The sequence below is a fragment of the Zwartia panacis genome (genome assembly GCF_030410395.1).
Lineage (GTDB): Bacteria > Pseudomonadota > Gammaproteobacteria > Burkholderiales > Burkholderiaceae_B > Zwartia > Zwartia panacis.
On the sequence record NZ_JAUHHF010000007.1, the window covers coordinates 1 to 57,671 of the forward strand.

A 57,671-nucleotide genomic window follows, 5' to 3' on the forward strand; every position below is an offset into this window, starting at 1 on the left:
GACCAACGACGCGGCCAACCAGCTCAATGCGGGTCAGGTCGTCACCGAGGTGTTTACGGTGGCCACGAGCGATGGTGGCAGCGCGACGGTGACGGTGAACCTCACCGGCACGAATGATGTGGCCACGATTTCCGGAACAACATCAGGAAATGTGACAGAAATCGGTGGCTTGAATAATGCTACGCCTGGTGTTCCTGCGACTTCTGGTCAACTGACGAGTGCAGACGTTGATAATCCGATAAATAGTTTCCAGGCAAGTTCTGGAAATGCGAATTATGGCACGTATACGATTAATAGTTCCGGAGCTTGGACGTACTCTTTAAATAACGGAAATGCAAGCGTTGACGCTCTAAATGCTGGTGAAACGTTGAGCGATTCGTTTGTTGTGAGTTCAGTCGATGGAACACAGCAGACGATTACTGTTTCGATCCAAGGTTCTACTGATTATATTTCTCTAACCGGAACATCAGGCGTCGATAATCTCATTGGAACATCAGCGAATGAAATTATCACTGGCGGTTTATCGGGAGATAATTTAACTGGCAACGACGGACTCGATATTTTTGTTGTAAGTAGCGGGATTAGTTTTGCTGGGAGTACTACTACAAATCCTGTCTTAACTGGCTTTGATAAGGTTAACGATTTTCAATCAGGTTCTGATCAAATTCAATTGCCTGTGAATATCATTGTTGCGACAGATACTGGTCGTGTGAATGGCTCAGATTCGTTGTACCAATATTCATCGTCAAATGCACTTATTCGTTCTCATTCGATTTCAAATGGGGTAGTGACTTTTTACAATGCCAATTCAAACGGTAGTACTGTTGTCATAGATACTGCTAAAGCAGTTGCTTCTGCAGTGAATTATTTAAGTCGTAACGATTTAGGTAACGCTGGTGTAACAGTAACTTTTTCCACCACAATGACAGAGGTTGTAGGCGGAACTACTCTATATAAAAACTATATTTATCAACAACCTACCAACTCAGCTGGATCTACTAGTGCAACTTTAGTGGAAGTGAAAGTTCCTACTCAAGTATTCGTTCTCGACGTGACACCTGGCACCAAAATAATCAACCCAATCGCGCTTGACCTAAATCAGGACGGCGTCACCTACATTGATCGTTCTCATGGCGTTACTTACGATTATGCTAATGACGGTTCCGCTGTTTCCACCGCTTGGGTTGAATCCTCTGATGGTTTATTAGCCGTTAAAACAGATGATGGCAAACTGAATATCGTGTTTTCAACTCAAGAGGGTGAAACTGACCTTGAGGGTCTTGCCAAGATTTATGACGTTAACAAAGATGCTGTACTTGATACTAAGGATGAAAGCTTTGACAAGTTTGGTGTTTGGCAAGATGTCAATAGTGACGGCTTTGTTCAGGCTGGCGAGTTCAAATCTCTTGAGGAGGCTGGTATCGCTAGTTTATCGCTTGAGTCTTCTGGTGAGAAGCTCTCGACGGCTAATGGAGATGTGATCGTATATGGTCAATCATCATTCACAACCAAAGATGGTAAGACGCACATGCTCGAGGATGCGGGTTTTGCGACAACAACGGGTTCTCAACTGATCGGGTTGATCTCTAATACCGAGCCTGCCCTTATCACTACGGTTGCTACAACAACACAAGGGAGGGAGTCACTACTTGGATATTCTGTGGTTACAACCCTGGAAAATACAGAAGCCAAGGTGGGTGATGAGATTTCGCTGGTCATCAATGATGGAGCGATCACTCTTTCTCATGTGTTGACTTCTGAAGATATTACTAACCGACGCTACGAATTTAGAATGTCCGATAATGCGATTGTGACGGATGTGACCAACGTTGTGGGTGTCAATCTAGGCGTTTCAGGCTCGGCCATCTCATCGTATGCGAATCCTGTGAATGTTCCTTATACATTGCTCGCGCCCGTAACGTATGTTGAGGCACCGACATCAGGCAAGGGCTCCTTGGCATCGAACGAATCAGCCAGCCAACCATTGAAGTTTTCCGTGCTGATGAGCGAGACGCTGACCGAAACAATAGCTCCTCAAAAAGCTCTTGTGGTTGATGACTTTGTCGCCTCCAGTGGAACTGTCTCATCTGTTTCGGTGATCGACAGTACTCATTACACGCTTGAAGTTATTTCTGATGGTCGCACGCCTTTGAGTGAGGTTGCTTTGAAGGTTCCTCAGTTGGAGGCACCCGCGCCGGACTCTCTACCTTCGTTGGCTGAAATCGATGCAGTCTCAAAGGTTACTCCGCAAACAGCTGATACCGCTGACTTTATGTTGCTTGAGTTAGGTGGAGTGACTTATGTGATCGACACGGCCAATACTAGCTCGGGCGGGGTGAGCGCCATTGACGATTATGCCTTGACAAGTCCTTTATCTGCACCTTTGGTAGCAGGTCCCTGGACAGAGGTTGTCGCTGGCATTGAACCAGTAGTTGAGCCAATAGAGACCGTAGAACCAGCTAATCCTTTGACGGACACAAGTGCGCCACCGATGATCAATACTGAAGTTTTGGCTGATCCTAAGCTGACAGACAATAGCTCTTGGACTCCTTGATTTTTTGATATTTATATTTTTAGGAGTAGCGTTTCAGAATAACCCCGCAATGGAGGGAACGCTTTTCTGGCTAGGGATATAATGTCGGGTATTCATTCTTCATGCCCCCCTAGCTCATGCTTGGTTAGAGCAGCGGACTCATAATCCGTTGGTGCCGTGTTCGACTCACGGGGGGGGCACCAAAACTCTTCCTCTTTCGCCAGAATCCGAGCTTTATCATCCCTTGATTTAGCTCAAATGTACCTGCGCGCACGGTTGACTTAGATCAATGTCTGAACAAGATTGAAGTCTTACGCTTAGCTTACACATCAACCAAGAGGAATCATCATGTGTAAGAAAGTGTTCGCTGCGGCGCTTGTGTCTGTCGGTATGTTGTCTGTTGCCAGTGTTCAGGCTCAAACGGCCGATCCTGGTTCATTTATGGTTCGGGCGCGGGCTGTTTATCTCGGGTTTGAAAATGGCCAGAGTGGTGGCTTGCCAATTGGCGGCAACACCAAAGTGACTGCGCAGAGCCTGTGGATCCCCGAAGTGGATTTCACCTATTTCTTTACTAAAAACATTGCTGCTGAGTTGGTGTTGACCTACCCACAAGATATCAATATCAACGTTGGCGGCACCAAGGCCGGCACAATCTCTGCCTTGCCGCCCTCATTATTGCTGCAGTATCACTTTACGGATATGGGTGCCTTCAAGCCTTATGTCGGTGTTGGTTTGAACTACACGATTTTTACAAAACGAGACAACATTCTTGACGGTGCGGCCAAGGTCAGCAGCTCGAGTGTTGGGGCGGTGGGTCAGGTCGGTTTTGATTACATGCTGGACAAAAACTGGGGTTTGAACGTCGATTTGAAGTACATCCAGATGTCTACTAAGGTCTATGTCCAGGGTGACAAAGTGGGCACAGTCAATTTGAATCCGCTTTCGGTCGGTATGGGTGTGTCTTATCGGTTCTAAAGAAAGCTGGCTGACGAATGCTGGCTGACCCGGTCAAGGCGAGGCATTCATTTCGATTTTTGTTATAACCTTCTGTTATACAAAATCTTTTTTGAATGGCTCACCCATGAAACGGTTCTCTTCACGGATGGCGGCAGTCGATGCTCCCATCATTCCTGCTATCGCTGAACTCGTTCGCAGCAATCCCGGTACGATTTCGCTGGGGCAGGGCGTTGTCAATTACGGTCCTCCAGAGGAGGCCATCCAAGCACTTCCCGGTTTAATGGGCGATACGCAGCTCCACAAATACCAAGCCGTCTTGGGTCATGCGGGGCTGCTCGAAGCGCTGGCTCAAAAACTCGACGTTGAAAACAATATCAAGCCGGGCCCGGACTCGCTGGTGATGGTGACCGCGGGTAGCAATATGGCATTTTTGAATTGCGTCATGGCTGTTGGCGATCCAGGTGATGAATTTATTTTGCCCATGCCGTTTTACTTTAATCAGGAAATGGCCATCAGAATGTGTGGCTGTGTGCCGGTAACAGTGCCCGTCAACGAAGACTGGAGCCTCAATGTCGAGGCGCTTGCTGCGGCCATCACACCTCGCACGCGTGCCATTGTGACGGTCTCGCCCAACAATCCTACTGGTGCCGTGTATTCCGAGGCTTCCTTGACCGCAGTCAATAAACTTTGCGCTGAAAAAGGGCTTTACCATTTCAGCGATGAGGCCTACGAATACTTTACGTATGAGGGTGTCAAACATTTTTCTCCAGCTTCGTTACCCGGCGCGGGGCGGCACACTTTTTCGTTTTATTCCATGTCTAAAAACTACGGCATGGCGAGTTGGCGTCTGGGATATGTCGTTTTTCCGGCAGATTTGTTTGATGCCATGAACAAGGTGCAGGATACCAACCTGATATGCGCTCCGGTACCTTCGCAGTTACTGGCGCTACAGGTTTTAAAGTACGGTCGAGAATGGGTCGCGCCTAAAGTCGAGGCATTGGCGGCTGTCAGGGAAAATGTCTACCAGGCGCTTGGTCAGCTGGGAGATCTCGTGCAGTTCCCAAAGACTCAGGGTGCTTTCTATGTGTTGATGAAAATGCCCGGTCTTGAAAGCGGTCAAGATCCCCTGGCATTCAATCGAGCCATGGCGCAGCGGCATAAAGTGGTGTCTATTCCCGGATTTGCTTTTGGTTTGACGAATACGCAAGAGGCCAACTATCAGCGTTTGTCTTATGGCGCGCTCCAGTCTGCAAGTGTCTCGGAGGGCGTTGAGCGCTACGTCGGCGCGGTTCGTGAATGGTATGGACGATAAACCATGAAAATGACACACTTTATTGTTGCATCTCTAATCACTCTGGGTCTATCCACAGGCTTGAGTTTGGCGCAAAGCTCGCAACCCGTGACGGCTTCCCTGCAAGCATCTGCAAGCAAACCCGTTTTGCAAGACGAAGTCAAAATCGTTTTTGCCCACGAAGCGAAAGGTAAAACCGCCGCAGAGGTTAATCGTGCGCTTGCACAAGCGATTGAGCAGGCGAGGGCGTTGATCACCCCTACAAAGGGCTTCACGCTATCGAACGGGAGTTTCCGTACATCACCGGCCTATAACAAAGAGGGGCGCACCGATGGTTGGCAGGGCCGCGCTGAGCTGGTATTGACCTCAAGTGATTTGCCTGCGGCTGAACATGCGGCAGGAATGCTCGGTACACAACTTGCCATTGCGAACATTCAGTTTTCGCTCTCGGCCACCAAACGCAGAGATGAGGAAAAAGCCTTACTGACAGAGGTTGCAAAATCTTTTCGAGATCGTGCTCAGGCAGCGGCTTCGGCGTTTGGATTTGAGCGTTACAAAATTATGAGTCTGGATTTCAACGGACCTGGTGCCGCAGGAGCTGCACCGGTCATGATGCGAAGTGCTGCACCGATGTCAGCTCCGGCACCCGAGCCGATCAAGCTTTCGCTAGAGCCTGGCTTGGTACAGGTCGCAATTGACGTTTCGGGCAAGGTCAGTTTTGAGTGACACCACGCAACGGCTCAACACGCACGCATGTCCTTGTGGCCGATTGGATGCTGCGGGCAAGCCCCTCGTGTTTGCTCATTGTTGTGGACAGTATCTAGATCATTTTGACAGCATGCCTGCCCCAGATCCGCAAAGTCTGATGCGATCCCGCTACAGTGCTTTTGTGCTCGGGAGAGAGCGGTATCTTCTGGATACCTGGAGTGCAGAGCAACGACCCAGTGCAATTGAGTTTGATGCGCAGACGAAATGGTTAGGGCTAGAAGTCAAGAATCAAAAAATCCATGATGAACATCACGGAGAGGTCGAGTTTGTCGCGCGCTATCGCATCGGGGGACGTGCCACCCGCATACATGAAAATAGTGAGTTCTCTAAAATCAATGGTCGTTGGTATTACGTGAAGGCTAAAGAGTGAATCCAAGCAAATTTTCTGGCATGAAATCACTCGGGCAAGGCTATCGCGCCTTGATTGTGGGTGCGAGTGGCGCGATTGGTGGTGCTTTTGTGACAGCTCTGCGAGCTGACCCCGCCTGCGCAGAGGTCGTTGAGGTATCCAGGGCTCTTTATCCTGAGTTTTCCCTGGAAAATGAGACAAGTATCGAGAACATCGCCGCGGTGCTTAAAAACCATGCACCTTTTGCGTTGATTGTGGATGCAACGGGTGCCTTGACGATAGACGGACAGGGTCCAGAGAAAAGTCTGAGCGCACTCAATGCAGAGCGCTTGCTGCGAAGCTTTCAAGTCAATGCGATTGGTCCGGCGCTTCTGCTCAAGCATCTTTTGCCTTTGCTGGGATCGGGCCGTTCTGTCTACGCCAAACTTTCAGCCCGCGTTGGGAGTATTTCTGACAACAAGAAAGGGGGATGGTACGGATATCGCGCCTCCAAGGCTGCCCTCAATATGCTGTTGCAAACGGCGGCGATCGAGCTGCATCGCAAGAAACCCGCTGCAATCGTGGCAGCTTTGCAGCCTGGTACGGTCCAATCCGCCTTATCAACACCTTTTGTGTCTCAACAGGACTCTCTGGCACCTGAGGTCGCGGTGGCAGGTCTGCTCGAGGCGCTTGACTCCTTGGGTGCTCAACCCACTGGCGAGGACTTTGAGTATAAAGGCGCGTATTTTCTTGATTACCAAGGCAAACCTATCCCTTGGTAGCAAAGGTGGTTGAGTTCATATTTATCCCACTTCTTTATTTCTTTTGGTAATAAAGAGATAGAAAATATGTTCTTCGGAATTCTGCGATCAAAGAGCAGAATCTAAGTTCTGTTTTCTGAATATCCTGGGTTGTTCACGTCATGAAAAAAATTGCTGCCTATTTCCTTGGTTTGTTGTTTGTCTTCAGCGCGCATGCGGCAGAGCCTTTGCTGACTGCGCAGGCTGTGCAGGCCTCTTTGGCTTCGCCTCAAACAGTCGTGCTCGATATCCGCGATCCTAAGTCCTATGCCGCGGGTCATATCGCGGGTGCATTGAACGCTCCGTATGGCAGTTGGCGCGGCCCAGCGAGTAATCCTGGAGAGTTGCCCTCCATTGAAAACTTGACCAAGCTGGTCCAGCGTCTGGGGCTCACGCCAGACACCCACATCATCGTGACCTCCTCTGGTAAAGACGATACAGATTTCGGTGCAGCGGCTCGCGTGTACTGGACGCTGAAAGTTCTGGGTTTGCAAAAACTGTCTATTTTGAATGGCGGTCTCAAGGCGTGGCAAGCCGCTGGCTACGCGTTGGATAATCAAACTGTCAATGTCCAGACGAGTTCCTTTGTACCCACCATTAATCAACGCATGATCGCAACCCGTGACGAGGTCGCCGCCAAAGTTCAAGCAGGCCAGGCCCAGCTCGTCGATGCTCGTCCTGCCGCATTTTTTGAAGGCTCGACGCGTCATACCGCCGCCAAGGTACCAGGCACATTGAAAGGTGCCGTCAATGTCGAGCATTCAACATGGTTTGAGCCCAACAGCAGTGCAGTGGTTTCTGCGTCTGAAGCCAAAAAATTAGTGGCTTCGACTTCGGTCAACACGGATCAAGATACGGTGTCGTTTTGCAATACTGGCCACTGGGCCGCGACAAACTGGTTCGTTCTGTCAGAGCTTGTGGGTCAGCAAAACGTCAAGCTCTATTCAGGCTCGATGGTGGACTGGACGCAAGCTGATGGTGCGTTACCCATGGATAACGTGCCCAATCGTTTCAAGCAGCTGTACATCGATGCACAACTCTGGCTGGCTAAATAAGCATCGAGCGGTCTGACTGATGAAACGTCTTCCCCTGAGCGTGTTGCTGCTGTTGTTTTTCCTTTTCCTCGCATGGACGGTTTCTATCCGTCAGGCTGTTTTATTCGCAGTCGGTATCGGTATGGGTGCCGCGCTGGCGGGCGCGCGGTTTGGTTTCACGACCGGCTGGAGACAGTTAATTGAAAAGCGAGACCCCAGAGGAGTCATGGGTCAGTTAGTGTTGCTGGCACTCGCCTCGGTGTTTTCTTTGACATTGCTTGGACAATATCCAGAGCTGACCGCTGCACTCGGTCCACCCAGTATCAGCTTGCTGATCGGTGCGTTCGTGTTCGGTCTGACCATGCAGATTGCGGATGGTTGTGGTTCAGGGACTCTTTACAAAGCTGGATTGGGTATCCCTCTGAATATGGGGATTTTGCCCCTGTTCGCGCTGGGGAGCTTTCTGGGCTCGGTGCAGGTGGGCGATTGGCTCAAGCTGGGTCAGATTGCACCCATCGGTCTTGTATCGGAGTTTGGAAGCGTCAATGCATTGTGGATCACCCTGGCCGGGCTATTCATCTTTGGCCTGGCTGCCAGACTCTGGGTCGGCAAGGGACGAACCTGGTGGGATCGGAAATGGCTAGTGGGTGCCTTGGCCTTGGCGATCTTGGCGGCGCTGAATTTGATTATTGCAGGTCAGCCTTGGGGTGTGGTCTACGGTTTTGGTCTCTGGGCAGCCAAGATCGTCCATGCGGCAGGCCTGTTTGATCCTGCCGCAAACGCCTTTTGGAGCCAGGCCGGCAACGCGCAGCGCCTCAATGAAATGGTCTTGATGGATATCACCTCCATCACCAATATCGGTATTCTGGGTGGAGCGTTGTGGATCTCCGCACGTGCTTCAGGAGACAGTAAGCCTTTGACAGGCAAGCAATGGATGGTGGGCCTGATTGCCGGCTTTCTGATGGGGTATAGCTCGCGCTTGGCGTTTGGTTGCAACATCGGCGCGATGCTCAGTGGTATTTCAACCGGCAGCATACATGGCTGGATCTGGGTGCCTTTGGCTTTTGCAGGCACGATGATCGGTGTGCGTATTCGTCGTCATTATCAATTTTAAGGATCGGGTGCATATGATCCAGTCGACCAAAAAACTCCAGGCAATTTTTTGGGCCTGTCTGATGACGTTTTTAGTCTGGGATACGGCAGTTTCTCCGCCCGTTGATTTGCGCAACGAACCGCCCTTATTTGCTGCAGGCTCAGGCAAACCCTCCAGCGGTGGGCATTGCGCGGTTTCTAAATAAAAAAAGTCCTCAGTTCATTTCGACACTGAGGACTGACACTGAGAACTTTTTCACATCTGATCTTATCGTCTGACTCGATCGGGATGTTCACCATAGGGCGGTCCATACATGACCAGGACTCTGGCGGGCTCCGGGCTGGTGACTGAAAACACATGCATTTTGTCCGCAGGGAAAAAGCAGGTGTCGCCGGCCTCCATTTCGAAGGATTCGCCGTCTACCTCGACGTGGGCCGTGCCCGCGAGGAGGTAGCAGACTTGTTCAAGACCTGGGTGCGCATGAGGCAGTGCACCACCGCCACGCGCGATCGTGCCGAGGACGACCTCGATATGCTTGGCACCCACATTATCCGCACCAATCAAGCGACGATTACTCGTGCCGTGGTGGTTGGCAGGCGAGTAGGGCGCCACGCTTGATTCTTTGATCAGATACTTTGAAGCCATGATGCTTTTGAACCCTTATTCTGGCTTGACGCCCGCGCCACGGAGCATTTCACCCCAGTGCTTGAGCTGAAAGTCTACGTATTTGGCAAACTCCTCGGGTGTTTTGGTGGGGTCGAGTTCAAAGCCAGTCGCTGCGATTTTTTGTTGGAAGTCTTTATCAGCAAAGACAGCTTGGAGCTCTGTGTTGAGTTTATCGACAATCGGACGGGGCAAGTTCGCGGGTCCGAAAATTCCGTTCCAGGAGGTGAGGTCAAAGCCCTTTACTGTGCTGGCGATGGAGGGCACATTCGGGAAACTTTGCGATCCCTTCGCCGTTGTGACGGCGAGCGTGCGCACACGATCTGATTTCAGCGCGCCCATACCAGAGCCCAAGTCCACCACATACACCTGAACCTGACCAGCGATCAAATCGGTCATTGCTTGAGGGCTGGCTTTGTAGGGGATACCGACCACGTCAATACCGGAAATACGCTTGATGGTTTCCATCGCGACGAGTGAGGTGCTGTTTGGCGTGGCATAAGACAGCTTGCCAGGGTTCTTTTTGGCATATTCAATAAACTCTGGCAGCGTATTGACTGGCAGCTTTGGATTGACAGCCAAGGCAAAAGGCAACTCGCCCACGCGCGTGATTGGCGTGAAATCCTTAATTGGATCGTAGCTGAGTGTTTTGAACATCCAGGGATTGGCTGAATGCGACGTGTTGGTCGTCATAAACAGCGTGTAACCATCGGGCGCGGCCTTGGCGACATATTGGGCAGCGATCTGGGCACTTGCGCCTGCTTTGTTTTCCACAATCACAGGTTGCTTGAGGCGCTCGGATAACTTTTGGGCGACGTTACGTGCGACACCATCCGTACCGCTTCCTGCAGCAAAAGGAATCACCAGCGTGATGGGCTTGTTCGGGTAGGCTTGCGCAAAAACACTCGCTGAAAGGGTCAGAGTGGCGATGCCAAGCAGAGTTTTGAACTTCTTCATTGATCTTGATCCAAGCTCTAAGACGGGCTTACTTTTTAGCATAATGACTCCCTCGCGAGTCGACAAAAAAGTGAGTATCTTCCCTAGGATGCGTCGGTTTGGTTGAGCTCAGTGGTTGGACTTGGACTTTACTGGCATTCGTCAAAAATGGCACAATTGCTGTATGTCAACACCTCCCTATCTCACTGCAGCGTTCTACTTATTCGTAGATTTACCCGATTACACCGCCCGCAGGCAGCCTTTGCTCGATTTTTGTGAACAGCATCATGTCAAAGGCATGATTCTTTTGGCGCGAGAAGGCATCAACAGCACGATCGCAGGCGCGCCCGAGGATGTGCGCGCGGTCTTGGCATATCTCCGTTCGGACCCAAAATTTGCCGCCTTGCAGCACAAGGAATCCTGGTCTGATTTGCCGCCTTTTCACCGGATGAAAGTCCGTCTCAAAAAAGAGATCGTGACAATGGGAGTACCCGGAATCAGTCCCACTATTATGGCGGGTACCTATGTCAAGCCTAAAGACTGGAATGCCCTGATCAGCGATCCATCCGTTGTGTTGATAGATACCCGCAATGATTATGAAGTCGAGCTCGGTACCTTCGAAGGCGCGATCGACCCCAAGATCAAGACTTTTTCCGAACTTGTACAGTGGGTGGATCAGGCCAAGGTGCTCGAGGAAAAAACAGGGAAAAAGCCCAAGGTTGCGATGTTTTGTACCGGTGGTATACGTTGCGAGAAGTCAACGGCGCTCATGCGAACCAAAGGGTTTGATGAGGTGTATCACCTGGAGGGCGGCATTCTCAAATATCTGGAGGAAATTCCTCCCGAGCAAAGTCAATGGAATGGTGAGTGTTTCGTCTTTGACGATCGTGTCTCGGTCGACCACCATTTGCAGCGCTCTGGCCGCCAGCTTTGCCATAACTGCAGGGATCCCTTGCCTGACGGAGCGATGCAGTCCCCGGAGTTTGAAAAAGGGGTGAGTTGTCCGCGTTGCTTTAGCAAGTGCGATGAAGATCACAAGCGTCGCGCCCGTGAACGGCAAAAACAGTACGAATTGGCTAAAGCTCGCCGACAGCTTCATATCGGCGCTAAGATAGCGCCGCACAAGTAAAGTCTTTTCTTTCAGAGAAATCCATGATGATCAAAAAAACACTCGCAGCGCTCACCGGCGCTCTCTTACTCAGCTGTTTGGGCGGCACGGCTCTGGCCCAGGAGTTTCCTCCCTCCAAGACGGTCACCCTTTACGTCGGTTTTCCCCCTGGTGGAGCCAATGATATCGCTGCACGCATCATCGGCAAGAAACTTTCTGAAAACATTGGTCAGAAAATTGTGGTCGATAACAAACCAGGTGCGGGCGGTAATATTGTTACAGGCATGGTGGCAAACGGTCCTGCGGATGGTTCGGTGATTTTGCTGGGATCGATTGGTCCTCTTTCGATCGCATCCTATCTGATGAAACTGCCTTATGACCCCGTTAAGGACTTGGCGCCGCTTGCGATGGGAGGGAGTTTCCCCAACGTATTGCTTGTGTCTCCTGATTCCGGGATTAAAAGTCTGAAAGACCTCGTGGATCGTGCCAAGAAAGAACCGGGTAAACTGACTTACGCCTCGACCGGCGCAGGCTCGGCTTCGCATTTGCAAGGTGAGTTGTTCAACCAGCGCGCAGGTGTGGATATCGTGCACGTCCCCTATAAAGGCGGTGGCGCGGCCATGGTTGATGTGATCGGCAATCGTGTGACGGTCTATTATTCGGCTCTGCCTTCGGCAGCACCTCAAATCCGCTCAGGCAAGTTAATTCCTTTGGCGGTCACGAGCGATACACGGGCTGATATTTTCCCCGACATACCGACCATCGCCGAGTCAGGTTACCCAGGTTTCGATGCGCGCAACTGGTACGCGTTTGTCGCCTCGTCCAAGACTCCAACCGCGATTCTGGATCGCTGGAATCAGGAAATCGTGAAGGTGATTACTGACAAGGAAGTCACCGAGGCGCTTCTCTCGCACGGATTGACGCTCGAACCCGGTACGCGTGAGGATTTGGCCAAGTACATCGCCAAAGAGTCAGCGACTTGGGGCCAAATCGTCAAAGACCGCAATATCAAAATCGATAACTAGTTTGAAAGCTAGTCTTCAAACTGACCAAAGCGGACGGTGGTTGAACCGACTTTGACGTTCGATGTGGAGGGCATCACCAATACGGTGTTGTCGTAAGGCACTCGAATGGTGTGATCACCGTCTGTCGCAACAATGTCTCCCTTCTTGGGAACGACTTCGAGGCCTTTGTAATCTTTGTTAAAGCGAAAGCCTGTCGACTTTGCGACGACTGCTTCTGTAACACGCACAATACGCTGCTTGGGACAGATGGGTAATCTTAACGATGGATTGACAAAGGCATCGTCAACCATGTTGAACAGACGTAAAAATCTCAACAAGGTGTCGTTGGCGACATCCGCGGCGGACTTTTCCCAATGCTGACCGCATTCGATCAGAATGCCTGTGCGCGGATCATTCGGTTTGCCAAAACCGCCACGCTCAATCATGCGCAGACCAGCGGGATGTCCTGTGTCAATCAACAGGTATTCAGGAATCCCGAGACGTTTTGAAAGGGCGGCGCTTTTCTCGCCGCCTTGCCCGGTCGCGCCACACACCATGATCGGTGCGCAAGGCTCGGACATCGAGTGGATATCGAGTAGGTAATCCGCGGCATCCACGAAGGGCTGAAGCACGCGGGCCCGGCGCAGCTCCGCCGAATCACGCGAGCCAAACAAAACGTCATCCCCCCAGACGCGATTGAAGTCTTCGTCGATATAACGACTCGCACTTGGTTTTTCAGGATCCCACCGGGAATAGGCAAGCACGTTCGCAAAGGCAATGGTGAGGCGACCGACCAGAGGTTTGACCTGCTGGCGTAAAAACCAGTCAACAGCAATCGCACCGCAAAATTCGTTCCCGTGGGTCAGGGCCTGCACCATGACGTGCGGACCTGGACGACCGGAATCAAAACTCCAAACATAAGGAACGCCTGTATTACCTTGCTCCCAGGCGCTGATGTCGGGGGCTTGAATTTCGATCGGGTAAGGTTGTTTCATTTTTTGCTTTTGCGGATGAGTGGAATTAATTAGGATCGTTCAGGTGACAGGCCGAGAGTCTGCCGGGGCCGATTTCTCTTAAAGTCGGAACTTCGACCGAACAACGAGGCATCGCCTTCGGGCAGCGTGGGTGGAAATGGCAGCCGGGTGGTGGGGCGAGTGGAGAGGGGATTTCACCCCTGATGGGCACAAAGGTTCGGTGCTTCCTGTCGATTCTGGGTATTTCTTCGAGCAAGGCTTGCGTGTAGGGATGGTTCGGTTCCGCAAACAACTCTTCGGTCGGCGCAATCTCCGCCACACGTCCAAGATACATCACGACCACACGATTGGATAAGTGACGCACAACGCCCAAGTCGTGGCTGATAAAAAGATAAGTCAGTCCGAGTTCATCGCGCAGATCCATGAACAAGTTCAGGACTTGTGCCTGAATTGAGACGTCGAGCGCCGCGACGGCCTCATCGCACACCAGGAATTCGGGTTTGACAGCCAATGCTCTGGCGATGCCAATCCGGGCACGCTGCCCACCTGAGAACTGATGTGGATAGCGTTGCATATAAGAAGGATCAAGACCGACACGCGTCAGTAACGCGGCGGTGTAATCGCGTTGTTGCGCCCCATCGACCAAACCGTGCACGCGAGGGGCCTCACCAACAATATCGAGCACGCGCATGCGCGGATTGAGCGAAGCGAAAGGATCTTGAAAAATGAGTTGTACAGGGCGACGCACGCCACTTTCGCTTTCAAGGGGCTGACCACGGTAGCGCACGGTACCTTCCGTGGGCGTATGCAGCCCGCAACCTAAGCGACCGAGCGTGGATTTGCCACAACCCGACTCGCCCACCAGCCCAACCACTTCACCTTGTTGAATGGTAAAGGAGACATTATCCACGGCATGAACCGTTTGCTCCTTGATGTTCGAACCGAAGACGTTGGCGATTTTTTCAAAAATATCGAGTTTTTTCCCGAAGCGTTTGGAGACTCGATCAAAGGCTAATAATTCGGTCACGCTACGCTCTCCGTTGAGGCCGTGGAAGGCTGCTGAACGATGGGATTCCAGCACCGGGTACTGCGAGAGCCGATCGTCACCATGTCAGGCATGAGTGAACAAGCAGACGTCGCGCGCGTGCAGCGCGCTTCAAAAGCACAGCCTGCGCCAAGTTGCATGATCGAGGGCGTTGAGCCGGGAATCTGCCGCAAGCGTTGCCCAGGTGTGGTCGTGGCCGGCACAGAGTCCAGCAAGCCACGGGTATAAGGGTGGGTGGGATTGCTCAGGACATCGTCGGCGGGGCCCTGTTCGACAATCCGACCTGCATACATCACGGCAATTTTATCTGCTAGTCCTGCCACCACTGCCAAGTCGTGGGTGATCCAGATCAATGCGGTGCCAGACTGGCTCACCAGTTGTTGCATCTCGTACAGGATCTGACCTTGCACAGTGACATCAAGTGCTGTTGTGGGTTCATCCGCGATGATCAGATCAGGTTTATGGAGCATCGCGATCGCGATGGCGACGCGCTGTCGCATGCCACCGGAAAATTGATGTGGATACTGACCGAGCCGTTCGCTTGGCGACGCGATACCCACCTTGCCCAAGACTTCGACACAACGCGCACGCGCAACGGCTCGGCTGACAGACTCGTGCGCGAGCACTGTTTCAATCATCTGGGTCTCAACGGTCAACACAGGATTGAGCGTCATCATCGGATCTTGAAAGATCATGGCGATGCGACGGCCACGCAGTCTGCGCAGCGTTTCCTCGTCCGCACCGACAAGCTCTTGACCATCAAAAACAATACTGCCACCCGCGATCTTGCCGGGAGCATCCACGAGCCCCATGATCGAAAAACCAGTCACCGATTTACCGGAGCCAGATTCACCGACCAATCCGAGCACTTCGCCCCGCTTGAGATCAAAGGAAACATCCGCGACTGCAGGCAAGACACCGTCACGGGTAAGGAATTCGGTGCGTAGGTCTTTGACTGTTAATAGCGCGCTCATCGTGACAACCTCGGATTCAAGATGTCACGCATTTGATCGCCCACCAGATTGATCGCCAAAATCGTCAGGAGCAGCGCGATACCGGGGTACACGCTGATCCAGTACTTGCCTGACAAGAGATATTCGTAACCATTCGAAATCAACAGTCCAAGCGAAGGCTCGGTCGCGGGCAAACCTAAACCTAAAAAGGAGAGGGTGGCCTCCAACGCAATCGCATGGGCGACTTGAACGGTGCCCACCACAATCAAAGGGGCCATCGCGTTCGGTAGGAGGTGTCGCAACACGATGCGTGAACCCTTGAGTCCGAGCGAGCGCGCGGCTTCGACATATTCTTTGCCGCGTTCGACTAAGGCGGCTGAACGCGCAGTGCGTGCGTAGTAAGCCCATTGGACACTGACAAGTGCGATGATGATTTTATCCACGCCCTTGCCAAGGACTGCGAGCAGGACCAAGGCCACGAGAATCGCTGGAAAACCAAGCTGGATGTCGACCAGACGCATGATGACTTGTTCAAATCGACCACCCAGGTGAGCGGCCAGTACGCCCAACACACTTCCGATCACCAAGGCGATCACGCCACTCGTGATACCAACATAAAGAGACACGCGCAGGCCGTAAAAAATGGCGGAAACCATATCGCGACCCTGGCCATCCGTGCCTAGCAAGTAGGTCTGGCCGTTCAGTCCTTTTTCACCTGGCGCCAGACGGGCGTCCATCAAGTCAAGACCGGCAAGATCATAGGGGTTTTGCGGGGAAATCCAGGGTGCAAACAATGCAGTGAACATCACCACGACCAACATGACGAGGCCGATCATGGCGACCGGGCTTTCGGCGAATTGTGTGCAAAGTCGCTTGAAAGGAGTTTGCACCTTGGCGACCTGTGTAATGGTTTCGCTCATCAGTGTTGCTCCGCGATACGGACTCTTGGGTCGAGAAGAGAGTAAAGAATATCAACCACCAAATTAATTATGATGTACATGGCAACCACCACAAGCAAATAGGCCACCACCACGGGACGGTCCAGCTGGAAAATAGAATCGATCACGAGCTTGCCCATACCTGGCCAGGCGAAAATTGTCTCGGTTACGATGGCGTAAGCAATCACAGAACCAAGCTCCAGTCCGATGACCGTGACAAGCGGAATCAAGATGTTTTTAAGCAGATGCACACCCACGACGCGGCTGGATTTCAATCCTTTGGCACGCGCGAACTTGATGTAATCCAGCAAACCTTGTTCCCGTGTTTGAGCACGGGTCAGACGAATAATCAGTGCCAGTTTGAGCAAGGCGAGATTCAGAGCAGGGAGCAGGGCGTATTTCAGGCCCTCCCAGCTGAATATCGACAATTGCAAGCCAAACACATCCGTGGTCGGTCCTCTGCCGGTAGAGGGTAACCAGCCCATGGTGACCGCGAAAAACAAAATCAGCAGCAGTCCCACCCAGAAGGTCGGCAGGGAAAAGCCCACGATCGAGCTTGTCATGATCAGTCGGGAAAACGGGGAGTTGGGCCTGAGCCCCGCATACAGTCCTAGCGGGATACCCAGAAACACGGAGATCAGCATCGCGAGGACAGCGAGCTCCATGGTGGCGGGCATTCTTTCAAAAATGATGTCAAGTGCGGGCCTGGCATACACAAAAGAGTTACCGAGATTGCCCGTGACTGCACCCTTTAAAAAAATGAAGTACTGCTCGACAACGGGTTTGTCCAGACCCAGCGCAACACGTGCGCGCTCTTTTTCAATTTGATCGGCTTCGGGGTGAACCAATATCTCAACGGGATCGCCAACGAGATACAACCCACCAAAAACCAAAATTGACGTGACAAACAACACCAACAAGGACTGTGCCAAACGACGAAGGATAAAAGCGGTCACTGGTTACATGTCCTTTGCTGGTGTGTAGAAGAGACTAAGAGAATTACTTGGCGCGCTTGACATCTTGGGCGAGTGTGTACTGATCCGCGCGACCGCCATATTGAATGCCTTTGCGAGAGGCCCAAGTGCTGACCTCGTAGTGAAGAGGAATCAGCCCCATGAGCTCGATTGCTTTTTCACTGGCGAGTGCCAAGGCGGCATCACGTTTTTCGTCGTCAATAATCACAATGGCTTTGGCGATCAGAGCATCAAGTTCGGGACTCGAAAAACGACCGCGGTTGGCACCACCCATCCCGGCTTTGGGATCGTTGGTGGCAAGCAAGGCACGCAGTGGCGAGGACGTGTCTCCCGAAGCGGCGCCCCATCCTGCCAGAATCAGGGAAAACTCCATTTTGCTGGCACGCGAAAAGAAGATGTTGGAAGGCATGGTGTCGACTTTAGTCGGAATGCCGTTGCGTGACAGAAACTGGGCGACCGCCTGAGCTGTGGCGCCATCATTGATGTAACGATTGTTGGGGGAGTGCAAGGTCACGCCAAAGCCATTTGGATAACCAGCCTCGGCCAACAGCTTTTTAGCGCCAGCGGGATCATAAGCGTCTGGCTTGAGTTTTTTGCTGGTGCCAAAAAACGCTTCGTCCAGGAGCTGACCCGCTGGAATCGCCTGACCTTCCATGACACGCGAAACAATCGCATTGCGATCGATCATTTTGCTCATGGCACGGCGAACACGGGCATCCGTCAGAGGATTGGCTTCCATCGGTTTGCCATCGGCAGTCGTGATGAAAGGCGAGTTGGTTTTACGATCACTATCCATGTGCAGATAGATCATGCGGTTGGAGACCGCATTGGAGACTTCGACGCGTTTGTCTTTCTTGAGTTTGGCGGCATCGGCAGTCGGTACGCCCTCGATCATATGCACATCGCCAGACAACAGGGCAGCGACGCGCGCGGGGGCGCTCGTGATCATCCGGAAAGTGACTTTGTCCCAATCCGGCTGCTTGCCGTAGTAGTCTTTATTACGGGTCAAGACGACACGATCGCCAGAGACATACTGCTCAAAGCGGAAGGGGCCGGTGCCGATCATGGCTTTACCTGAATTGAAGTCTTCAGTTTTTGCCGTTTCGGCGACGGACTTAGGGACAATCGCGACTGAAACCATGTCGGCGGGCAGCAGTGGGTAGGGCTCTTTCGTTTTGAAGCGAATGGTGTGCGGGTCAACAATGTTGACATCCGTAATGGCCCGTACAAAAACCGCAAACGAAGCAGGGCTATTCGGGACATTCGGAATGCGTTTGATGGTGGCAGCGACGTCCTCGGCAGTGAAGGGCTCACCGTTATGCCATTTCACATCCTTGCGAAGCTTGAATTCCCATTCGGTGTCTGACAGGGCTTTCCATGATTCGGCCAGTCCGGGATAGGTTTTCAGAGCGGGGTCGGTTTTGACCAGCGTCTCGAAAACATGCGCGGCCATCCCGTTGTTGGGTGTCAGGTTGTGGAAGTGGGGATCCACCGTTGTCACGGGTGTTGACAAGGCGATCACGAGATCTTTGACCTCTTGTGAGAAGGACATGGTGGGCCATGCCGTCGTCAGCGCAACAGAGGCGGCCAGCGACGCGCCCACTAACAATCGGCGAACAGGATTCAGACCTAATTTTGGCGATTTTGATGCAGTCATGGCAAAGATCCCAGATCAAAGTGTTAACGTCCTTCAATATAGCGGGTGGGCAGACGGGTGACAACACTATTGTCTAGTGGTTTCCACTATCTAACTTTAGTGGGTCTGATGTGGGTATAGAATCCATGCGTTGCTTTTAACTTTGTACAGGCTTACCCACATATGAAACTTCTCACACCGATCCAGCTTGGTGCACTCACCCTGAATAACCGTGTCGTCATGGCTCCCTTGACGCGCATGCGCGCGACAGATGGTGATGTGCCGGGTGAACTCGCGGCCGAGTACTACAGTCAGAGAGCCAGCGCCGGATTGATTATTTCCGAGGCGGCTCAAATATCCAATTTGGGTAAAGGCTACCCTGCCACACCAGGTATTTACAGCGATGCGCAGGTCGCAGGCTGGAAAAAAGTGACTGATGCGGTGCATGCCAAGGGTGGGAAAATGGTTTGCCAGCTCTGGCATGTCGGTCGTATTTCACACTCCTCTCTACACCCGCAAGAGGGTTTGCCTGTGGCGCCTTCGGCGATTGCTCCTAGCGGCAAGGTTTACACCGCCTCATGGCAACTCGCTGAGTATGAGACGCCTCGCGCTTTGAGTCTGACAGAGATTCCGGCGCTGATCGCAGATTATGTTCATGCGGCCAAACAAGCACATGCAGCAGGTTTTGACGGTGTTGAAGTGCATGGCGCTAACGGCTATCTGCTGGATCAGTTTTTGCATGATGGATCCAACACGCGAAACGACCAATATGGCGGCAGCTTTGAAAATCGCTCACGTCTCCTGCTCGAAGTCCTGCGCGCTGTGATCGGTATCTGGGGAGCGGATCGCGTGGGTGTACGACTTTCGCCGTATGGCACGTTCAACGATATGTCTGACAAAGACACCATGGGCTTGTTCATGGACCTTATTGGACGACTCAATCCGCTTGGATTGGCTTATCTGCACCTGATCGAACCGCGCTCAACCATGGCGGGTGGTTCGGACAAGGTCAAAGAAGATCAGCCCAGTACCTCTGAATTGTTCCGTCCCTTGTTTAACGGGAAAATCATCGCCGCCGGAGGTTTTGATCGTCAGGGCGCGGAGGAGTTCGTGAGCAAAGGTCTAGCAGATGCCATCGCTTTTGGCCGTTTCTTTATCTCCAATCCGGATCTTCCGGCGAGATTGTTAGCCAATGCGCCATTGAACCCGTATGACCGTAGCACTTTTTATGGCGGTGGCGCCAAAGGCTACGTGGATTATCCCGCGCTCACCTGATTCACTACGATAACAAGGAGACTCAAACATCATGTCTGAAATTTTGTTGCAATCCCGAGTAGACGATATCGTGACCTTGACGATCAATCGTCCAGAAAAGCTCAATGCGATGACTAAACCCCTTTGGGGCGAACTCGGCGACACCATCGTGGCGTTGTCGGCTCAAGAAGACGTGCGCTGTATTATTTTGCGCGGAGCAGGGGAAAAGGCATTTTCGCCCGGCAACGATATCAGTGAGTTTGAGACTCAGCGTTCCAATCAGGCGCAAGCGACCGAATACGGTCACTTCATGCATCAGACCGTCAAGAAAATTAAGAGTTGTCGTCATCCGATCGTCGCACAAATACACGGTATTTGTGTGGGTGGGGGGATGGAAATTGCCTCTCTGGCCGATATTCGTATCTGTGGCACGTCCAGCCGTTTTGGCGCCCCGATTAAAAATCTTGGGCTCGTGATGGCCTATGACGAAATGGAACCGATCGCTTCCTTGATCGGTGCTTCAAAAGCATTGGAGATTTTGCTTGAGGGGCGAATTTTTGATGCCCAGGAAGCCTTGAGCATCGGGTTGGTGTCACGTGTCGTCCCAGATGATCAAGTCGCCACAGAGGCGATGGCCACGGCGCAGCGCATCGCATCTGGCGCCCCGTTGGTTGCACGTTGGCACAAAAAATTCGCGCGTCGTCTGGCAGATCCAACACCACTGACAGATAAGGAGCGTCAAGAGTGTTTTGAATGTTTTGACACTGAAGATTTCCGCATTGGTTACAAATCATTTTTGGCCAAGACGTCTCCAAAGTTCGTGGGTCGATAAACAGGTGGTATGACATGAGTCACACAGAGCAGCCGCGTCAGGCGCCCACGGGTCCTCTGGCCGGGATTTGCGTACTAGAGCTTTCACAAATCATGGCGGGACCGACCTGCGGAATGATGTTGGCCGACATGGGCGCCGATGTCATCAAGATCGAAAAAATTCCCAAAGGGGACGACTCACGCGGCTATCAGGATCCCAGGATCAATGGGGTATCCGCACCTTTTTTGGTATTGAATCGTAATAAACGCGGACTTGCTCTGGATCTGAAAAATCCTAAAGGCGCTGACGTACTCAAGCGCATGGTCGCTCGGGCAGATGTGCTCACTGAAAACTATCGTCGCGGGACGCTTGAAAAGCTGGGAGTGGGTTATGACACGCTCAAACTTCTCAATCCGGGTTTGATTTACAGCGTGGTGTCTGGCTATGGCCGCACGGGTCCGCTTGCCGATAAGGGTGGTTTTGATCTTATCGCGCAGGGTTTCAGTGGCTTGATGAGTATTACGGGGCATCCCGGAAGTCCACCGGCAAAAACGGGTAATCCTGTATCGGATATCAATGCGGGGATTTTGGCGTGCGTGGGCATTTTGGCGGCGCTCGTCCATCGCGGAAAGACCGGACAGGGTCAAATTGTGGATACCTCTTTGATGGAGGCGGCCATGCAGCAAACGTATTGGCAGGCCGCCATGTTTTTCGCCACGGGGATTTCTGCCGGACCAGGCGGGTCAGCGCATCCTTTGACAGCACCTTATCAGGCTTTCAAGACTGCCAATGGATATCTGAATATTGGCGGAGCGAATCAGGCTAATTGGGAGCGTGTGGCTGAGACTCTCGGACATCCCGAATGGAAAACTGATCCGCGTTTCGAAACTAACACCATTCGTTTAGCGAATCGCGAGCAACTTGAGGCGTTGATCGAGTCTGAGTTGTCCAAAAAAACGACCGAGGAGTGGATAGAGATTTTCGACACGACGGGTGTGCCTGCGGGGCCTGTGCATTCAATCGAACAAGCCTTTAGCCATCCTCAGGCGATTGCCCGCGAGATGGTGGTCGAATCTGTTCACCCCAAGGCGGGTCCTGTAAAAGGTGTGGGTTTCCCCATCAAGTTTTCCGAACAACCCCGCACCGCAGTTCTGCCCGCACCCGAGCTTGGTGAGCACACTGTTCAGGTGCTGAGGGAGTTTGGATTCATGGACGGTGAGATCGATGACCTCATTCGCGAGCGTGTTGTTGCGCAAACTGTCGACAATTAGAGAGCAAGGTATCGCTGGCTTTGGCCAGCAGTCCTTGGTCTGAGCCTAGACCGACCATCTTGTAGCCCCATTCGATGTAGCGTTGCACATCCGCTTCGGAGGCAGCCAAAATGCCGATCGACTTGCCATGTTTAGCGGCGACCGCAGGAAGCGATTGAATTGTTTTTTGAACATCCGAATGATGTTGCTGACCTAAAAATCCCATGCTGGCAGCCAAGTCGTTCGGTCCAACAAACGCCCCATCGATGCCTTCGGTGCCGATGATGGCATCGAACTGGTTCACGCCCGGCGCGGATTCGATCTGCACGAGTACACAGATTTGCTCGTCTGCGGTTTGAGCATAATTGGCGATGCGTCCCCAGCGATTGGCGCGTTGCTGGCCAGCGACTCCACGAACGCCACGATGGGGATAGCGTGTCGACAAGACAATTTCCCCGGCTTGGGCAGCTGATTCCACATTCGGCAAAATCAACGTCCGCACGCCCATATCCAGATACTGTTTGACCAGATCTTTGTCGAACTTCACCAAACGAACTGCGGGCTCGAGATTGTAGGCGCCCAGCATTTGCAGCTGCGTCAATACGGTATGCATATCGTTGGGCGAGTGCTCCATATCGAGCGTGAGCCAGTCGTAGCCAGAGCCTGCGACAATCTCGGTGGAGTAGCTGCTGGAGAGCGCACACCACAGTCCGAGTTGAATTTTTCTGTTGTACAAGGCCGCTTTGAGTGCGTTGGGTTTGAGCGTTGTCATATGCGTTTGTCTTTTCTTTTATGATTGATTTTTGCGATGGTAAAGCACTTCGTTCATTTTAAATAGATGTTAAGTTCAATCTTGGCGGAATGGCTCAGTAAGATTTTGTTGCTAAAAGGATCGTGGCATGGACAAGCTAGAAAAATGGCGTGGATACATTCCTGATGAGGAACTGCAGACTTATAAAAAGGGAGGGTTTGGCGAACGGATCGGCATGGGCGCGCGCGTGGCTTTGCTCAACGTTGACACCACTTTCATGTTTGTCGATCCTGCGTATTCAATGTGCGGCAGGGATATGACGTCTGTGACAGATGCGGTGACAGCATTGACCGAACAGTTTCGACTATTGGATTTACCTATCTATTACAGCCGACGCGACGATAGAAGCCATCCCACTTATCGGGGCGTCTGGAATTACAAGCTTGCCGCACCAGACGCTTTCCAGTACCACAGTGATCCGCGCGCTGACCAGTGGCCAGAGGCGTATGCGCCCCGACCGATTGATCGTATTGTTCTAAAAAACAAACCATCCTGTTTTTTTGGCACTCCGCTCGAATCATTTTTGCGTTATGACGGTATCGACACGATCGTGGTGTGTGGTATTTCCACTTCGGGATGCGTGCGCGGCGCGGTGTCAGACGCTTTTGCGCATAACTTCCGTGTCATCGTCGTCGAAGAGGCCTGTGGAGACCGCAGCCCTCAGGCTCACAAGGCGAATCTCTTCGATATGGACATGAAATCCGCGGATGTCGAGTCTCTTGCTTATGTGCAAGAACAGCTCGAAGCGAAGTTCGCGTGAAGTCTGCAGGCGATTGTTGTTGTCTTCAACGATGCCAAGTCGTGAATTCGTCAATCGCCATGCGCGTGCTGTGGTAACTGTTGATCGGAGCGCTCAAGTCGGGGTAGCCCAGTGACATCGAGACGATAAGTTTTTTGGTGGAGGGCAGCCCCAGACATTCCCGGATGGCATCGGGGTAGCCTGAAACGGAGGCTTGCATGCAGGTACCCAAGCCCGCGCCATGTGCGGCAAGTGTGAAGGACTGCAGAAATAATCCCATGTCCAGCGCTGACCAGTGACCGAGCGCCTCGTCCATAAAGAAAAACACCGCGCACGGAGCGCCAAAAAACTTGAAGTTTTGCAACCGTAATTCATTACGCAGCTTGCTGTCGTCCCGGCCAATCCCTAAAGCGTTGAATCGGCGTGTTCCGTGGTCTCTCGAACGAAAATCCAGGGCAGGAGGCCAGGACTCAGGCGCTGCAAAGTCGTAATTCGGCGGCGTGTTATTGCTTGCAAGTTTGAAGAGGATATCGGAAAGTGTCTCACGCGTTTTTCCCGTCACGATGGAGACTTCCCAGGGTTGCGTGTTTTTGTAAGAGGGGCTGCGGCCAGCTGCTTGTAACACCTCTCGTAAAACAGTCTCTGGTACGGGGGTCTGTGTAAAGCCACGAATACTTTGACGCGAATTGATTCCCTGCAGCAAGTCCATCTTAGAGTCTCCAAAGTTTTTTTCTGCGGCGATTGTAGCGATGGTTTAAAGTAACGCGTGATATTTTGATTTTTGGAGACTTAAAATGCGTTTTCCATTTTCCCGCGCTGTGCTGGCAGCCGTTGCTTTGCTGGGCACCACCTTGACGCATGCGGCCTATCCAGACCGCAACATTACATTGGTCGTGACGTATCCGCCTGGCGGGACAGCGGACCGTGTCGCGCGTTTGATTGCCCCCGAGTTGGCAAAAGAACTTGGTCAAAACGTGATTGTGGATAATCGCGGTGGTGCCGGCGGCATGATCGGCGCAGCATATGTCGCCAAAGCGGCGCCAGATGGTTACACCATCATGCTGGATGCGGCCAACCACACGCAAAATCCTGCCTTGCGCAAGATGCAGTTCGATACGCTCAAAGACTTTTCTTCTGTCATGTTGTTGCAGCGTGTCCCGAATATCCTGGTTTCAAACCCCGCCTATCCCGTCAAAACGGTACAAGAGCTGATCAAGGTTGCGACCCCCAAGACGCCGGTTGTGCATTACGCCACATCCGGAGCGGGTAGCGCCCAGCATTTGGCGGGGGCGTTATTCAATGCGCTGGCGGGTACCCATCTTGAGTCCGTGCATTACAAAGGTGGTGGTTTGGCGATCACCGATGTGATGTCTGGTCAGGTTCCGCTTGCATTTGCCACGGTGGGGACCGCGCTTCCACAGATCAAGTCCGGCAAGCTCAATGTGATTGCCTCGGGTGGCGAAAAACGATCCGCAGTGTTGCCGGATGTTCCAACGATCGCCGAGAGTGGAGTCAAGGGCTATTCGAGCTACGAGTGGAACGCTATTTTTGCTCCTGCAGGGACTCCACCCGCTGTCATCGATCGTTTGAACAAAGCGTTGGTCAAGGTGATGCAGCAGCCGTCGGTCAAAGCCGGCATTGATGCATTCAGTGGAGAGATTATCGCCTCATCCCCACAACAGCTTGAGGATTTCCGGCGCGCCGAAATTGAAAAATGGCAACGCGTCGCTAAAGAATTCGACATTAAGCTTGATCAATGACAATGTTTAAATGAATTGGAATCCCACCATGTCAGGTCCACTTTCGCACATCAAAGTTCTCGATTTGTCCCGCGTGTTGGCGGCCCCCTGGGCTGCTCAAAACCTCGCCGATTTAGGTGCGGATGTCATCAAGGTTGAACGCCCTGTCAAAGGCGACGATTCCCGGGCTTTTGCACCCCCTTTTTTGAAAGACGAGCAGGGTAATACCACGCGTGAATCCGCATATTTTTGTGCGGCTAATCGCGGTAAGCGTTCGATCACAATCGATATCTCCAAGCCCGAAGGTCAAGAGCTCGTTCGTGAACTGTCCAAAAACGTGGACGTCATCCTTGAAAACTATAAAGTGGGTGACCTTGCGCGCTACGGACTTGGTTACGAGGACATCAAGAAAATCAATCCCTCAGTGATTTATTGTTCCGTGACAGGATTTGGCCAGACCGGTCCTGAAAAGGATCGCCCAGGTTACGACTTTATGGCCCAGGGCATGGGCGGACTGATGAGTATCACAGGCGAGCGTGATGACCTGCCAGGTGGCGGCCCCCAGCGTGTCGGTGTGCCAATTATCGACTTGACGACAGGAATGTATGCAAGCATTGCGATTTGTGCGGCGATCGCGCATCGCGCGGTCACCGGCAAGGGCCAGTGGATTGATGTTTCGTTGCTCGACTCTTGCGTTGCATTTCTCGCGAATCAGGCGATGAATTATTTTGCAACTGGCGAGTCACCCAAGGCAATTGGTAATGCTCACCCGAACATCGTTCCATACCAGACATTCAAAACTGCCGATGGCGCGTTGATTCTTGCCTGCGGGAATGACAACCTGTTCAACAAGTTTTGCGAGATCGCGGATTGTGTCCATTTATCAAAGGATCCGCTCTATTCAACAAATGGTGCACGCGTTAAAAATCGCGAAGCCATTACCAACATTTTGAATGATATTTTCCTCAAGAAAACAACCCGCGAATGGGTCAAGTTACTGGATGAGGCGGGTGTGGCAAATGGTCCGATCAACAATGTTGCTCAGGTCTTCGAAGAACCCCAGGTGTTGGCGCGCGGGATGAAGATCGAACTGCCTCATGCAGTCGCTGGAAAGGTTCCTCTGGTGGGAAGTCCAATGAAGTTTTCCGACACACCCATCAAGCATGAAATTCCACCCCCTGCGCTGGGGCAGCACACAGACGAAATTTTGATGTCCGTGTTAAAAAAATCGCAAGACGAAGTCACTTCGCTCAAGACGAAGGGCATCGTCTAATGAAGAGCTGAATGTAAGAGCTACATTTAAAAATATAAGGGGAGACATATGTACGACTTGATTATCAGACAGGCCCGTGTGTTTGACGGACTGGGCAATCCCGGAAAAATTGCAGACGTTGCCGTGCAAAATGGCATTGTGGCTGAAATCGGGTCCGTCACGGGGCCGACAAAAAATGAGGTCGATGCAAAGGGTTTAGCCTTGATGCCGGGTATTGTGGATTTGCACACGCATTTCGACGCCCAGGTCACCTGGGATTCGACGCTTTCGCCTTCGCCAGCTTTGGGTGTCACGACAGTGGTGATGGGAAACTGCGGTTTTGGCATTACCCCTTGCCCTGCCGAGCATCGCGAGACGATGATGAAAAATCTCTCCGTCGTCGAGGGTATGGATCTCAATGCTTTGCTCAATGGCATCAACTGGAATTTTGAAACCTTCAAAGAGTACATGGATCAATTGCGTGCAACTAAGCCGTATTTGAATACTGCGCTCTTTGTCGGTCACTCTGTGGTGCGCACCGCGGTGATGGGCGAGGCCGGATCACAAAAGGTGGAGCCTTCACGCCAAGAGCTTGAGGCCATGTGTCAGCTGGTACGCGAGGCCATGCAGGCTGGCGCGATTGGTTTTGCTTCCTCATTCTCACCCAACCACAGTGGCTATGGCGGTATACCCATGCCATCGACAATCGCGACCGAAGAAGAGCTTCTCGCCCTGTCGGGCGTGATGAAAGAGTTCGATAAGGGTGTGTTCATGATGGCCACGGGTGCACGCGCCACGCCTGAGGTGATTGAGAAGGTTGCCGCCAACAGCGGTCGTCCTGCTTTTATCTCGACAGTTTTGTCGATGTACAACCCTGCAACACCTGATCTGGCGATCACCTACTATGAAAAAGCCGAGCAGGCGCGCGCGCGTGGTCATGAGGTCTATATCTTGACGAGCTGTCAGCCGCTGTCCTTTGACTTCACGCTCGAAGAGCCTTATCCGCTGTTTAGTCACTCCGCATTTGACCGGGTTAAAAACAGACCTGCAGAAGAGATTTTGAGTGCCTACAAAGATCCTGCTTTCCGTCAGCAGTTTAGAGAGGATCTTAAAAACCTCAAACCAGGCATTTTGTTCCTCGGCGATTGGAATTATCTTGAAGTTGGGGAGGTTTCCCGGCCGGAACATGCCGAACTTGAAGGGATGACTTATGTCGAACTCGGCAAGAAGTGGGGGATGGATCCTCTTGATGCCTTTTTCGAGCTCGCGATCAAAGAAAATTTGAAAAACCATGTGATCGGTAAATTCTTTAATCATATTGATGCCGGAGTCGCACCTTTGCTCAAGCACTCCTCCTCGGTCGTGACGCTGTCAGACGCCGGGGCGCATCTGATCTACATGTGTGATGCTGCCTTTGGTTTGCATTTCCTGGGACACTGGGTGCGCAAGACGGGGGAGTTTTCACTCGAGGAGGGGATTCGCCGCATCACGAGTCATGCCGCCGACCGTTTCAAAATTCCGAATCGGGGTCGTTTGATCAAGGGCGCGCCCGCTGACATGCTGTTGTTCGATCCTCAAGAAGTCGGTATGACCAAACTTGAAACCTTACATGATTTGCCAGGTGGTGGTGCCCGCAAGGTTCGTTCCGGTACAGGCATTCATGGCGTGTGGGTGAACGGCTGCATGGTTCACGACGGTAAGGACTACGTCAAACTCGCCGAAGGTCCTGGTCATGTGATTGATTCCTTCATGCACTAAGGCCTGGGCATTTCAATATGATTATTTCAAATCTCGACCAAGGCGTGCTCTGGCTGACGCTTAATCGCGCGGGGGCCGCTAACGCTCTCAATCAGGCGCTCTACGATGCTTTGCATTTGGCGCTGCGGCAGGCCGTCGCGGATCCGGAGGTCAAATGTATCGTCCTGACTGGAGAGGGACAAAAGGCCTTTTGTGCGGGGGCTGATTTAAAAGCGTTTGCCGAGCTCGGGCGCGAGCAAGCAGAGCTTCGCCATCTTGATTTGCTGGACAGATGTTTCGAGGATGTCCTGGATTGCGGCAAGCCAGTTGTGGCATGCGTGCAGGCTGCTGCCGTGGGCGCGGGTTTGATGCTGGCTGCGCTCTGCGATGAAATCGTGATGGCAGAGCATACTTGGGTCTCATTGCCTGAAGTGCTCTTTGATATGCCCACGCCGATCGGCGCGGCGATTATGGCACCAAGAGTGAGCCGACGTCTCATGCATCGGCTGGTTCAGCTCGGTGAGCGTGTTAATGCCTCAGAGTGTTTGACCGAAGGTTTGGCGACACTCGTCGCGCCCTCTGAGCAATTAAGGCAAGTTACCCAGACACGCGCATTGGCACTGGCCGCGATTCCAAATCATGCTTTCGCGCTAAACAAGCAGTGGATCAATCACCACACAAAAGCCGAGCTTGCCCAGGCGTCTCGCTTGGCACGCTCGGTCCTTGAGCATTAGTCGAATACAAGGCGAGCACAGACTTGCCTTGATGGATCAAACGATGGTAAGTACTTCCTGGACAGGAAGTCGCGGTTTTTGCGGCCAATTGCCCGCTGCGGCAACACCGACTGCGACCAGCATGGCAGGAACTTCTTTTTCAGAGAGCTTGAATTCTTTGGCTACGCCGGCGGGATCAAAGCCAATCATCGGACCACTGACCAAACCCATGCTCTGAGCGGCAAGCATCAGCGTCATCGCGCCCATGGATGCGGAACGGATCGCCTCGTCACGCTGCCTGACAGGATTGCCTTCGTGACCGTCATGGGCCATTTGCACCCACGCATCTGCCATGGATTGTTCCAGCAAACCTGAAGCAACCGAGGGCTTTAACGCATGCGCCAAACCTTTATGCGCTTCAAGCTTTCCGCAGACAATGAAGGTGACAGCGGCATCAACAATTTTCTGCTGACCATAGGCAACTGCTTTGAGGCGCTCTTTCGCTTCCTTGGATTGGACTGCGATGAATTTCCAGTTTTGAAAATTGAAAGCGGTTGGCGCGCATGTGGCTAAACGAACCAGTTCTTCGATCTGTGCAGTCGTCAGACTCTTGGTCGGATCGAACATATTGGCGGAGATACGTTGTTCGATCGCTTCTTTGATTGAGAGTGTCATATTGATACGTGAGCTTTTAAAAAGTGGGGTTGTTTTATTTCAAGGCTTGCGCAAGCAGCACTGCGGTATGAGTGGCTTCAGTATCGGCTCCATCCTGAATTTGGTGTCGACAGCTTGTGCCATCCGCGACAACCACCGTGCCAGCCGCTCGTTGACGAATGGCTGGAAGCAACGACATTTCAGCCATCGCCATGGAGGCTGCGTGATGCTCTGCCTCGTATCCAAAACTGCCCGCCATCCCGCAACAAGAAGACTCAATCGTTGAAACCTTTAGATCAGGAATCCAGCTCAACACAGTTTGAACAGGCGTCAACGCATCAAACGCTTTTTGATGGCAGTGACCATGAAGCATGGCGGTATTTGTCTCAATGGGCTTGAGATTCAGGGTGCACCGTCCGGCTTTATGTTCTTTGACTAAAAACTCTTCGAACAGATACGCGTGCTGGGCGAGGAGTTTGGCTTCTTCGCCATAGCCGTAGTCAAGAAACTCGTCGCGCAGGGTGAGCAGACAGGATGGTTCAAGTCCCACAATGGCTACGCCGCGTTTGACGAAGGGTACGAGGGCGTCAAGTGTGCGTCGTGCTTCAGCTTTGGCCTGGTCGACTAAACCGGCCGAGAGAAAGGTACGACCGCAACACAATGGGCGCTCGCCAGGACGTTGATTCAGATGAACGGTGTAACCCGCTGCTTGCAACACCTGCTGGGCTGCCAGGGCGTTTTGCGTATCGATGTAGTTGTTGAACGTATCGACAAATAGCAACACCTCACGTCCAGAAACCGAGGGTGTTGGCGTCTGTTCACTATGTTGCCCTAGAAAGCTGGTTTTGAAACGTGGCAGAGAACGTTCTGTGGCCAGACCAAGTGCGCGCTTGGTCATGGCGCCCAGTACGGGTGTGTGCTCAAGTGCGCTCAACAGTCCGCCGACACGACTCGCCAAGCCGGCGTATCGGGGCATGTAAGCGACCAGCTTTTCCCGCAGGCTTGTCCCGTGGCGCCCGGCCCAGGCTGCACGGGCTTCTATCTTCATCTTGGCCATGTCGACACCTGTCGGGCAATCACGCTTGCAGCCTTTGCAAGAGACACATAGATCGAGTGTTTCTTTGACCTCGGGGCTGGCCAGACCTTCGGTTCCCAGTTGTCCGGAGAGTGCAAGACGCAAGGTGTTGGCTCGTCCCCGGGTAAGATGTTGTTCATCTTTAGTGATGCGGTAACTGGGGCACATCGTACCCGCATCGAACTTGCGGCAATGCCCGTTGTTGTTGCACATCTCGATGGCCGAGGCCAGTCCACCGCTGGCATCTACTCCGGTGCCAGGTGCTGTCTCCACGCCGGTCATTGGATCACGCAGGACGTTCCAGGCGGACCAGTCCAGTGCGGTCGGTGTAGAGGCGACTGTGTAGCCGGGTGCAAAACGGAAATTACTGCGATCATCCATCTTGGGTGGATGAATCATCTTGTTTGGGCTGAATCTGTTTTCTGGGTCGAACAGATTCTTGATCTCGGCAAAAGCCTGATGGATGCGCGGCCCGTATTGCCAGGACACCCATTCGCCTCGACAAAGACCATCACCGTGCTCACCCGACAGCGCGCCTTTGTATTCTCGGACCAGCGCCGCAGTTTCTTCGGCGATCGCGCGCATTTGAGCGGCACCCTCGCGGCGCATGTCCAGAATCGGTCTGACGTGCAGCGTACCCACGCTCGCATGGGCGTACCACGTACCCTCGGTGCCGTAGCGATTAAAGACTTCGGTCAACCGACTTGTGTAGTCTGCAAGATGTTCGAGCGGGACTGCGCAGTCTTCGACGAAAGAAACGGGTTTGCCGTCTCCTTTCATGCTCATCATGATGTTCAGACCGGCTTTGCGCACATCCCAAAGTGCCTTTTGCGCTTTGGCTTCAGGCATTTTGACGACACAGTTTGGCAGTCCCAGATCGCTCATCAGGACGTCAAGCTCATCCAGTTTTTGAATGAGCGCCGCTTGGTCTTGGCCGGCGAACTCCACCAATAAAATCGCAGCGGGTGATCCGACGAGGGCTTTTTCGATCACGGGCCTGAAAGATGGATTTTCCATCGCGAGATCGATCATCGTCCGGTCCACGAGTTCGACAGCCGTGGGTTTGAGCTTGACGATATGTTGAGTCGTTTCCATGGCTTTGTAAAAGCTCTGGAAGTTCACGACGCCAAGAGTTTTGTGCTCGGGTAATGGAGAAAGTTTGAGCGTGATTTGGCGACTATAGGCGAGGGTACCTTCTGAGCCCACCAGCAAGTGAGAAAGGTTGGCGAAACCATCATCCGTGTACGCACGCGGATTTTGGCAGTCGAACAAGTCGATGTTGTAACCTGCAACGCGCCGTAATACTTTTGGAATGCGTTCGGCGAGCTCACCGCGCTCACGCGTCGCAATCGTTTTGAGCGTTTCCAAGATCTCAGTTAGGCGAGTACCTTGTACAGGCTCTTTCAATGAGCCAAAATGCGCCTGGGTTCCATCGGCAAGTACCGCATCAATACCCAGCACGTTATGAACCATGTTGCCATATTCGATCGAGCGTGAACCACAGGAGTTGTTGCCTGTCATGCCACCGATCGTGCACTGAGCACTCGTCGACACATCAACAGGAAACCAGAGGCCATAAGGCTTGAGCCAGGCATTGAGGTGATCCAGAACAATTCCTGGTTCGACCGTGACAGTGCGTGCGTGCTGATCGAAATCCACGACATTGCACAACCAACGGCTGTTGTCGATGATGAGTGCTTCGCCAACCGTCTGACCGCATTGACTGGTGCCTGCTCCTCGCGACAAGACCGCCACCTTTTGATCGCGTGCGATATCGAGTGCGCGCAGAACGTCAGCTTGATCATGTGGCACGACGACGCCAATTGGCGTGATCTGGTAGATCGAGGCATCCGTCGAATAACGTCCACGACTTGCGCTGTCAAACAACACATCCCCTCGCAACTCATTTGACAGGAGTCGCGCAAGCGGAGAACGGGTTCCGGACTTGGTCGGTGAAAAGATGACTGGCTTGGGGATGACGGGTGATGCGACTGAGCTCATGATGCGTTTGCGAAATAATCCATGCCTGCTGCCACGCCGCTGCCTGCGAGCTTGACGCCGGAGAGTTTCAATCCCATCTCGATACCCGTCAAGGTCGCGAGCAAGGTCAGGTCATTGCTGTCTCCCAAGTGACCAATGCGGAACATGCGGCCCTTGAGTTTGCCAAGCCCGGTGCCGAGCGACAGGTCAAAACGCTGTTGCACTAATTTGCGAATGGCATCGGCATCGACGCTTTCAGGGGTAATCACACCAGTCAATACGGGGGAGTACACGCTTGGATCGGCACATTGAATCGGCAAGCCCCAAGCGGTGACGGCCGCGCGAACGCCAGCCGCCCAGCGCTGATGGCGCGCGAACACATTTTCCATACCTTCTTCGGTCAGCATGTCGATCGCTTCCGAAAGACCATAAAGCAAGTTTGTGCTTGAGGTGTAGGGCCAGTAGCCGTCTTTGTTCATCTCGACGATCTCGTCCCATGCCCAGAAGGAACGGGGTAGGTTTGCTTTTTTGGAGGCCTCGATCGCGCGTGGCGAGAGCGCGTTAAAACTAATGCCAGGTGGCAGCATCAAACCTTTTTGGGAACCACTGATCGACACATCAATGCCCCATTGATCGTGCCTGAAGTCCGCGCTGGCCAAGCCGGAAATCGTGTCAACCATCAGGAGTGCAGGGTGCTTGGCATCGTCGATGGCTTTGCGTACCGCAGCGATGTCCGAGGTCACACCTGTCGATGTCTCGTTATGGACGACACAGACCGCCTTGATGCTGTGTGATTTGTCCTCGAGCAAGCGGGCATGGATCATATCGGCCTGTACGCCGCGACGCCAGCCAGGTGCATTGGGTAAGTGCTCGTCTTTGCCCTGCCATGACAGCAATTCTGTCTTCAGGCCAATACGGGTTGCGAGCTTGTTCCAGAGAGAGGCAAACTGACCCGTTTCAAACATCAGGATGTGGTCGCCCGCACTTAGAGTATTGACCAAGGCGGCTTCCCAGGCACCCGTGCCCGAAGCGGGATAGATCACAACGGGATGCTCAGTCTTGAAAATCGTTTTCATCCCTTCCAGAACCTTGCGACCCAAGGCGCCAAACTCTGGTCCGCGATGGTCGATGGTTGGCAGGCTGATCGCACGCAAAATACGATCCGGCACGGGACTTGGGCCGGGGATCTGAAGGAAATGGCGACCAGTGGGGTGAAAATTGAGTTTAAGCATGAAAGCTCCAAGTTGGACGTTTGGAGAAAAATACCATAAGGCGCGCCTGGATTGGCTCAAACACGCACGTGTCTAGCCGAAAGCTTCAAAATGGTGCGCGGTCTAGGGAAAAGCCTGATTGCTAATTTTTATGGTGTGGAGGGTCGAATGCAGGTGGTTCAAGCGCAATGCCCGTACGTAGCGCAAATTTCTCAAGATCTTGCGGATGATCGATGTCAAAAATGAAATGATCGGATGCGGCTGAAAATCGATGGACCTCATCGGAGTGTACGTTGATGAAGTCACGACAAGTCAAGCCGCTGTCCAACACCCGATCCGCAGTGGATGCATCCAGTATCACGGGGTTGCCACGCTGTCCGTTAAAGACCGGGTAGACAATGGTGCATGCCGGTGGGCGCTGATGAAATGCGTTTAAACATTCCTGGAAGTCTGTCGCCTGCATCAAGGGCTGATCAGCCAGAGCGATCATCACAGGGGTAGGGAAGTTGCCATGCGCCGTGAGCGCTCTCAGCCCAAGTCGCACGGTTGTTTGCTGACCCTCCTCAGGGTGAGGATGTCGAACGATTTCTATCAGGACTTTGCACGTTGTTCGAATGCGCTCAAGTTCAGCCTCGATGTCGGAATAATAAAAACCGGTCACCACGACAATATGAGTGGCGCCCGCGGTATTCAACCCTTGAATCTGCCGCTCGAGTAGGGACTGACCATCAAGCTTGAAAAGACTTTTTGGCATGCCTCCTAGCCTGGAGCCTTTTCCTGCCGCGAGCAGGACGACGCGAAAAGCGTGTGCAGAATGTGTAGGCATGGTGTGGGCGATATTCGTGGTCAGAGGATGACCTTTCAGGTGATCGGAGCCGGATTGAACAGCACCAGAGAGTTTTGGATTTTCCAGTGTTCCGCCCAAGTTTTGCGTCCACTGGCAACGTCGAGCATTAGATGGAATATTTCCCAGCCAAGTTCATCCAGGGTGAGTTCTCCGTCGGCGACTCGTCCCGCATTGACGTCCATCAGATCGTGCCATCTTCTGGCAAGGTCGGTGCGTGTCGCGACTTTGATCACAGGGCAATGTGCCAGTCCATAAGGGGTGCCGCGTCCAGTGGTGAAGATATGCAAATTCATGCCGGCTGCGAGTTGCAAGGTCCCACAGATAAAATCACTGGCAGGCGTGGCAGCATAGACGAGGCCGCGCTGATCGCGGGCGAGCTTTTCACCGGGGGGAAGTACGCTTGAGATCGGGGCGGTTCCACTTTTGATAATCGACCCCATCGCTTTTTCAACAATATTCGCCAAGCCACCGGCCTTGTTGCCGGGGGTGGTGTTCGCGCTCCGGTCGACCTTGCCGCGTGCCAAGTATCGGTCATACCAGTCGAGCTCGGCGACGATATCGTGGGCCACCTCCGGTGTCGCCGCGCGCGAAGTCAGTTGGTCGACGCCATCGCGCACTTCAGTATTTTCACTAAACATCACTGTCGCACCCGCGCGAACCAGCAAATCAGCGGCTTTCCCAAGCGCGGGATTAGCCGTGACGCCGCTCAGCGCATCGCTCCCTCCGCACTGCATGCCTACCACCAGTTCACTTGCAGGTACGGTTTCGCGTCTGCGTTGATTGAGTCTGTTCAGATGCACAGCCGCCTCTTGCATAATGGCGTCAATCATCGACATGAAACCAACATGTTTAGGGTCCTGCAAGCAAACAGTATCCACTCCTGTTGAGCGATCGTCTTTGATCGGAAAGCTACCCGGTGGCATGAGTCGATCAGGTTGCAATTTTTCACACCCCAGGCTGACTACCATGACCTCGCCACCAAAATTTGGATTCAGGCTGATATTGCGTACAGTGCGAATAGGAATAACGGCTTCGGGTGCGTCGATCGCCACACCGCAGCCGTAGGAATGTTCCAGACCGACAACGTCGTCTACGTTTGGATATTTGGGCAAAAGTTCATTTTTAATACGCTGTACCGCGAAATCGACCACGCCCGCGACGCATTGCACCGTAGTGGTGATACCAAGCAGATTACGTGTGCCAACAGAACCATCCGCATTACGGTATCCCTCAAAAGTAAAGCCCTCGAGAGGGCCACCAAGATCCGGTTTGATGGTCGCGGTGGGCAAATTTTCAAAATTCCTTGCCTCAGGCATTCTGAGTAAGCGCTCATGAACCCAGCTTCCCGCAGGAATGTCTCTGAGGGCAAAGCCGATAGTGACCCCATAGCGTTTTACAGGCTCATTCGTCTTGAAGTCGACTAAAGCTACCTTGTGTGCCTGGGGTACCCGATCTTTGAGGGTCAGCCCGTCCAAAACGATAGTGCCCGCAGCCAGACCTCCATCATTGCCTACAATCGCGACATTGTCGTCGGGGTGCATTTTGATGAGATGAGGGTTGCTATCATTCAAAGAAGTGGTCATGGCTCTGTTTTTAAACGATGATGAATGCACATCTTATACTGTCTACCCTCTGACTGAGGGCCGATGTCCGAGTCACTATCAATCCCTAAACTCTCAATTTACAGTCACTGAAGGAGTATCAAAGCATGTGCAACTCGGCCCTGAAGACCGTCATCTCGCGCACTGGATGCTTTCTTGGTGTTGGTCTTGCGATAGCTTTGACAACTTTGTCTCATGCTCACGTGGTAGATTCGAAAGAGGCTTCGGTCACAATCAATGAGAAGATTGTCGTTCCAAACAGTGGTGGGGTCACAACGATCCGATCCAACTCACCGGTCATTACTCGCCAGCAGGTTCAGATTTTTCCAGGTATTTCCACGTCATCTGCCGGCTCCAAACAACTGTCTATGAACCGCATCATTCTTCCTGCAGGCATGAAAGGTTTGCGTCATATGCATAAAGATTCGGAGACTGCCATTTATATTATTGAAGGGAATTCAAGAACGCTGATTGGCGAGAATGGTGAAATCGCAGTCGATAATAAAGCTGGGGATTTCATCTTTATTCCTGCCAATGTTTGGCACCAACCCGTCAATGTTTCTAATGAACGTGTGATTGCTGTGGAAGTCCGTGCCGATGCCGACGATAAGCAGAACGTTATCTTGGCACCCAATCAGTAATTCCTCATTAAGACCTGTCCATCCATGCTGAACTAAGAAGAAATCGATATTGTGGTGGATGAATTATTTACCTGATACATTAAACGTCGATGAGAATTTGATTCGGCCTGATGCTTTTAAACCTGAAATTGACTGATACAAAAAATGAAAATCGTTGAAATCCGCGAATCGACACGCCCCATCAAGTCGAATATTCGAAATGCCTATATCGACTTTTCAAAAATGACCTTGAGCTTGGTCGCCGTGGTCACGGATGTCATACGTGATGGCAAACCAGTGATTGGTTATGGTTTTAATTCGAATGGCCGTTATGGACAGGGCGCGTTGATGCGCGAACGTTTTATTCCGCGTGTGCTTGAGGCGGCTCCTGATTCTTTGCTGGATGATCGCGGGATTTTGTGTCCGCACAAAATCTGGGCCACGATGATGAACAACGAAAAGCCTGGTGGTCACGGAGAACGTTCGGTTGCCATCGGCACGATCGACATGGCTATTTGGGATGCGGTCGCCAAAATCGAAGGGGTGCCTCTATACCAGATGCTGGCAGATCGTTATGGCAACGGGCAACCCAATCGTCAGGTTTTCGTCTATGCGGCCGGCGGTTATTACTGGCCCGGTCAGGGACTTGAGGGACTCACAAAAGAAATGCAGAGCTATCTTGATCGCGGCTATTCCGTCGTCAAGAAAAAAATTGGGGGCGCCTCACTTGCCGAAGATTGCAAGCGCATTGAAGCGGTACTCAAACTGTTGGGACCAGGTCAGCGCCTGGCCGTCGATGCCAATGGTCGTTTCGATCTAAAGACTGCCGTGGCCTATGCCAAAGAGCTTTCTCAATACAACCTGTTTTGGTATGAAGAAGCGGGTGATCCGCTCGATTATGAATTGCAGGCCGAACTTGCCAATCATTATGAAAACCCGATGGCCACGGGTGAGAATTTATTCTCCATGCAGGATGCGCGTAACTTGATTCGTTATGGTGGGATGCGCCGCGACCGTGACTGGTTACAGTTTGACTGCGCATTGAGTTACGGTTTAGTGGAGTATTTGCGCACGCTCGACATGCTGCGCGAATACGATTGGTCTCCAAGCCGTTGTATTCCTCATGGCGGACATCAGATGTCGCTCGCAATCGCCGCCGGGTTGGGCTTGGGGGGCAACGAGAGCTATCCCGATCTGTTCCAGCCCTATGGTGGGTTTCCGGACGGTGTTCGGGTCGAAAATAGCATCGTGACCCTTCCTGAGCTCGTGGGAATTGGCTTCGAAGGCAAGGCCGATCTTTACGCAGAAATGAAGGCGCTCGCGAGCTAAGCGCTTGAGCTAAGCGCGTGAGCTCAGCGATCGGCTATTTCTATGAAACTTTCAAACCGAACGTTCGTAATCGCCTCGATCATTTTGATCTTGCTCAACCTGTTCGTCTACTTTTGGTGGGCGAACAGACCTTTCGCTGTCCTGAGGCCTGCTGACGTCAATCGTGAGATCGTTTCTGGTTTGGAGGCTGAAAGTCTCAGGATCCAGGCGCTGTTAGACAGTGCCTGCACCAGCTCTGAGTTACAAGCTTATCGCCGGGGAGAAATTGGTCCATTGCAGCGCAGTCTCCCCGAGTCAAGTCTGCCGAGCTCGCCCGCCTCACCGGCTGCACCGCCTGCACCGCCCAGTCAGACGACCACAAAAATATTGCCTCAAGAACAGCTCGTCGCCTTACTTGAATCGGCGACGGTGCGTGTACTGGTGTTTTCCGATCAAATGAAATACCTCGGTCATGGCACTGGTTTTTTTATTGATAAAAATACAGTCGTCACGAATCGACACGTCATTGAGGCAGGCAAGAAATTTGCAATCACGAGCAGCACTTTAGGTAAAGAGCCCCTGCCAGCGCGACTGATCGCGGCCACCCGTGACTCTGAATACACCAATCCGGATTTCGCTGTTCTTCGCGCAGAAAAGGTGCCTGCGAATATCCGTCCGCTTGCGATTTCAACGCAACCTCAGTTGCTCCAAACTGTGGTGGCTTCTGGTTTCCCGAGTTCCGAAATACGTGTTGATGCAAATTTGGTGACGCCCAATACGGTATTTTCCCAGGGGGAGGTGAGCGTCCTACAGCCTCAGCCCAACAACATGGTTCTCGTGCTTCATACCGCCAGGATTGCCACTGGCAGCTCGGGCGGTCCGCTTGTGAATCGGTGTGGAAACGTCGTGGGGGTGAATACTTTCATTGGTGCGCAAACTGACAAATTCAGTGACCGTTCGTTGTATGCCTTGTCGGGTAATGCGTTGCGAAGCTTCCTGGATCAGAGTGGGGTGTCTTATACAAAAGTCCCCAACGACTGTTCCACGGACCCCAAGAATTAACCCGGCCCCCAGCGCTGACAGAGCTCCTCGCCATGCAAACATTGCCGATCATCACCAAGCGCACTCAGATTGATGTTCAAGGCATCAACGGTCAGCCCATCTTCAGCTATTACCAACAGCTTCTTGGTTTGCTTAAAAAAGAAGGGCAGGATGAGAGTTTGCAACATCTGTTCGCGGAGCCTGTCACCAATGTTCTGCGCGGTGAGGTCTCATGGGTCACAAAGCTTGAGGGTCATGTTCGCGCTTTTGATACGCTGAGCCCCGATGAAAAACTAAACGTTGCCAAGACGCTTAGCCAAGCTTGCGCGACGGTGCGTCGACTCGCGGATAAAGTCGCATCAGGCTCTGGGACCTCTGCGTCCTATGGTGCCCAGGCCTTGCGTGGCATGCTGTCGACGCCTGACCCTCTGGCTTCGATCTTCTTGGTTGGAGAGCAACTGGTTATTGCTCAGTGGGGTTGTGTGCCCTATGGAGACCAGTCGGTTGATCGCAGCATCGATACACGCTTTGCTGAGGCTTTCAAGCCAGCTGTGAAAGTGATCGCCGCTCAGCAGGCCGCTCAGAGGACGTTTGCTCAGACGGCTCATACGACAGACGGACCGCCTGATCACTCTTTCAGCTTCGCGGGCTTAGCAAAATGGCTGACGCTAGCGGCTCTTGTTGCATTGTTGCTCGCAGGTCTCTTTTACAAACAGTGGAGCGTGGTGGTTGATCCTGGTCCCTCCGTTCAAACGGAAGAGGCTTTGCGCTCACGTATCGCGCAGTTATGGGTCAACGTTGAACAAAAGGCGGCGGCCTGTTTTCCGCCCGCGCCCATTCAGCCCGTTGTCCCTGCGACGCCCACTCAGCCAGTTTCAACGTCTCAGGAACCCCCTGCAACGGTGAGCACTAGCGAGATTGATCGACGACTCAAAGAAAACGCAGTCACGCAGGGGCAGTTCGTGAACGTGACTCTAGCCTGGAAAAATCAGGCGGATCTGGATCTGATCGTGGTCGAACCAAGCGGTGTCACCGTCAGCATGTACGACAATGACGTGCGCAAGTCGCCGTCTGGTGGCAGTCTCGATATTGATGCCAATGCATGTCAAAAAATGTCAGGCTGCCCATCTCGACCTGAACCAGTGGAGAACATTTCCTGGAACAAAAAGCCTCCTTCCGGTCGCTACGATGTTTATGTGGCACTATTCAGCGCAAATGTACCGATTTCACAACGTGAGGATATCCCCTATACCGTTGTGGTCACGGTTGACGGTAAAAAGACGAGTTACGAAGGCCTGATCAAAATCAACGATATGGTGTGCGGTGAACGTTGCCGCAGCAAAATCAGAATGAAAGTGGCCTCGTTTACCATCCCCTGATTTTCTTAATGCGAGTCATTTATCTTGTCACCACCTTTGATGGTAGAAAGCAAAGCATACCGAGCCTCTGTGGCGCGTGCGCTGATTGAGCAACAACCCCGAAAAGTTCTCGATATTTGTTGTGGGGATGGTTGGCTTCCATATGCCCTTGGCTCGGAGGTCGAGCTCCATGGTGTCGACTTATTTGAGCAAGCACCTCCTGGCTATCACAAGTTCATCATCGCAGACTTCAACCAAGGTTTGCCCGATGGACTCGAGCAGTACGATGCCATCGTCTGTTGCGAAGCGATGGGTTATTTACAAAACCCCGGCTTATTTTTGCAAAGCGTTCGCAATCATCTCAAAGAAGGCGGTGTTTTTATTTTGTCCATACCCAACCCAAACTACGTTGGGGCACGGATCAATCATTTGATTCAAGGTTTTCCAAGGTCTTACTCCTGGTTCAAGCAAAATGAAACAATGGAGCCTCATATGCCTTGGTTGTCACTGGGTGTTTTTCAATTGTGGCTGTTGCTGGGTCTCAATGGTTTTAAAAACATGCAGGTCCATGACGTGGACGAGGAAAAACCTCGGCACATTTGGGAACACATTTTTGGCTGGGTCATCAAAGGGTATGCCAGGCGACGCTTAAAAAAGGCGCAGACCGAAAGTTTGCGGGAGCTCTGGAAAAGCGCGATGCGTGATCAAGTCGTTTATGGTCGCCAGCTCGTGGTGTCTGCAATGGTTAAATAAGTGATGGTGGATGAAGCATTAAAAATGAGAGAGGTACCAATGCCCCAAGCTTCGATTTAACTATAATCAACGCACTTTTAATTCTTTTCTTGTTGGTGAATCCTCATGACGCAAGTTGCTGCCCAAACACCGAATCTTCGTATCGCGATCGCCGGCTTAGGCGCAATTGGAAAGTCTATTTCAACCACCCTTGCCAAGGGAGGCGTCCCAGGCGTGGAGCTCACCGCAGTTTCAGCCAAAAATCACGACAAGGCTAAGGAATTTGTGGCGACGCTGGCTCGCCCAGTTAAAGTATTGAATATCGCCGATCTGGAAAAAGAAGCGGATCTCGTGATCGAGTGTGCGCCGGCTGCGCTTTTGCCTGAAATCGCCACACCCTTTCTCAAGGCGCAAAAGCAGGTCATTGTCCTGTCAGTCGGTGCGCTGCTGTTTCATCCGGAGCTCATCGCGATGGCGAAAGAGCAGGGTGGTGTGATTCACGTTCCAACTGGCGCGCTCATTGGTCTGGATGCGATGATCGCTGCGGCCGAAGGCAAGATTCACTCTGTTCGCATGGTGACACGTAAGCCTCCCAAGGGATTGGCTGGTGCTCCTCATTTGATCGAGCACAACATCAATATCGAGGGTCTGACCGAGGCTAAAAAAGTCTTTGAAGGTAATGCCCGTGATGCAGCCAAAGGCTTTCCGGCCAACTTGAATGTGGTAGTGGCGCTTGCTCTTGCGGGTGTCGGTCCTGAAAATACTTTACTTGAAATATGGGCCGATCCAGCCGTGGTTAGAAACACTCACACGATCGTGGTGGACTCTGATTCTGCCAAGTTCACGATGACGATGGAAAACATTCCATCCGAAAATCCCAAGACAGGGCGTATCGTTGCTCAAAGCGTCATTGCGATGCTGCGCAAAATGAAGTCCAGTTTCAAGGTGGGTACTTAAGTCGCATACAAGAACTAAGCTGCAATTCCGACCGCTGAAGTAGTTTGGCGTGGCAGGTCCAGGGTGGTGACTCGAGTAAGTTCCCGTTTGTATTTTTTATCGTCGAACGGCCGTGCCCTGTGCATGGTTGTTCGATTGTCCCAGATCACCAGATCACCCAGTTGCCACTGATGGGAATTTAAAAACTCCCGTTGAGTGGCATGCTCGATTAAATCCCTAAGCAATAAGCGGCCTTCCGGTACCTCCCATTCAATGATCCTCGCGGCATGTGAGGCGAGATAAAGCGCTTTACGATCCGAACCTTCGATGGTGCGCACCAGCGGATGCGTGGCTCCAGGCAGTTTTGCCTGTTCCTCGGGTGAAAAGTCGAATCCCATAGTGTGTCTGGAGTAGACAATCGAGTGGTAGGCATGCAAGTGCTCGATGGTTCTCTTCATCTCGTCGCTCAATGCTTCATAGGCTGCACGCATGTCGGCAAACTCGGTATCGGCTCGAACAGGTGGGATATTGCGGGCATACAACATTGAGTATCGGCCGCATGGGTTTTCAAATGATGCATCGGTATGCCAGATACGGTTGCTGATGCCGTTCATGCGACGACGATCTTGTGCCTCAAGAATGTTGCCATCACTCCCCACGTTGGAAATATCGGTGAGCGCTTCGTTGCCAAATCTGTTTTTAGTCAGCACGGCAGACGAAGTCTTGGCATGAAGCTCTCCGTCCAGACGTTGTGCAAACTCTACTTGCTCGTCATTTGAAAAATGTTGTCCTCTGAATACCAGCACGCCATACTGACTCATGGCCTGTCGGATCTGTTCGAGGACTGACTGATCGTGCAAGCGACACAAGTCGACCGGACTGGCCTGCGCCATAAAGGTTGGATGCAGTTTTTCGAAGCTCAGGCTCACGTTTGTCTCCCAGTACCAAGTATTTGTAGGCTAGGTTGATTTTTTTAGTTAGGATTTGACCCTCAATATACACGTTCCCCCCACACCTTCCTACAGGCTGCCATGTCTAAAAAAGTTGTTTTTCTGACGAATCCGATCCACCCGGCGATTCATGCGGAGCTCGAAACAATCGCCCAGGTAGAAGTCGCTCGATCTACGAGTGCCATGGATCTTATCGAAGGTGCAGAGTCGGCCTCCATCATCGTCGTGCGTCATCCTCTGCCACCTGAGCTTTTTTCCCATGCGACTCAACTTGTTGGTGCGATCAGGCATGGAGCGGGTGTGGACATGATTCCAATCGATATTGCGACGCAGCATGATGTTGCTGTCGCGAACGCACCGGGCGCTAATGCCAGGACCGTCGCAGAGTTTGCCGTGGGTCAGATGCTTGCTCTCGCGCACAAAAGCGCGGCGATTCATTTCAAAATGAGGACCCAGGGCTGGGCACAAGCTCGCGTACTGGCCGACCAAGGCTTTGATTTGGCTGGCAAAAGTGTGGGTTTAGTCGGGGTGGGGGCGATCGGGCAGGCTGTGGCAAATATTTGTCATTTTGGCTTCGGGATGCACGTCACAGGATATCGGCCAAGTGGCAAACCAGCGCTGGATATCATTGAACCCTCCAGTCTGGAGAAAATTTTTGCCGAGTCTGATTTCGTCGTAGTGGCTTGTCCGTTAAATGACCAGACCCGTGGACTGATTAGTCGTTCACTTTTGCAGTCTATGAAATCCTCCGCATGTCTCATTAATGTTGCGCGCGGCGCGGTCATCGATGAGGGGGCTTTGGTTGATCTCCTGGTCAGCAGGAAAATCGCGGGCGCGGCGCTTGACGTATTTACGCATCAGCCACTTTCTGAGTCGTCTCCTCTTTACGGCTTGGAGCATGTATTGCTATCGCCCCACATGGCGGGCATTACGGACGATAGCCTTCGCGCGGTTGGCGCGAGTGTGGCTGCGCAGGCTAAACAGCTTTTAAAAGGTGAGCTGCCACGGCATCTCGTCAATCATGCATACGCAGCTGCGATTGAAATGCGTCTGAAAAGACTCATGTCTTAAAATTCAGCAAAACTAAGATATTCTTTTTATTTTAGGGGCTATTGAATCGATTGACACAATCTATCGAGAGCGAAGCCCCCGTTTAAGGGAGGGGAAATGATTTTCCCAGGCACTCATCCGGTGCTACTATTTCAGGTTACCGAAGTTTGAACTCTGTGTCTTTAAGAAGCATTTACATGAATCTGCCACTGAACGCTCCAGAATATGTCCGCCACGAAGGCCTGAAAAAATGGGTCGCCTCCATCGCAGCCAAGGTCAAGCCCGCTCGCATCGTGTGGTGTGACGGATCACAAGAAGAGTATGACCGTCTCTGTGCCGAAATGGTTGAGTCCGGAATGCTGATCAAGCTCAACCCTGAAAAGCGACCCAACTCTTACCTCGCTCGCTCAGCTCCAGATGATGTGGCGCGAGTCGAAGACCGTACTTTTATCTGCAGCGCCAAAAAAGAAGACGCGGGTCCGACCAACAACTGGATTGCGCCTGCAGAAATGCGTGCCAAGCTCGACGAGCTGTTCGAAGGCTCGATGGCAGGCCGCACACTTTACGTCGTCCCTTTCTCCATGGGTCCGCTCGGATCGCCGATCGCCCAGATTGGTATTGAACTGTCCGATTCCCCCTACGTTGTCGTGAACATGCGCATGATGACGAGAATGGGTAAAAAGGTCTATGACGTCTTGGGTACGGACGGCGAGTATGTACCCTGTGTGCACACCGTTGGTGCGCCATTGGCCGCAGGTCAGGCCGATGCGGTCTGGCCTTGCAATGCGACTAAGTACATTGTTCATTTCCCTGAAACACGTGAAATCTGGTCCTATGGCTCAGGTTATGGTGGCAATGCCTTGCTGGGTAAAAAATGTTTTGCCTTGCGTATTGCTTCGACGATGGGGCGTAGCCAGGCTAGTGAAAAATCACCTGGCTGGCTTGCCGAGCACATGTTGATTTTGGGTGTGCAAGCACCCTGGGGCAAAAAATACCACGTGGCGGCGGCCTTTCCATCTGCGTGTGGAAAAACCAACTTCGCCATGTTGATTCCTCCTGCAGGCCTGGCTCAGCAAGGTTGGAAAATCACCACGATTGGTGATGACATTGCCTGGATCAAGCCTGATGCGCAGGGTAATTTGCGCGCGATTAATCCCGAAGCAGGGTATTTTGGCGTCGCACCCGGTACAAACGAGCAGTCCAACTACAACTGTATGGCCACGCTCAAGCGTGACACCATTTTCACGAACGTGGCACTCACTGATGATGGCGATGTCTGGTGGGAGGGCATGACCAAGGTCCCGCCCGCGCATTGCATCGACTGGCAGGGTCGTGATTGGACCCCCGAGCAAGCCAAGGAAAAGGGTATCAAAGCCGCCCATCCTAACGCGCGCTTTACGGTATCAGCGACTCAAAACCCTGTTCTGGACTCTGAGTGGGATAACCCTGAAGGTGTCGTAATCGATGCATTCATTTTCGGCGGTCGTCGCTCGACGACAGTGCCGCTTGTGACCGAAGCGCGTGACTGGGCTGAGGGTGTCTACATGGCTGCCACCATGGGTTCCGAAACGACAGCCGCTGCTGTTGGTCAGCAAGGCGTTGTGCGTCGCGATCCTTTCGCGATGTTGCCATTTTGTGGTTACAACATGGCCGAGTACTTTGAACACTGGTTATCGTTGGGCAGCTTCCTGCAAAAGTCCGGCGCCAAGCTCCCCAAGATTTTCTGTGTGAACTGGTTCCGTACGGATGAGAACGGCAAGTTTGTTTGGCCAGGCTTTAGTGAAAACACTCGAGTGCTCAAGTGGATGCTTGGTCGGATTGAAGGTCAGGCCAAAGGCAGCGAGCATGCATTTGGCATCACGCCTGGATTTGAAGATATCGACTGGTCAGGCATGAACTTTTCACAAGAATTGTTCAACAAGATTACCTCGATTGACGTGAGTGCCTGGGAGCAGGAGTTTAAACTGCACGACGAGTTGTTTGAAAAACTCTCTTACGGTTTGCCCGAGCACTTGCTTAAAATCAAAGCTAATTTCGAGTCCCGCCTGAGCAAGTAATCCTGTTTCCGGCTGAGTGAAATAACAATGGCCCGATTTTGAATCGGGCCATTTTCTTATGAATGCATCAGTTGCGAATCAAAGTTTAAGTACCTGCTCTTTCTAGCATCGCATGGAGCAATACGTTGCAACCAGCTTCAAGATGCTCAGGCTTGGCATCCTCGATTTCATTGTGGCTGATTCCATCCTTGCAGGGCACAAAGATCATCGCAGTTGGAGCCACTCGGGCTAAGTAAACCGCATCATGGCCTGCGCCACTTACTACGTTCATCTCGGACAACCCAATATTTTTCGCACCATGACGCACTGCATTGACAAGTTCTTTAGCAAAGGCTTGGGGTGGAAAATAAACAACCTGAGTGATGTCTATTTTGACTTTGCCTTGTTTCGCAATCTCTTGCGCTTTTGCGTGTAAGTTTTCAACCATGCGCGTCAGGATGTCATCGCTGTCCGCCCGGAAATCCACAGACATTTTGACTGTGCCCGGGATCACATTCCGCGAGTTGGGATAGTTGTCCAGCATACCGACCGTTCCGCGGGCATTGGGCGCGTGATCGAGCGCGGTCTGGTTAACGAGTTGGATCATGTGCGAGGCGGCGAGCAACGCATCCTGGCGCAAAGCCATGGGTGTGGGACCTGCATGCGCCTCGGAGCCTGTAATCACAACGTCGAACCAGCGCTGTCCGAGTGCGCCTGTCACAACACCGATTGTGATGTCGTTAGCCTCCAGAACGGGACCTTGTTCAATATGCGCTTCAAAATAGGCACCGATATTTTTAGGATCGATCCGGTCCTGACCGTGATAGCCGATCGATTTAAGCGCTTCCCCGACTGAAATGCCATCCCGGTCTTTTTGTGCAAGGATAAAGTCCGTTTCGAACTCTCCGATGAACGCACCAGAACCCATCATGACAGGAACAAATCGCGAGCCTTCCTCGTTGGTCCAGACCACGACCTCCAATGGTGCTTCGGTTTCGATGCCGGCGTCATTGAGTGTGTGTAAAACTTCGATACCCGCCAAGACGCCATAGTTGCCATCAAACTTTCCGCCTGTGGGCTGGGTATCAATATGGCTACCCGTCATGACAGCCGGCAAATGATTGTTTCGACCCGCTCTGCGCGCAAAAATATTGCCAACTGCGTCAATGCGAATCGTACAGCCTGCAGCTTTTGCCTGGGAGACAAAATAGTCGCGGCCTTGCCGATCAAGATCTGTCAGGGCAAGGCGACAAACCCCGCCTTTTTTGGTGGCGCCGATTTTTGCAAGCTCCATCAGGGATCGCCAAAGACGCTCTCCATTGACACGCAAATCAGTCAGAGGTGCAAGGGCGGTGACGGACATAATCTAACTCCATGAAAGTTTTGTGAATCGTGTGGCAATAAAGCGACTCTGTACTTAAACAGTTTTATTGCGCTTAAAGCGAGAACTAGGTTAAATGATGCCATGCGATCGTGCAATGCGCGACCGTATTTAAATCAAATAAGGCTAAAAGATGAAACTTGATGCGATTTCGCACCGTCACCGTAATACTAAGATTGTCGCCACGCTAGGCCCCTCCAGCAGTGAGCCTGCCATGATCCGCCAGCTTTTCGACGCTGGCGTCGATGTTTTTCGTCTGAATTTTAGCCACGGGACCCACGCGGATCACAAGTTGCGCTACGACGCGATACGCCAGATTGAGGCCGATGTCGGTCGACCCGTTGGTATTTTGATGGACTTGCAAGGTCCCAAGCTGCGTCTCGGTAAGATCACCGAAGGTAAATTAGCGCTTTCAACAGGTCAAAAAATCCGTCTGGATTTAGATCCCACACCAGGTGATATCAATCGGGTTCCTCTTTTGCACCCCGAGATTTTTGCTGCGATTCGTCCAGGCGATGATTTACTGATTGACGATGGAAAAGTTCGTTTGCGCGTGCTCGCCAGCACGCCTGAATATGCGGATGTCCAGGCCCTGAATGCAGGTGTGATTTCGGATCGCAAAGGCGTCAACGTTCCAGGCGCGATTTTGCCTATGTCGGCGCTCACGACCAAAGATCGTGAGGATCTGGACTTTGGCCTGAGTATTGGCGTCGACTGGATCGCGCTGTCTTTTGTGCAGCGTCCAGAGGACATCATCGAGCTGCGCGAGATCGTCGGTAATCGTGCCTGGATCATGGCCAAGCTTGAAAAGCCTTCGGCCATCGACTCGCTCGAAGCTATTGTGGCCAGTTCCGATGGTGTGATGGTGGCGCGTGGTGACTTGGGCGTAGAGCTCCCACCCGAAGAAGTGCCTGTCCTTCAAAAAAGAATCGTTCGCGCCTGTCGGGAAGCGGGCAAACCCGTCATCGTCGCGACCCAGATGCTTGAGTCCATGATTACATCGCCCGTACCGACGCGTGCCGAGGTGAGCGATGTGGCGACTGCCGTCTATGACGGCGTAGACGCTGTGATGTTGTCCGCAGAGTCCGCCTCGGGTGCCTATCCGATAGAAGCGGTCACGATGATGGACAGGATCTTGCTCAGCACCGAGCGCGATCCTTTGCAACGGATCACGATGGATGCCGTCCACTCACGTCGTAAAAATGATGCCCGCGATGCGATTTCTGCTGCGATCCGCACGGTTGCGGAAACTCTGCCAGTTGCCGCAACGGTGGCCTACACCTCATCGGGAGCGACGACTCTGCGTGTGGCCCATGAAAGGCCTCGGGCACCTATCCTGAGCATGACGCCCGTTGCTGCGGCGGCGCGTCGTTTGTCACTGGTCTGGGGCGTCCATTCTATCCAGGCAGCCGATGTCGAAAGCACCGAAGAAATCGTCATGCATGCGACGCTCGCTGCCAAGAAAAACGGCTTCGGCGTCCCTGGCCAGGCACTTCTGATTATTGCGGGCACCCCGTTCGGCGTTCCAGGCTCGACCAACCTCTTGCGAATTTCCTGGATTGGTGAGGAACCCGACGTTTCTTGAAAGGTGACTTGCCCAGGTCGGGTAGAGTTTGATCGGAAAATTGATCAGCAGTCATTGAAAAAAGTACTAAAGTACTAATTTGTGTTTGATCGCACTAGGAATTTATGCGGCCGAATGCTACCCTTTTTGAAATTATTTTTGCATTCGGTTTGCTTGATGTCTTTTGGTTTTCACATTTCATCGAAGAGGTTACTCATGCGTTTTCGTCTGGCTCTAACGGCAGCAACTCTTGTCGCAGGTATGTCATTTGCAACCTCTTTTGCGCAAGGTACGGATGCGCCGAAAATCGGCGATGAAAAGTACAAGCCTTCCGTCGGACAAAGCGGCAAAGATGTGATTTGGGTACCCACCAATGACGCCGTGGCAGAGGCCATGCTCAAGATGGCCGATGTCAAGCCAGGCGATCTGGTTTATGACCTCGGCTCCGGTGATGGAAAAATTGCGATTGCTGCTGCAAAAAACTTTGGTGCGACAGCGGTCGGCATCGAGTTCAATAAAGATATGGCTGATTTGGCGACCCGTAATGCGGCACGCGCGGGTGTTTCTGACAAAGTCAAAATTATCAATGGTGATATTTTTGTAGAGGATTTTTCCAAAGCAAACGTACTCACCATGTATCTTCTGCCTGACCTGAATCTCAAGTTGCGTCCAACCATTCTCAAGATGGCGCCCGGCACACGTGTTGTGACCAACTCCTTTCACATGGGCGATTGGGAGCCAGATGCATTGATCGGTAATGGTTATACCCAGGGATACTACTGGGTCGTGCCTGGCAACGCAGCAGGAAAGTGGACGATCAAGGGTATTGAGGGCGGCAAGTCAGCCACACTCGATATCGCGCAGCGTTATCAGCGCGTGGGCGGGACACTTTCGATCGACGGGAAATCACAACCGATTCTTGGACCAAGCCTGGTCGGTAACCGTTTGAAATTCAGTTTTGTTGATCACAGTGGTCAGTCAAGAATCATCGACGTCACATTAAAGGGCAACACCTTTGCTGGTAATGTTGTAGAAAACTCCCCACTCTACGAAGTCTCCGGTATCCGCAACTGAGCATTTATTTCATTGCTCCATTCTCCCTTCGTTTATGAAACGACATCAGTGATTATTCACTGATGTTGTTTCGTATCCAGAAGGCAGTTTTTTAATTCAACTACCGCATCACCGACTATGACTCAGCCAACATCCATCGTGAATGAACCAACACAGCGTCTGACTGCTTTCAGTGCAATCGCGATTATTGTGGGAATTGTGATTGGTGCAGGTATCTTTAAAACCCCTTCGATGGTGGCTGGTGTGACCGGGGATGCGGGCTGGTTATTGGTTGCATGGTTTTTGGGCGGTTTGATTTCTTTGGCTGGCGCGCTGTGTTATGCCGAGCTTGCCACGACCTATCCCCATGCCGGAGGTGATTACCACTTTCTGGCTCGCGCCTTTGGTAAGGATATTTCGTTCCTTTACGCCTGGGCTAAAGCCACAGTCATCAACACGGGTTCAATTGCTTTGTTGGCTTTTGTATTTGGCGACTACATGACCAAGGCGATCAATCTCGGACCGTATTCCTCAGCCATCTGGGCGATTGGTGTGGTGGTTGTCCTGACGGCGATCAATCTGATCGGTATTTCTGCGACCTCATGGGTGCAGACCCTTTTGACGTTGATCGAAGTGACCGGTTTGATTCTTGTCGCAATTGCTGGTTTTTACGTTTCAGGAGACGCTCCTGCCTCTCCTGCGCTTTTTTCAACGACCCCCAGTTTAGGGATGTTTGGACTCGCGATGGTTTTCGTACTGCTGACGTATGGCGGCTGGAATGAGGCCGCCTATATCTCGGCCGAAGTCCGGGGTGGTCGCAAAGCGATCGTACCCGTGATTCTGATCAGTATCCTGATTTTGACTTTGATCTATCTGTTTGTGAATATTGCCTTGCTAGCGGGCCTTGGACTAGATGGTTTGTCCAAGAGTAGTGCGGTTGCTGCTGATTTGATGGGTAAAGCCTTTGGTCCGTGGGGAGAGCGTACGCTAGGTGTGTTTGTCGCAGTCGCTGCGCTCACCAGCATCAACGCGACCATGATCGTGGGCGCACGCACGAACTATGCTTTAGGGCGTGATTGGCCCGCCTTGCGCTTTATGGGTCATTGGGAAGGGGGGCGTGGTTCTCCAATTCGTGGATACATGGTTCAGTCCGCCATCAGCCTAGCCCTGGTGATTTTTGGAATCTGGCAAACGGATGGCTTTGGCGTCATGGTCGAATTCACCGCTCCCGTATTCTGGTTTTTCTTATTTTTAGTGGGTATCTCGGTATTTGTGATGCGTGTCAGAGACCCCCAGGCAGATCGACCGTTCAAAGTGCCTCTCTATCCGTTTACGCCCATTTTGTTTGTTCTCACCTGTGCATACCTCACTTACTCGAGTGTGACCTACGCTGTCAGCAAGGGGGCTGTGCATATTTCATTGGTGGTTATGGGGATCGGGGTCGTCGCGTTGTTATTCATGCGTGGCGTGAAAAAACCCGCCATCGCTCGTTAAGGCGTTGGTGGGTGTTCGTATTTGCCTAGTCGATCGAATTAGTGCTTGATACCAAGTACGGCGAGTGTCTCGCCGTACACCAGTGCATCTTCGCAAAGATAAACAACGATGTCTTGGTCAGACATGTTTTCCAGAATCTGGATGACTTCCTGGGAAATGTCGGTACCCGGCTGTATGCCCGCGACGTGGACCTGAGCGCCACTTTCAAATACCGAAATTGGAACAAGTTTTTCAACGATCGAAAAATCCATCGGAGCGATCACGACGTAAGCGCGCACATTTAACTCGCTGACGGTAACGTCAAGCAGGACACCGTCAACGACGTTTTCAACAAGACTACTCTGAATCATCCAGTCCATTTTTTCCCTTTTTGAGCTTGGGTATGCGGTCAGGCTGCCTGAGGAATGAGTTTCTTTTCTTCGAGCGAGTCTAGAAGTCCTGATAGAAGCTGATCGAGTTCAGCGCACATGAGGGTAAATTCACCATCAAACTTTTCAGCCTCGTTGGCGGGAGCCGCACGGTCGGCTTCATCAAGGATGTCCTGTGGTGCGACACGCTTGATATCCAATGTTTCAGTGAGAACGAATGACACCTTGTCATTCCAGGTCAAGGCAAGTCTTGTGCATTGTTTGCCTGACTGGATGTGTTTTTCGATATCTGCGCTGTCTAGCGTGTGTTTCACATAACGTATTGCGGCAGCTTGATCTCCGCCTGACCGTAACTCAGCGTCCTGATCGATCGTAAAGTTCGCGGGAGGCTGGCCGCTCGTGAGCCACTGTGTCATGGCCACCGCAGGACTGATGGCGACTTGGATCGGTTCAACAGGGAAGGGGTAAATGGCTTTGCCGAGCGCGGACAGAATTTCCTCGGCTTTCGTAGCTGAAGCGGTGTCGATCACAAGCCAGTGATGAACGGGATCAATCCAGACGCGCGTGTCTTTGGTCAAACTGAACGCTCTCGGGATCAGGGCATTGGTGACTTCTTCTTTGAGGTCTCTGAGTTGTTTGCGGCCAGGTTTGAAACCTTGCTGTTCTTCGAGTTCAATTGCGCGCTGTTTGACAAACTGATTAATCACCGAGGCGGGGAGAAGTTTTTTTTCAGAGCGAAAGGCGCACAGAATCTGTCGATCCACGCTGTAGGCCATGCGTACATCATTTTCTCTGGGCGGTGTCCACCCCGAGGCGACAGGTGCCGCGGCGCCGGGTGAAACGAATTGCTCTTTAGCCAGTAAGGCATCGAGTTGCTCGGCAGTCCAGTTCCATGAAGTCGAGAGACGAAACAACTTGAGATTTTTAAACCACATAACTCACCCAGCCAAAGGGAGGCATTCTAGCTGATGTGAGTCGGTTGTTTCATTTCTAAGTGTCAGGATCGTCCAGTCATGCCTTGGAAGGTTGTATGAATCAACAATTCAACGATGTCCTCGTCAGAAAAGGCGCCGCCCATTTTCAAAAAGTCTGCGACTGGATCGCAGGAGCGCGCGAAAATCGTATACAGAATGACCTCGCCAGGAAGTGAGGGGGAAAGTTCTCCATTCTGCTGCGCCTGACCAATCCATTCTCCGAGTGTTTCAGTCAGCTCACTGAGCTTGGCGATATAGGGCGGATTGTTGAGCAATGATTGCTGGATACTTGAGCGGGTAGACGGCAGCAAGGGCATTGTTCCGCTTAGGTGCAGTTTGATCGCCCATCTGACAAGCCCCTTGAGTTTATCGAGAGCTGTCATTTTGTGTGACATGCTTTCGGTCACACTGATTGCATCCGCAAGGAGGCGTGTCATTGACGCAGCCGCCAATGCCTCTTTTGACTCGAAATGTTTATAGAGGCTGGCTTTGGCAATACCGACATCGGCTGCGACTTCGTCCATTGTCATCAGGTCGAAGCCTTTTTGAGCCAGAAGTCTGTTGACCGCATCCAAGATAGCGTTTTCTCGGAACTTAAGCTGTTGTTGCTTGAACGTAAGCTTGTTGCTGCGGATAGTTTGTGGGCTAGCGGACATTGTCTGAAGTTGAATTTTATCTGAATGGTTCATAATATTACTATTCAGTCTAAAAATATACTAATATGTTGAAAATTTCTCGTTTCGGTTACTTTTAATCCAGTTAAGTTCAATTATGCCTCCATCCTTTAACACTGACGACAAAAAAAGCAACGCTTCCAGCTCTGCAAGCTATCCAGAGGCGTTCAGTCGTGTCTGTCAGGATACGTGGCGTTTATGCGGTGAGGGCGTCTTTAGCTGGAGTGTGTTTCGTTTTTATCGTGCAAGGTTGCTCACGCACACTGGAACATTCGATTCTGATAAACCCTTTCTTCTTGATTTGCATTACTTGAGGGCGCTGACGGGTCAGCAAATCGTGTCGACCTCAATGGATGAAATCGCACGGATTCATCCGCTCAACGAGGAGCAACGCAGGCGTTGGGCCGCGGCGCTTGAATCGATGATCCCCGACGTATGTTTGGGCGACAGATTGCTAGGATGGTTTGTGCCCGGCAATCGCGTTGATTTTTTCTCATCGTCAGATGCTCTGGGTCAAATCAATGATCCTGAGTTTGTCAGAATGTTCAGTTCAATATGGCTCGATGAGAAAACACGGAGTCCACAACTACGCGAGGCGCTTTTGGGCGAGGTCCGGATATGACGAGTCAGCACCTCATCCCTCGGCAAAGCAAAATCGCGGTCATCGGCTCTGGCATTGCCGGACTGTCCTGCGCATGGTTTCTTAGACAGCAATTTAATGTGACCTTATTCGAGGCAGGCGCTTATTTTGGCGGTCATTCCAATACGGTGGATGTCTCACTCGAAGGGCATACACATCCGGTCGATACTGGATTCCTCGTCCATAATGACCTGACTTATCCAAATCTCGTTCAGTTATTTTCGTATTTGAACATTCCTGTACATTCGAGCGACATGTCGTTTGGGGTTTCAATCAGCCAACCAGATATCGAATGGGCAGGTACAAATTTGAATACGGTTTTCGCTCAGCGAACCAATGTACTCAAGCCCAAGTTTTTGGTGATGCTGCGGGAGATTCTTCGTTTTAATCGCCTGGCTTCGCAGTACCTCGAACAAATGCGTGTGTCGCCACTTACGCTTGGCGAGCTTCTGGAGCGTGAACGCTTCGGAGAGGCAATGCGTGATTGGTATTTGCTCCCGATGGCTGCTGCGATCTGGTCCTCTTCGGTCAAGGATATTCTTGGTTTCCCTGCCGCAACGTTTTTAACGTTTTGTCTGAACCACCGGTTATTGCAGATTGAGAACAGACCTCAGTGGAAAACAGTTCTGGGCGGTTCCCGGGAATACGTGAAAGCCATGGTTTCACAGATCAATGATGCACGGCTCAATTGTCCCGTGCATCGCGTGTTTCGCAAGCAAGAGCAGGTCGTGATTCACTCTGCTCAAGGCGTGGAGTATTTCGATGCAGTTATTTTCGCCTGCCACGCCCCGACAACCCTGGCCATGCTGGATGTCGATGAACAAGAACAACGTGTGCTCCAAGGCTTTCGATATCAGCCTAACAAAGCGTTGCTTCATCTGGATGCGCGACTATTGCCGCGTCGCAAAAAAGTCTGGTCCGCCTGGAATTACATGTCATCACCTGGCTATGGGGCCGAGCGTCCCGTGGCCGTGAGTTACTTGCTCAATCAATTACAGCCTTTGCCCTTCAAGGCACCGGTGATCGTGACGCTGAATCCTCATACCGAACCTCATCAAGACCTGGTACTGCGCACCTTTGATTACGAGCATCCGGTGATGAATACGGACGCCGAGCTTGCACAGAAGTTATTGCCTTCTGTTCAAGGACGGAACCGAGCCTGGTTTTGCGGTGCCTGGACTGGTTATGGATTTCATGAGGATGGTCTCAAGTCCGCCCTGCGTATCGTGAGAGATTTCGGAGTGGACATTCCTTGGACACCTTTTTATGAATAGTCATCTTCTGGAGCTTTGTCGTGGCCGCGTGATGCATGCCCGTCTCAAGCCATTCGTCCACAGGTTTGTCTATCGGGTGTTTTGTATTCGTGTGCGTGTCGATCAGCTCTCCAATCTCAGTCGTTTTAACAGCTGGCTCTTTGGGGTTGATAAGAAGCGAATTGTCAGTTTTCAATCTCGTGATCATGGCGCAAGAGATGGCTCAGATCTGATTTCATGGTTAAACGATGCTTTGCACGCGAGCGAGATTTCTTTGACATTGGGCGCTGTCTGGCTGCAGTGCTTCCCACGCGTGTTTGGCTATGTTTTTAACCCTGTGAGCTTTTGGTATGTGCATGACCAGCAAGGAAATCTCCGTGTTTTAGTTGCCGAGGTCAACAACACATTCGGTCAGCGCCACCAGTATGTGCTGACAGCGCCGGGCATGGCTGTGATCGAAGAAAACTCTGTTCTCGAATGTCGCAAAATCTTTCATGTTTCCCCTTTTTGCGACGTTGAGGGCTTATATCGTTTTAAGAGCTCGCGACGCGGCGAACAAGAACGCATGGCCATTGATTACTTTGACGATCCAGCTTCACCCAAGCCACTGCTCAAAACCGCGATCGTTGTTCAGGCTCAAGTTTTTTCAACACGCGCGCTGTTGGCTTGCCTGATCTCTATGCCGATGATGACCCTCGGAGTGATGTGGCGAATTCATTGGCAAGCATTCAAGCTATGGCGACAGGGGGCTCAATATCATCCTGTTCCGCCTCTGCCGGAAAACGAAGTCTCTAACAATGGAAAGGTTTCCTCATGAGTTCGAACGAAGAGCGTCTCTCAGGTTCAATGGCTAATATTCCTTGGGCCGGGAGACTTCTTGTGAGTTTATTAGGACGTATTACTTATGGCTCCCTTAAGCTGATTAACCCCATGGGTATCGAGCTGATGCTGGGGCAAAATGCGTCCGCACCGAGTGGTGAGGTCCCGCACGCTGAGTTGCGTATAAATGACTGGCGTGCGGCCGGGCTCATCTTGCGACAAGGTGATATCGGTTTTGCCGAGAGTTTACGAAGAGGTTGGGTTGACACACCAGATCTGGTTGCGCTGTTCACTTTAGCGATTCGTAACGAACAGATTTCCGAAGCCGTGGATGGTCACTGGTGGGCTTTGTTGCTCAAGCGTTTGTCACATTGGGTGCTCAAAGACAACAGCCGTGCGGGTAGTCGCCGTAATATTCTGAGTCATTACGATGTCGGCAACAGTTTTTATCGATTGTGGCTTGATCCCTCGATGACGTATTCCGCTGGATTATTCGAGGGGGATCTGACGCGTGGGCTTGAGCAAGCTCAAGACGCCAAGTACGACCGTATTCTTGATCAGATTGATGCTTTGCCAGGGCAGACCATTCTCGAAGTGGGTTGTGGCTGGGGAGGGTTTGCCGAACGTGCCGCAAGACGCGGTTTAAATGTTGTCGGTATCACTTTGTCGGATGCGCAGCTTGAGTGGGCGACACAGCGAATGCGTCAGGCA

At 52.2% G+C, this 57,671-nt stretch carries 54 protein-coding genes and 1 tRNA gene (1 of these 55 running past the window's edge); 35 read left to right on the forward strand and 20 right to left on the reverse strand.

Features of this window, described 5'->3' with window-relative positions:
* The 10 genes from QWY30_RS10370 to QWY30_RS10415 form a co-directional block, all read left to right on the forward strand.
* Nucleotides 1–2,554: SPM autocatalytic domain-containing protein (locus QWY30_RS10370; RefSeq protein WP_290240748.1), on the forward strand; the 2,554-nt coding region annotated here is incomplete at its 5' end.
* A gap of 103 nt (nt 2,555–2,657) precedes the next feature.
* A tRNA-Ile gene (locus QWY30_RS10375) sits at nt 2,658–2,736 on the forward strand.
* 145 nt (nt 2,737–2,881) lie between these two features.
* The gene (locus QWY30_RS10380; RefSeq protein ID WP_290240750.1) at nt 2,882–3,508 is read left to right on the forward strand and encodes an OmpW/AlkL family protein; all 627 of its coding nucleotides are present in this window, start codon (nt 2,882–2,884) and stop codon (nt 3,506–3,508) included.
* Nucleotides 3,509–3,614: 106 nt separating this feature from the next.
* Nucleotides 3,615–4,802, forward strand: coding sequence for a pyridoxal phosphate-dependent aminotransferase (locus QWY30_RS10385; RefSeq protein ID WP_290240751.1), 1,188 nt, complete (start codon nt 3,615–3,617; stop codon nt 4,800–4,802).
* 3 nt (nt 4,803–4,805) lie between these two features.
* On the forward strand, nt 4,806–5,507 hold the full coding sequence (locus QWY30_RS10390) for an SIMPL domain-containing protein (protein WP_290240753.1): 702 nt from the start codon (nt 4,806–4,808) through the stop codon (nt 5,505–5,507).
* Nucleotides 5,500–5,919, forward strand: coding sequence for a YchJ family protein (locus QWY30_RS10395; protein ID WP_290240755.1), 420 nt, complete (start codon nt 5,500–5,502; stop codon nt 5,917–5,919). The genes QWY30_RS10390 and QWY30_RS10395 overlap by 8 nt, the downstream gene beginning before the upstream one ends.
* A complete protein-coding gene (locus QWY30_RS10400; protein WP_290240758.1) occupies nt 5,916–6,659 on the forward strand; it encodes an SDR family NAD(P)-dependent oxidoreductase in 744 nt (247 codons plus the stop codon). The genes QWY30_RS10395 and QWY30_RS10400 overlap by 4 nt, the downstream gene beginning before the upstream one ends.
* Before the next feature lie 140 nt (nt 6,660–6,799).
* On the forward strand, nt 6,800–7,732 hold the full coding sequence (locus tag QWY30_RS10405; protein ID WP_290240760.1) for a sulfurtransferase: 933 nt from the start codon (nt 6,800–6,802) through the stop codon (nt 7,730–7,732).
* A gap of 19 nt (nt 7,733–7,751) precedes the next feature.
* Nucleotides 7,752–8,825: a YeeE/YedE thiosulfate transporter family protein gene (locus tag QWY30_RS10410; protein ID WP_290240762.1), complete on the forward strand. Its 1,074-nt coding sequence runs from the start codon at nt 7,752–7,754 to the stop codon at nt 8,823–8,825.
* Nucleotides 8,826–8,838: 13 nt separating this feature from the next.
* Complete coding sequence (locus QWY30_RS10415) at nt 8,839–9,009, forward strand: hypothetical protein (RefSeq protein ID WP_290240764.1); 171 nt, start codon at nt 8,839–8,841, stop codon at nt 9,007–9,009.
* 62 nt (nt 9,010–9,071) lie between these two features.
* Here the strand turns inward: QWY30_RS10415 and QWY30_RS10420 are convergent, their stop codons facing one another.
* Both QWY30_RS10420 and QWY30_RS10425 read right to left on the reverse strand, forming a co-directional pair.
* Nucleotides 9,072–9,449 carry a cupin domain-containing protein gene (locus QWY30_RS10420; protein ID WP_290240766.1) on the reverse strand — a complete coding sequence of 126 codons (378 nt, stop codon included), beginning with the start codon at nt 9,447–9,449 and terminating at the stop codon, nt 9,072–9,074.
* A gap of 15 nt (nt 9,450–9,464) precedes the next feature.
* Entirely contained in the window at nt 9,465–10,424 is a 960-nt protein-coding gene (locus QWY30_RS10425) for a Bug family tripartite tricarboxylate transporter substrate binding protein (RefSeq protein WP_290240768.1), read from the reverse strand.
* A 163-nt stretch (nt 10,425–10,587) separates the two neighbouring features.
* Between QWY30_RS10425 and trhO the strand changes: the two genes are divergently transcribed.
* Both trhO and QWY30_RS10435 read left to right on the forward strand, forming a co-directional pair.
* Nucleotides 10,588–11,532, forward strand: coding sequence for an oxygen-dependent tRNA uridine(34) hydroxylase TrhO (gene trhO, locus QWY30_RS10430; protein WP_290240769.1), 945 nt, complete (start codon nt 10,588–10,590; stop codon nt 11,530–11,532).
* A gap of 23 nt (nt 11,533–11,555) precedes the next feature.
* Complete coding sequence (locus QWY30_RS10435) at nt 11,556–12,536, forward strand: Bug family tripartite tricarboxylate transporter substrate binding protein (protein WP_435433395.1); 981 nt, start codon at nt 11,556–11,558, stop codon at nt 12,534–12,536.
* 8 nt (nt 12,537–12,544) lie between these two features.
* On the opposite strand, the gene QWY30_RS10440 is transcribed toward QWY30_RS10435, so the two are convergent.
* The 6 genes from QWY30_RS10440 to QWY30_RS10465 are packed head-to-tail and all read right to left on the reverse strand — an operon-like array spanning nt 12,545 to nt 19,056.
* On the reverse strand, nt 12,545–13,510 hold the full coding sequence (locus tag QWY30_RS10440) for a M14 family metallopeptidase (RefSeq protein WP_290240772.1): 966 nt from the start codon (nt 13,508–13,510) through the stop codon (nt 12,545–12,547).
* Between the two features lie 25 nt (nt 13,511–13,535).
* Nucleotides 13,536–14,567, reverse strand: coding sequence for an ABC transporter ATP-binding protein (locus tag QWY30_RS10445; protein ID WP_435433397.1), 1,032 nt, complete (start codon nt 14,565–14,567; stop codon nt 13,536–13,538).
* Nucleotides 14,513–15,508 carry an ABC transporter ATP-binding protein gene (locus tag QWY30_RS10450; RefSeq protein ID WP_290240775.1) on the reverse strand — a complete coding sequence of 332 codons (996 nt, stop codon included), beginning with the start codon at nt 15,506–15,508 and terminating at the stop codon, nt 14,513–14,515. The genes QWY30_RS10445 and QWY30_RS10450 overlap by 55 nt, the downstream gene beginning before the upstream one ends.
* On the reverse strand, nt 15,505–16,407 hold the full coding sequence (locus QWY30_RS10455; protein WP_290240777.1) for an ABC transporter permease: 903 nt from the start codon (nt 16,405–16,407) through the stop codon (nt 15,505–15,507). Before QWY30_RS10455 ends, QWY30_RS10450 begins: the two co-directional genes overlap by 4 nt.
* Complete coding sequence (locus QWY30_RS10460) at nt 16,407–17,381, reverse strand: ABC transporter permease (protein WP_290240780.1); 975 nt, start codon at nt 17,379–17,381, stop codon at nt 16,407–16,409. Before QWY30_RS10460 ends, QWY30_RS10455 begins: the two co-directional genes overlap by 1 nt.
* Nucleotides 17,382–17,424: 43 nt before the next feature.
* The gene (locus QWY30_RS10465) at nt 17,425–19,056 is read right to left on the reverse strand and encodes an ABC transporter substrate-binding protein (protein WP_290240782.1); all 1,632 of its coding nucleotides are present in this window, start codon (nt 19,054–19,056) and stop codon (nt 17,425–17,427) included.
* 162 nt (nt 19,057–19,218) lie between these two features.
* On the opposite strand from QWY30_RS10465, the gene QWY30_RS10470 reads away from it, so the two are divergent.
* Genes QWY30_RS10470 through QWY30_RS10480 form a run of 3 tightly spaced genes read left to right on the forward strand, consistent with a single transcriptional unit; the run spans nt 19,219 to nt 22,371 of the window.
* Nucleotides 19,219–20,310, forward strand: coding sequence for an alkene reductase (locus QWY30_RS10470; RefSeq protein WP_290240784.1), 1,092 nt, complete (start codon nt 19,219–19,221; stop codon nt 20,308–20,310).
* 31 nt (nt 20,311–20,341) lie between these two features.
* Nucleotides 20,342–21,121, forward strand: a complete 780-nt coding sequence (locus QWY30_RS10475) for an enoyl-CoA hydratase/isomerase family protein (RefSeq protein WP_290240786.1) — start codon at nt 20,342–20,344, stop codon at nt 21,119–21,121.
* 14 nt (nt 21,122–21,135) lie between these two features.
* Nucleotides 21,136–22,371 (forward strand): CaiB/BaiF CoA transferase family protein, encoded by a 1,236-nt coding sequence (locus QWY30_RS10480; protein WP_290240788.1) that lies wholly within the window; start codon nt 21,136–21,138, stop codon nt 22,369–22,371.
* Here the strand turns inward: QWY30_RS10480 and QWY30_RS10485 are convergent.
* Complete coding sequence (locus tag QWY30_RS10485; protein ID WP_290240790.1) at nt 22,331–23,122, reverse strand: HpcH/HpaI aldolase family protein; 792 nt, start codon at nt 23,120–23,122, stop codon at nt 22,331–22,333. The two genes, QWY30_RS10480 and QWY30_RS10485, sit on opposite strands and share 41 nt — an antisense overlap.
* A gap of 127 nt (nt 23,123–23,249) precedes the next feature.
* On the opposite strand from QWY30_RS10485, the gene QWY30_RS10490 reads away from it, so the two are divergent.
* Nucleotides 23,250–23,921: an isochorismatase family protein gene (locus QWY30_RS10490; protein ID WP_290240792.1), complete on the forward strand. Its 672-nt coding sequence runs from the start codon at nt 23,250–23,252 to the stop codon at nt 23,919–23,921.
* Nucleotides 23,922–23,946: 25 nt separating this feature from the next.
* On the opposite strand, the gene QWY30_RS10495 is transcribed toward QWY30_RS10490, so the two are convergent.
* A complete protein-coding gene (locus tag QWY30_RS10495; protein ID WP_290240793.1) occupies nt 23,947–24,609 on the reverse strand; it encodes a nitroreductase in 663 nt (220 codons plus the stop codon).
* 85 nt (nt 24,610–24,694) lie between these two features.
* Here QWY30_RS10495 and QWY30_RS10500 point away from each other — a divergent pair, with 85 nt between their 5' ends.
* From QWY30_RS10500 to QWY30_RS10515, 4 genes are read left to right on the forward strand one after another with little or no spacing between them, the layout of a single operon-like run.
* On the forward strand, nt 24,695–25,660 hold the full coding sequence (locus tag QWY30_RS10500) for a tripartite tricarboxylate transporter substrate binding protein (protein ID WP_290240794.1): 966 nt from the start codon (nt 24,695–24,697) through the stop codon (nt 25,658–25,660).
* Nucleotides 25,661–25,688: 28 nt separating this feature from the next.
* On the forward strand, nt 25,689–26,912 hold the full coding sequence (locus QWY30_RS10505) for a CaiB/BaiF CoA transferase family protein (RefSeq protein WP_290240795.1): 1,224 nt from the start codon (nt 25,689–25,691) through the stop codon (nt 26,910–26,912).
* Between the two features lie 48 nt (nt 26,913–26,960).
* A complete protein-coding gene (locus tag QWY30_RS10510) occupies nt 26,961–28,649 on the forward strand; it encodes an N-acyl-D-amino-acid deacylase family protein (protein ID WP_290240796.1) in 1,689 nt (562 codons plus the stop codon).
* 17 nt (nt 28,650–28,666) lie between these two features.
* Nucleotides 28,667–29,362 carry an enoyl-CoA hydratase/isomerase family protein gene (locus tag QWY30_RS10515; protein ID WP_290240797.1) on the forward strand — a complete coding sequence of 232 codons (696 nt, stop codon included), beginning with the start codon at nt 28,667–28,669 and terminating at the stop codon, nt 29,360–29,362.
* Between the two features lie 36 nt (nt 29,363–29,398).
* On the opposite strand, the gene QWY30_RS10520 is transcribed toward QWY30_RS10515, so the two are convergent.
* The 5 genes from QWY30_RS10520 to garD form a co-directional block, all read right to left on the reverse strand.
* Complete coding sequence (locus QWY30_RS10520; RefSeq protein ID WP_290240799.1) at nt 29,399–30,016, reverse strand: nitroreductase family protein; 618 nt, start codon at nt 30,014–30,016, stop codon at nt 29,399–29,401.
* Between the two features lie 34 nt (nt 30,017–30,050).
* Complete coding sequence (locus QWY30_RS10525) at nt 30,051–33,071, reverse strand: FAD-binding and (Fe-S)-binding domain-containing protein (protein ID WP_290240801.1); 3,021 nt, start codon at nt 33,069–33,071, stop codon at nt 30,051–30,053.
* Nucleotides 33,068–34,282: a pyridoxal-phosphate-dependent aminotransferase family protein gene (locus tag QWY30_RS10530; RefSeq protein ID WP_290240803.1), complete on the reverse strand. Its 1,215-nt coding sequence runs from the start codon at nt 34,280–34,282 to the stop codon at nt 33,068–33,070. The genes QWY30_RS10525 and QWY30_RS10530 overlap by 4 nt, the downstream gene beginning before the upstream one ends.
* Before the next feature lie 121 nt (nt 34,283–34,403).
* Nucleotides 34,404–35,186, reverse strand: a complete 783-nt coding sequence (locus QWY30_RS10535) for a nucleotidyltransferase family protein (protein ID WP_290240805.1) — start codon at nt 35,184–35,186, stop codon at nt 34,404–34,406.
* Complete coding sequence (garD, locus tag QWY30_RS10540) at nt 35,123–36,691, reverse strand: galactarate dehydratase (protein ID WP_290240806.1); 1,569 nt, start codon at nt 36,689–36,691, stop codon at nt 35,123–35,125. Before garD ends, QWY30_RS10535 begins: the two co-directional genes overlap by 64 nt.
* A gap of 125 nt (nt 36,692–36,816) precedes the next feature.
* Here garD and QWY30_RS10545 point away from each other — a divergent pair, with 125 nt between their 5' ends.
* The 6 genes from QWY30_RS10545 (at nt 36,817) to QWY30_RS10570 (ending at nt 42,725) form a co-directional block, all read left to right on the forward strand.
* The gene (locus tag QWY30_RS10545) at nt 36,817–37,350 is read left to right on the forward strand and encodes a cupin domain-containing protein (RefSeq protein WP_290240808.1); all 534 of its coding nucleotides are present in this window, start codon (nt 36,817–36,819) and stop codon (nt 37,348–37,350) included.
* A 144-nt stretch (nt 37,351–37,494) separates the two neighbouring features.
* A complete protein-coding gene (locus QWY30_RS10550) occupies nt 37,495–38,658 on the forward strand; it encodes a mandelate racemase/muconate lactonizing enzyme family protein (RefSeq protein WP_290240810.1) in 1,164 nt (387 codons plus the stop codon).
* Between the two features lie 42 nt (nt 38,659–38,700).
* Nucleotides 38,701–39,699: a S1 family peptidase gene (locus QWY30_RS10555; RefSeq protein ID WP_290240811.1), complete on the forward strand. Its 999-nt coding sequence runs from the start codon at nt 38,701–38,703 to the stop codon at nt 39,697–39,699.
* Between the two features lie 32 nt (nt 39,700–39,731).
* Nucleotides 39,732–41,057, forward strand: a complete 1,326-nt coding sequence (locus QWY30_RS10560) for a DUF2135 domain-containing protein (protein WP_290240812.1) — start codon at nt 39,732–39,734, stop codon at nt 41,055–41,057.
* 24 nt (nt 41,058–41,081) lie between these two features.
* Complete coding sequence (locus QWY30_RS10565; protein WP_290240813.1) at nt 41,082–41,789, forward strand: methyltransferase domain-containing protein; 708 nt, start codon at nt 41,082–41,084, stop codon at nt 41,787–41,789.
* A 105-nt stretch (nt 41,790–41,894) separates the two neighbouring features.
* Nucleotides 41,895–42,725, forward strand: coding sequence for an aspartate dehydrogenase (locus QWY30_RS10570; protein ID WP_290240815.1), 831 nt, complete (start codon nt 41,895–41,897; stop codon nt 42,723–42,725).
* Nucleotides 42,726–42,739: 14 nt separating this feature from the next.
* On the opposite strand, the gene QWY30_RS10575 is transcribed toward QWY30_RS10570, so the two are convergent.
* Nucleotides 42,740–43,633, reverse strand: coding sequence for a TauD/TfdA dioxygenase family protein (locus QWY30_RS10575; RefSeq protein ID WP_290240816.1), 894 nt, complete (start codon nt 43,631–43,633; stop codon nt 42,740–42,742).
* A gap of 102 nt (nt 43,634–43,735) precedes the next feature.
* Here QWY30_RS10575 and QWY30_RS10580 point away from each other — a divergent pair, with 102 nt between their 5' ends.
* The gene (locus tag QWY30_RS10580; RefSeq protein ID WP_290240819.1) at nt 43,736–44,725 is read left to right on the forward strand and encodes an NAD(P)-dependent oxidoreductase; all 990 of its coding nucleotides are present in this window, start codon (nt 43,736–43,738) and stop codon (nt 44,723–44,725) included.
* A 176-nt stretch (nt 44,726–44,901) separates the two neighbouring features.
* A complete protein-coding gene (locus QWY30_RS10585) occupies nt 44,902–46,761 on the forward strand; it encodes a phosphoenolpyruvate carboxykinase (GTP) (RefSeq protein ID WP_290240821.1) in 1,860 nt (619 codons plus the stop codon).
* Nucleotides 46,762–46,846: 85 nt separating this feature from the next.
* Here the strand turns inward: QWY30_RS10585 and QWY30_RS10590 are convergent, their stop codons facing one another.
* On the reverse strand, nt 46,847–48,103 hold the full coding sequence (locus tag QWY30_RS10590) for a Zn-dependent hydrolase (protein WP_290240823.1): 1,257 nt from the start codon (nt 48,101–48,103) through the stop codon (nt 46,847–46,849).
* Between the two features lie 151 nt (nt 48,104–48,254).
* Between QWY30_RS10590 and pyk the strand changes: the two genes are divergently transcribed.
* The 3 genes from pyk (at nt 48,255) to QWY30_RS10605 (ending at nt 52,232) form a co-directional block, all read left to right on the forward strand.
* Entirely contained in the window at nt 48,255–49,706 is a 1,452-nt protein-coding gene (gene pyk / locus QWY30_RS10595; protein ID WP_290240825.1) for a pyruvate kinase, read from the forward strand.
* A gap of 195 nt (nt 49,707–49,901) precedes the next feature.
* Nucleotides 49,902–50,759 carry an SAM-dependent methyltransferase gene (locus QWY30_RS10600; protein ID WP_290240827.1) on the forward strand — a complete coding sequence of 286 codons (858 nt, stop codon included), beginning with the start codon at nt 49,902–49,904 and terminating at the stop codon, nt 50,757–50,759.
* Between the two features lie 117 nt (nt 50,760–50,876).
* The gene (locus QWY30_RS10605) at nt 50,877–52,232 is read left to right on the forward strand and encodes an APC family permease (RefSeq protein WP_290240830.1); all 1,356 of its coding nucleotides are present in this window, start codon (nt 50,877–50,879) and stop codon (nt 52,230–52,232) included.
* A 38-nt stretch (nt 52,233–52,270) separates the two neighbouring features.
* Here the strand turns inward: QWY30_RS10605 and QWY30_RS10610 are convergent, their stop codons facing one another.
* From QWY30_RS10610 to QWY30_RS10620, 3 genes are all read right to left on the reverse strand, one after another.
* A complete protein-coding gene (locus QWY30_RS10610; RefSeq protein WP_290240832.1) occupies nt 52,271–52,591 on the reverse strand; it encodes a hypothetical protein in 321 nt (106 codons plus the stop codon).
* Nucleotides 52,592–52,620: 29 nt separating this feature from the next.
* On the reverse strand, nt 52,621–53,535 hold the full coding sequence (locus QWY30_RS10615; protein WP_290240834.1) for a recombination-associated protein RdgC: 915 nt from the start codon (nt 53,533–53,535) through the stop codon (nt 52,621–52,623).
* Between the two features lie 62 nt (nt 53,536–53,597).
* Nucleotides 53,598–54,230: a TetR/AcrR family transcriptional regulator gene (locus QWY30_RS10620; RefSeq protein WP_290240835.1), complete on the reverse strand. Its 633-nt coding sequence runs from the start codon at nt 54,228–54,230 to the stop codon at nt 53,598–53,600.
* A gap of 115 nt (nt 54,231–54,345) precedes the next feature.
* On the opposite strand from QWY30_RS10620, the gene QWY30_RS10625 reads away from it, so the two are divergent.
* The 4 genes in view from QWY30_RS10625 to QWY30_RS10640 are tightly spaced (each overlapping or abutting the next) and all read left to right on the forward strand, a layout consistent with a single transcriptional unit that may run on beyond the window.
* A complete protein-coding gene (locus QWY30_RS10625) occupies nt 54,346–54,870 on the forward strand; it encodes a chalcone isomerase family protein (RefSeq protein ID WP_290240837.1) in 525 nt (174 codons plus the stop codon).
* Nucleotides 54,867–56,162 (forward strand): NAD(P)/FAD-dependent oxidoreductase, encoded by a 1,296-nt coding sequence (locus tag QWY30_RS10630; protein ID WP_290240839.1) that lies wholly within the window; start codon nt 54,867–54,869, stop codon nt 56,160–56,162. The genes QWY30_RS10625 and QWY30_RS10630 overlap by 4 nt, the downstream gene beginning before the upstream one ends.
* On the forward strand, nt 56,155–56,958 hold the full coding sequence (locus tag QWY30_RS10635; protein ID WP_290240842.1) for a DUF1365 domain-containing protein: 804 nt from the start codon (nt 56,155–56,157) through the stop codon (nt 56,956–56,958). Before QWY30_RS10630 ends, QWY30_RS10635 begins: the two co-directional genes overlap by 8 nt.
* Nucleotides 56,955–57,671 carry the 5' portion of an SAM-dependent methyltransferase gene (locus tag QWY30_RS10640; protein WP_290240844.1) on the forward strand. It continues 516 nt past the right edge of the window, so the window shows 717 of its 1,233 coding nt (coding positions 1–717); it begins with the start codon at nt 56,955–56,957; the stop codon falls past the right edge of the window. Before QWY30_RS10635 ends, QWY30_RS10640 begins: the two co-directional genes overlap by 4 nt.

Bases quoted from the DNA above. Each gene is read 5' to 3' on its own strand.
- QWY30_RS10380 (WP_290240750.1), top strand. From the start codon at position 2,882: ATGTGTAAGAAAGTGTTCGCTGCGGCGCTTGTGTCTGTCGGTATGTTG.
- QWY30_RS10385 (WP_290240751.1), top strand. From the start codon at position 3,615: ATGAAACGGTTCTCTTCACGGATGGCGGCAGTCGATGCTCCCATCATT.
- QWY30_RS10390 (WP_290240753.1), top strand. From the start codon at position 4,806: ATGAAAATGACACACTTTATTGTTGCATCTCTAATCACTCTGGGTCTA.
- QWY30_RS10405 (WP_290240760.1), top strand. From the start codon at position 6,800: ATGAAAAAAATTGCTGCCTATTTCCTTGGTTTGTTGTTTGTCTTCAGC.
- QWY30_RS10410 (WP_290240762.1), top strand. From the start codon at position 7,752: ATGAAACGTCTTCCCCTGAGCGTGTTGCTGCTGTTGTTTTTCCTTTTC.
- QWY30_RS10415 (WP_290240764.1), top strand. From the start codon at position 8,839: ATGATCCAGTCGACCAAAAAACTCCAGGCAATTTTTTGGGCCTGTCTG.
- QWY30_RS10420 (WP_290240766.1), bottom strand. From the start codon at position 9,449: ATGGCTTCAAAGTATCTGATCAAAGAATCAAGCGTGGCGCCCTACTCG.
- QWY30_RS10425 (WP_290240768.1), bottom strand. From the start codon at position 10,424: ATGAAGAAGTTCAAAACTCTGCTTGGCATCGCCACTCTGACCCTTTCA.
- trhO (WP_290240769.1), top strand. From the start codon at position 10,588: ATGTCAACACCTCCCTATCTCACTGCAGCGTTCTACTTATTCGTAGAT.
- QWY30_RS10435 (WP_435433395.1), top strand. From the start codon at position 11,556: ATGATGATCAAAAAAACACTCGCAGCGCTCACCGGCGCTCTCTTACTC.
- QWY30_RS10440 (WP_290240772.1), bottom strand. From the start codon at position 13,510: ATGAAACAACCTTACCCGATCGAAATTCAAGCCCCCGACATCAGCGCC.
- QWY30_RS10450 (WP_290240775.1), bottom strand. From the start codon at position 15,508: ATGAGCGCGCTATTAACAGTCAAAGACCTACGCACCGAATTCCTTACC.
- QWY30_RS10455 (WP_290240777.1), bottom strand. From the start codon at position 16,407: ATGAGCGAAACCATTACACAGGTCGCCAAGGTGCAAACTCCTTTCAAG.
- QWY30_RS10465 (WP_290240782.1), bottom strand. From the start codon at position 19,056: ATGACTGCATCAAAATCGCCAAAATTAGGTCTGAATCCTGTTCGCCGA.
- QWY30_RS10470 (WP_290240784.1), top strand. From the start codon at position 19,219: ATGAAACTTCTCACACCGATCCAGCTTGGTGCACTCACCCTGAATAAC.
- QWY30_RS10475 (WP_290240786.1), top strand. From the start codon at position 20,342: ATGTCTGAAATTTTGTTGCAATCCCGAGTAGACGATATCGTGACCTTG.
- QWY30_RS10480 (WP_290240788.1), top strand. From the start codon at position 21,136: ATGAGTCACACAGAGCAGCCGCGTCAGGCGCCCACGGGTCCTCTGGCC.
- QWY30_RS10485 (WP_290240790.1), bottom strand. From the start codon at position 23,122: ATGACAACGCTCAAACCCAACGCACTCAAAGCGGCCTTGTACAACAGA.
- QWY30_RS10490 (WP_290240792.1), top strand. From the start codon at position 23,250: ATGGACAAGCTAGAAAAATGGCGTGGATACATTCCTGATGAGGAACTG.
- QWY30_RS10495 (WP_290240793.1), bottom strand. From the start codon at position 24,609: ATGGACTTGCTGCAGGGAATCAATTCGCGTCAAAGTATTCGTGGCTTT.
- QWY30_RS10500 (WP_290240794.1), top strand. From the start codon at position 24,695: ATGCGTTTTCCATTTTCCCGCGCTGTGCTGGCAGCCGTTGCTTTGCTG.
- QWY30_RS10505 (WP_290240795.1), top strand. From the start codon at position 25,689: ATGTCAGGTCCACTTTCGCACATCAAAGTTCTCGATTTGTCCCGCGTG.
- QWY30_RS10510 (WP_290240796.1), top strand. From the start codon at position 26,961: ATGTACGACTTGATTATCAGACAGGCCCGTGTGTTTGACGGACTGGGC.
- QWY30_RS10515 (WP_290240797.1), top strand. From the start codon at position 28,667: ATGATTATTTCAAATCTCGACCAAGGCGTGCTCTGGCTGACGCTTAAT.
- QWY30_RS10520 (WP_290240799.1), bottom strand. From the start codon at position 30,016: ATGACACTCTCAATCAAAGAAGCGATCGAACAACGTATCTCCGCCAAT.
- QWY30_RS10525 (WP_290240801.1), bottom strand. From the start codon at position 33,071: ATGAGCTCAGTCGCATCACCCGTCATCCCCAAGCCAGTCATCTTTTCA.
- QWY30_RS10530 (WP_290240803.1), bottom strand. From the start codon at position 34,282: ATGCTTAAACTCAATTTTCACCCCACTGGTCGCCATTTCCTTCAGATC.
- garD (WP_290240806.1), bottom strand. From the start codon at position 36,691: ATGACCACTTCTTTGAATGATAGCAACCCTCATCTCATCAAAATGCAC.
- QWY30_RS10545 (WP_290240808.1), top strand. From the start codon at position 36,817: ATGTGCAACTCGGCCCTGAAGACCGTCATCTCGCGCACTGGATGCTTT.
- QWY30_RS10550 (WP_290240810.1), top strand. From the start codon at position 37,495: ATGAAAATCGTTGAAATCCGCGAATCGACACGCCCCATCAAGTCGAAT.
- QWY30_RS10555 (WP_290240811.1), top strand. From the start codon at position 38,701: ATGAAACTTTCAAACCGAACGTTCGTAATCGCCTCGATCATTTTGATC.
- QWY30_RS10560 (WP_290240812.1), top strand. From the start codon at position 39,732: ATGCAAACATTGCCGATCATCACCAAGCGCACTCAGATTGATGTTCAA.
- QWY30_RS10570 (WP_290240815.1), top strand. From the start codon at position 41,895: ATGACGCAAGTTGCTGCCCAAACACCGAATCTTCGTATCGCGATCGCC.
- QWY30_RS10580 (WP_290240819.1), top strand. From the start codon at position 43,736: ATGTCTAAAAAAGTTGTTTTTCTGACGAATCCGATCCACCCGGCGATT.
- QWY30_RS10585 (WP_290240821.1), top strand. From the start codon at position 44,902: ATGAATCTGCCACTGAACGCTCCAGAATATGTCCGCCACGAAGGCCTG.
- QWY30_RS10590 (WP_290240823.1), bottom strand. From the start codon at position 48,103: ATGTCCGTCACCGCCCTTGCACCTCTGACTGATTTGCGTGTCAATGGA.
- pyk (WP_290240825.1), top strand. From the start codon at position 48,255: ATGAAACTTGATGCGATTTCGCACCGTCACCGTAATACTAAGATTGTC.
- QWY30_RS10600 (WP_290240827.1), top strand. From the start codon at position 49,902: ATGCGTTTTCGTCTGGCTCTAACGGCAGCAACTCTTGTCGCAGGTATG.
- QWY30_RS10605 (WP_290240830.1), top strand. From the start codon at position 50,877: ATGACTCAGCCAACATCCATCGTGAATGAACCAACACAGCGTCTGACT.
- QWY30_RS10610 (WP_290240832.1), bottom strand. From the start codon at position 52,591: ATGGACTGGATGATTCAGAGTAGTCTTGTTGAAAACGTCGTTGACGGT.
- QWY30_RS10615 (WP_290240834.1), bottom strand. From the start codon at position 53,535: ATGTGGTTTAAAAATCTCAAGTTGTTTCGTCTCTCGACTTCATGGAAC.
- QWY30_RS10620 (WP_290240835.1), bottom strand. From the start codon at position 54,230: ATGTCCGCTAGCCCACAAACTATCCGCAGCAACAAGCTTACGTTCAAG.
- QWY30_RS10625 (WP_290240837.1), top strand. From the start codon at position 54,346: ATGCCTCCATCCTTTAACACTGACGACAAAAAAAGCAACGCTTCCAGC.
- QWY30_RS10630 (WP_290240839.1), top strand. From the start codon at position 54,867: ATGACGAGTCAGCACCTCATCCCTCGGCAAAGCAAAATCGCGGTCATC.
- QWY30_RS10635 (WP_290240842.1), top strand. From the start codon at position 56,155: ATGAATAGTCATCTTCTGGAGCTTTGTCGTGGCCGCGTGATGCATGCC.